Below are 53,838 nucleotides of genomic sequence, written 5' to 3'. Positions count from 1 at the left end.
TCGAACGCTTGAGGCGAGAAGTACAGCACCGCGTGGATCGGCTCGAGCTGGTGCCACATGCGGCGGGCAAGTCCGGACGATGCGCTCATCACAATCCCTCACTGTCTAGATAAGCTATGCCAGTGACGATAGAGGCTTGGCGCATCACTGGTCAATCGCAAATAGACAGTTATGTCGGGAGGTGGGCGGAGCTGGCCGTCCTGCTGGTGAACGAGCTGGCCGTCACCCAGGCCCGCGGCCGTCCCGTGGACCCGCCCGCCGACCGCCGGGCCGCGCTGGAGGCGGCGTTCGGCCGGCAGGGCCGGCCCCCCAGCCGCGCGCTGACCGGCGCGGACGCCGACCGGCTCGCGGACGTGGCCGCCGAGCTCCATCCGGCCTTCACCGGCGACGTCGCCACGCTCAACGCCGCCCTGGTGCGCCACGCGGCCGTGCCCAACCTGCACGGCGACCCGCCCGTCCTGGCCTTCCACCGTCCCGATGCGGACCTGGTGGACGCCTGGGCCGCCGACGCCGGCACGGCCCTGGCCATGGTGATCGGCGTCGGCCAGGGCCGGCGGCTGCGGACCTGCGAGGCGGGCGGGTGCGAGCTGGTCTTCTTCGACGTCACCAGGAACGCCTCGCGCAGGTTCTGCGGCCTGTCCTGCCAGAACCGTGCCAAGGCCAGCGCCTACCGCGCCCGCCGCCGCGCCTGACCACGGGACCTGATTCTGTCGGTGGCGACGGGCATGATGGCCGCCATGGCTTCATGGCAGGAGTTCGAGCACCAGGCGCCGGAGCTGGGCGGGGTGGCGCGGCGGCTGATGGAGGCGTACCGGCACAAGGTGCTGGCCACGTTGCGCCAGGACGGCTCGCCCCGGGTCAGCGGCGTCGAGACCAGCTTCCGGGACGGCGAGCTGTGGACGGGGTCGATGCCGAGGGCAGTCAAGGCGTCCGACCTGCGCCGCGACCCGCGGATGGCGATCCACGTCACCTCCCGCGCCCCCGAGGGGGACGATCCGTCGTCGTGGGAGGGCGACCTGAAGCTGGCCGGGCGGGCCGTGGAGATCACCGATCGGGAGGTGCTGGCCTCGTTCGGGCTGCCGAGCGAGGAGTCGCACCTGTTCCGGATCGAGCTGACGGAGGTGGTGTGGACGCGGGTGGAGGGCGACGAGATCGTCATGGACGCCTGGCGCGAAGGGGTGGGGCTGCGCCAGATCCGCCGCAAGTAGCCCTCCGGGTCGGCTGCACCGGATCCGCCGCCACTAGCCTTCCGGGTCCGGCTAGTGGACGGAGAAGCCGCCGTCCACGAAGAGCATCTGCCCGGTGACGAACGCGGAGGTGTCCCCGGCCAGGAAGACGGCCGCGCCCGCGAAGTCCGCGGGCACGCCGTTGCGGCCGACCATGTGGCGGGCGGCGAGCGCTTCGACGCGGCCCGGGATGGCCTGGGCGGGTTCGGTCAGCGGGGTCAGCACGAAACCCGGGATGATCGTGTTGACGCACACCCCGCGGGCCGACCACGCCTCCGCCTGGGAGCGGGTCAGGCCGGCGATGGCGGCCTTGGCCGTGCCGTACGCGCCGCTGTCGCCGAAGGCGCTGATGGACTGCTGGGAGCCGAGGTTGATGATGCGGCCCCAGCCGCGGGCGGCCATCCTCGGGCCGAAGTGCTGGCCGAGGAGATAGGGGGCGGTGAGGTTGACGGCGATGGTGCGCTCGTAGTCCTCGACGGTGAGGTCGGCCATGGGTTTGCGGATGTTGTTGCCGGCGTCGTTGACGAGGATGTCGACGTCGCCCGCCGTGGCGCACACGCGCCGGACGTCATCGCGGTCGGCGAGGTCGGCGCCGATCCAGGAGGCGGTGACGCCGTGCTCGCGCAGGCGGGTGACGGCCTTGTCGAGCTCGCTCTCCCTGCGGGCGACCAGCACGACCTCGGCCCCGGCGCGGCCGATCGCCTCGGCGATGGCATACCCGATGCCGGAACTGCCGCCGGTCACCAGGGCGCGCCGGCCGTCGAGGGAGAACAGTTCCCGCAGATAGTCAGACATGATCGGACAAGCTAGCACCCCGGGGCAGGCGGCCCATCGCCCGAGGGGCACTGCGGCCGTCGAGGAGGCCTGGGCAGCTGCTGAGCGTGGGCTCGGCACGTTCACCTCGAACGCGGTCCGCTCCTTGCCCAGCATGCACACCGTTTGCCGGCCGCGGTGTCAAGGGGCGCCGGCGTCGGGTGCGCCCAGGACCTCGCGCAGTGCGGTGATGGACGGGGTGAAGAAGTAACCGCCGCCGGTGGGGATGACGAAGTCGCGTACTGCGGCCAGAGTGGTTCCGCCCGCGGTGGGGACGGCACATTGGCGGAGCCGGTGCTGACCGGGCTGCCCGTTCTGGCCGACGAGCATGTCGTGGTCCCCGGGGCTGCGAGGGTTGGCGTAGTCGCCCATCCACTGACGGTTGAGAAACTCGAACTGGTCGACGATTGACGTTTGGTAGGACAAGAACAACAGCCCGCGGTCGGCGTCCGGATCTTGGTCGTAGACCGGCCCGTAGGGGAGCCCGCGGCGCAGGATCCGGCGGGTGAAGGAGGCCATACGGCCGCCCACGTCGCTGGCGGCAGTACGGGGATTGACCTTGCGGATGTGCGCGAACTGCGGGCAGATCAGGCCGATCGGGTCGGCGTCGGCGTCCGGGTGGTCGCGGTCGGTGGTCTCGCCGTTGGTGAGGACAAGCGCACGGGCGTCGGAACCGAACTCGAAGTAGTCGTTGCGCAGCCGGTCCACGCCGAGTTCAGGGATGTCCTTGCCGGGGGTGCGTGCGACCGGCGCGCCGCTGGGCCAGCGGCCGACGACATCGGCGCCGATCTTCTGGGCGGTGATCTCCCAGGGAAGCAGACGGCGTGCGGATTCCTCCAGGAACGCGCGGAACGCGGGCACGTCCTGCCGCAACCGGCGGAAAGCGAGGTAGGAGCCGTTGCGGCTCCAGTGGGGGCCGGGCAGCCGCTCGTCGCCGCGCAACAGCGGGTCGCTGCCCTGGCCGGGGTAGCCGAACACGAACTCGCCCGGCCACACCAGGTGCTGGCCGGGCAGTCCGTACAGCCAGCACTCAGGCCGCTGGCCCGCTATGTCGGCCACGTACCGGGGAGTGAGGAAGTCCGCGTTCTGCCCGTATCGGCCGCGGACACCGGGCTGGGACACTCCGTCCTGGAAGCCGAAATGCTCCGAGCCGATGGCGTCGAGCTTGTGCCCCAGCTCCTCGTAGACCACGCCGAACCCGTGGCGGGCCAGCTCCGGCCGCAGCTCGCCGAGGTAGTCGCCCAGATCACCTTCGTCATCGGCGCCGATGACCAGCAGGATGTCCGGGTCGCGCACCTTCCACGTGCTGTGGTGGCCCTCGGCGGTGGGGTCGGCCGGATCGCCCAGGGACGTCGATCGCGCGGTCATACCCAGTTGGAACGCGGGGTCGGTGAACGCGGCGATGCTGTCGCTCTGACCATCGGGCAGCAGTGCCTGCAACGCGGGCCGGCTGAACGCGACGCTGAGCCACACATCGCGGACATCGCCCAGAACGTCACTGAGTGCCAGGGCGGCGCCCACGGTCGGGCCGCGCAGGGCGGACAGTTTCGCCTCAGCACGCTGGTGTTCGAGTGCCCGTACGTGCTCCCTGGTCCTCATCACCGTGGACAGGGCGGTGACCTCCGAGGCGATCGCGTGACACCACCGCCTCATCAGGGGGATCCGGTCACGGTCGAGGCCCAGCGCGAGCACCGCCATGTGGGGTTTGAGGAATCCGGGGACGATGTTGCCCTGGATCTCGTCACCATCCAGCAGGGGCTCCTCGTCCAGAGTGGTCATGGTGGTCCTCTCCTAGGCTCGGCGTCGCAGACGCGGCGCGGTGTCGGCGTCCAGGCGGGCTTCGGGCGCGGCGTTCTGAGCGCCGGGATAGTCGAAGGCCGGACGCGTCCCGTCCGGGCACGCGGCGTCGCGGCTCACCAACCGCAGGAATTTCGGGTTCTCCTGTCCTTGGCAGCAGCGGCCGACGCAACCCACGAGCGTGTTGCGAAATGATCCGGGTCCGGCGGCCACGCCCGTCAGCGCGACGGTGATGCGTTCGGCGATTTGAGCGCCGTACTGAATCGGAACGCCGGCGATCCGCAGGTCGCTGACGGTGAGCGGTTCGCCGTAGGCAGGCTGTTCGGAGGGCGGGACCTCGAACACCGCCCGTGCGATCAAGTGCTCGGTCAGCGAGCCCCGTTCGACCCGGAAGTACTCAGGCGTGATCGGCTTGCCGTGCGGTGTACCGTCGGGCCGGGTGATCCCCGCCAGGTCGATGTGGTTGATGTAGAGCCCGACCGGGTTGCGCAGGGTGATCCAGCAGCCCATCCGGGCCAGGGAATTGACGCCGGCCCCGATCGTCGGATCGCTGTTGCGCATCGGCCCGCCGTAGCGTGAGCAGCACACGAGCGCATCGGGGTCGTCGACCGGCCGGCCACCCCGCTGACGCAGGACGGTGGCGTCAGCGCCGAGGGCGATCTCGGCGACCAGCGTGTTGTCCGGCTGGCACAGATGCATCACTCCGTGGGTGGTGTTCCATTTGTTCCACGGGTTGTACGCACCGGCCGGGATCACCACGCGCTTGGTGGCCTCGTCGATCAGATCCTCCTGCGCCTGCAGGTCCTTCAGCTGGACGTTCTTGTCCACGTAGGTGCGATACAGCTCCAGCATCAGCGCGCGGTCACCCCGGAAGGGGTACGTGGCCGTTGAATCCGCACTCGCCCCTGGCAGGGTGTCACCGTGCAGGGCCTGCCAGTACTCCGGGGGTTCGGACGTGAAAACGATCTTGGTGATCTTGTTCGAGCCGTTCCTGATCGGCCGCCATTCGCAGTACTCGTCCTGCGGGCGATAGAACACGCCCTCCCAGACCTTGCCCTCGAAGTAGCCGCCCGCGCCGTCGGTCCGCCTGGTCAGCGGGAACATCTTGTCCGCCGACTCCACCGCCTCGGCATATCCGAACCGGCGTACCAGCGTGTTCGGCAATGCGTTCCACACGATCGACTGGAGCATCTCCGGCCCGGGCACACTCGTGGTCAGCCAGTTGTAGTACTGGCACTTGTCGCCTTGGTGCAGGTTGTGGGCTTCCTGATAGCCGATGCACTCGTCGAACCAGCCGGAGACCGCATCGCTCCACTGTTGCAACTGCCCCTCAATGTGCTTGAAGTCGGGCAGCCTGCCCGGCGGATCGTACCGCCGCGCACCGGGGCCCTCGGACATCGGCAACCGCCCCCTTCCTGTCAGCGGCGCACCACGCATCTATATCCGTAAGTATGCGACTAATAACCCTAAGTAATCATCAATGGGGAGGGATTGACCATCTGCCGACAATCCGCTCGGCGGATGCCGGCACATCGTTCGGCAAAGGATCGCGCGGGGACGGTTCCGGGCGGCTCCCACGCGGAATGACCGTGCGGCCATGACAACCACCGACGCGCCCGCGACCAGGCGGCTCCCGCTGACGATGCTGACGGCCATGGTCGTCGGCTCGATGGTCGGCGCCGGGGTCTTCTCGTTGCCGCGCAACTTCGGGCAGGCCACGGGCGTGGCCGGGGCGGTGGTCGCGTGGGCTGTGGCCGGCACGGGGATGCTCATGCTGGCGTTCGTGTTCCAGACCCTGGCGGTGCGCAAGCCGGACCTCAACGCCGGCGTGTACGCCTACGCCAAGGCCGGGTTCGGGGAGTTCCCGGGCTTCTTCTCCGCCTTCGGCTACTGGGCGAGCGCGTGTGTGGGCAACGCGTCGTACTGGGTGTTGATCAAGTCCACGCTGGGCGCGGTCGTGCCGGCGTTCGGCGAGGGCGGCACGCTGCCCGCGGTGGCCGTGTCGGTGGTGGGCGTGTGGGCCTTCCACCTGCTGATCCTGGGCGGCGTCAAGGAGGCGGCGGCGATCAACCGGGTCGTCACGGTTGCCAAGCTCGTGCCGCTGCTGCTGTTCGTGGTGATCGTGGCCGTCGCCCTGCGCGGAGAGGTGTTCGCGGCCGGCCTCTGGGGTGACGGGCCGCTGTTCGACCAGGTCAGGGCCACGATGCTGGTGACGGTCTTCGTCTTTCTCGGCGTGGAGGGCGCCAGCGTCTACTCCCGGTACGCGCGCCGGCGCCAGGACGTGGGCCGGGCCACGGTGCTCGGCTTCCTCGGCGTGCTGGCACTGTTCGCGTCGGTCACCCTGCTCTCGTACGGGGTCCTGCCCCGGCGGGAGCTGGCCGAGTTGCGCCAGCCGTCGATGGCGGGGGTGCTGGAGGCGGCGGTGGGACGCTGGGGAGCGGCGCTGATCGCGGTCGGTCTCGTGGTGTCGGTCCTGGGCGCGTACCTGGCCTGGACCCTGATGGCGGCCGAGGTGCTGTACGTGGCCGCCAAGGACGAGGACATGCCGGCCTTCCTCAAGCGGGAGAACGCCCAGGGCGCGCCGTCGGCCGCGCTGACGGCGACGGCCTTGCTGGTCACGGCGGTGCTGCTGACGACGCTGTTCTCGCAGGACGCCTTCACCTTCACGCTCAAGCTGTGCAGCTCGCTGTCGCTGGTGCCGTACCTGCTGGCCGCGGGCTACGCGCTGATGCTGGCCGTGCGTGAAGGGGGCGGGCGCCGGGACGTCGTCGTGGCGGCGCTGGCGACGCTCTACACCGCCTTCCTGATCTTCGCGGCGGGCCTGAACCTGCTGCTGCTGTCGTTCATCATCTACGCGCTGGGCACGGTGCTGTTCGTCATCACGCGGCGCGAGCGCGGCAGGCGCGTGTTCTCCCGGTCCGAGCTGGTCCTGTTCGTCGTCGCCGTGGTCGCGGGCGTGCTGGGCGTGGCCGGCCTGGTGACCGGCCGCATCACCATCTGAAGGGGGACGGGCATGTTCGGTGTGCACTCGGAGGTCGGCCGGCTGCGGAAGGTCATCGTGCACCGGCCCGAGCTGAGCCTGCGGCGGCTCACCCCCGGCAACCGCGAGCAACTGCTCTTCGACGACATCCTCTGGGTCGAGCACGCCCAGCGGGAGCACGACGTGTTCGTGACCCTCCTGCGTGAGCGCGGCGTGGAGGTCTTCTACCACCAGGAGCTGCTGGCGCAGGCGCTGGACACCGGGCTCGAGGCCAGGCAGCACGCCGTGGAGGCGGCCGTCACCCATCTGACCGTCGGCCCGGCCCTGGTGGAGGGGGTGCGTGAGACGCTGGCCGGCTGGAGTGGCGAGAAGCTGGCCGCGCACCTCGTCGGCGGGCTGACCAAGCAGGAGTACGGCGTCGCCGGGATGGAGTCGCGCTCGCTGGTGGCCGCCTCGGCGCGGGCCGGCCAGTTCGTGCTGCCGCCGCTGCCCAACTCCCTCTACCAGCGCGATCCGGCGGCCTGGCTGTACGGCGGGGTGTCGCTCAACCCGATGTTCTTCCACGCCCGGCTGCTGGAGACCATGAACCAGAGCACGATCTACCACTACCACCCGATGTTCGCGGGCGAGGAGTTCGCCTTCTGGTATCCGTACGGGGGCGATGACAGCCGGTTCGACGAGGAGGACTACGGGACCGCCGCGATGGAGGGCGGCGACATGATGCCGATCGGCAACAGGAGCGTGGTGATCGGCCTGAGCGAGCGCACCGGCGCCCGCACGGTGGAGAACGTGGCGCTGTCGCTGTTCGCCGTGGGCGCCGCCGACCGGGTCATCGCCGTGGAGATCCCCCGGCGCCGCTCCTACATGCACCTGGACACCGTCTTCACCTTCCTCGACGCCGACAAGGCCGCGGTCTACCCGCCGTTCCTGGAGACCGCCGCCACCTACTCGCTGCGCCCGGGCGACAAACCCGGGACGCTGGACGTGCGCAGGGACGCGGGGTTCGTGCCGGCCGTGGAGGAGGCGCTGGGGATCGGGCGGCTGGAGCTGATCCCCACCGGCGGGGACGAGTATCAACAGGCCCGCGAGCAGTGGGACTCGGGCAACAACTTCTTCGCCCTGGAGCCCGGGGTCGTGGTGGGGTACCACAAGAACCAGTACACCAACCGGCAGCTGCGCGGGCACGGTGTCGAGGTGATCGAGATCGAGGGGTTCGAGCTGGGCAAGGGGCGCGGCGGCGCGCACTGCATGACCTGCCCCATCCAGCGCGACCCCGTCTGACTCCGCCGATTGGCGGGCGGGGCGGGATGGGGGAAAATGAGGTCGTTCACTGACCGGGAAGAGCCCTCGGGTGCGTCATGAGCCTGGATCCGACCCGCCCGTCCGGCGGTCCGCTGAGTGCCGCGATGGGGGCCGCGCGGTGGATCAGGACGGCGGCCGCGGGTGACGCGCGGGCGCGGCACTGGGTGGCCAACCCCGACCCGCGGGGCCGCTCCGCGCTGACGCCTGAGCCCGCCTCCCTGTACGGCGGCGCGGCCGGCATCGTGCTGTTCTTCCTGGAGCTGGCCGCCGCGACCGGGCGGGAGGAGTACCTGGAGGACGCCCGGGCGGGCGTGCGTTACCTGGTCGAAGCCGGGCCCGGGGTCGGCGACGTGACGTTCCACCACGGGCTGGGCGGGATCGCGGTCGCGTTGTGCGAGGCCGGGTGGGTGCTGGGCGACGGCGTGGCCGAGGAGGCGGCCGTGGCGGCGCTGGACCGGGTGGCGCGGGTGGCGCGGCCGATGGACGGCGGTCCCGGCTGGTCGGGCGATCCGGCGCAGCGGGGCGACGGCGGCGTCGTGCTGGCGCTGCTGCACGGCGCCGCGATGCTGGGGGTGTCGTCGTACGCGGAGCTGGCGGCCGAGGCGGGGCTGCGGGCGGCGGGGCTGGCGGTGCCGGGGCACCGCTTCGGCGACTGCGAGGGCCTGCCCGCGGACGCGGTCACGCCGGGGTTCCTGGCCGGTACGGCGGGCACGGCGTTCCTGCTGGCCCGCCTGTACGGGGTGAGCGGGGACGCCCGGTTCCTGGAGGCGGCGCGCAGGGGCGCGGATTTCGTGCGCGCGGTCAGCGCGGTGAGCGGCCGGCGCGCGCTGGTGCCGCACCACCTGCCGCAGGGGCGGGGGCTGCACTACCTGGGGTTCTGCTCGGGCTCCGCCGGGGTGGCGCGGATGTTCGTCGAGCTGTACCGCGCCGGGGGCGATCCGGCCGACCTGGAGTGGGCCGAGCGGCTGGCCACGGGGATCGTGACGAGCGGCGTGCCGGGCCGGCGGGTGCCCGGGCTGTGGGACACGGCCTGCCAGTGCTGCGGGCTGGCGGGGCTGGTGGAGCTGTTCGTCGGGTTGTGGGCGGTGACGGGGCGGGAGGCGTACCTGACCTTCGCCCGGACGCTGGGCGCGCACCTGGCGGGCAGGGCGAGCGGCGACGGCGGGGGTCTGCGGTGGTACCAGGCCTTCGAGCGGGTACGTCCCGGCGTGGTGAGCGCGGACACCGGGTACATGGCAGGCGCGGCGGGCATCGGCGCGGCGCTGCTGCATCTGGAGGCGGCGGGGCGGGGACGGCGGGTGATCCTGCTGCCGGACAACCCGTTCCCGGCGATCCCTGCGCCTTTGGGCACGCTGCCCGAATGACGCCATGAGGAGATTGCGCGCACGCACGCGCGGCGTTAAGCTCGATTGCCCAATTTCGACAAAGGCTCCACAATCCTCCGGTTAGGAGTATACCAGCGAATGGCTAATCGTCAAGATGGTCTTGCGGAAGCCCTTGACAGCGAACAGCGTACTGTGTCGTGGCTGTACGGCAGGCTCGACGTCGCCAGGGAGCGGGCCCAGACGGCGCTGCGTGACGTGTACGCCAGGGCCGGCGGCACCCGCCAGGCGATGGTCGAACGCGAGGCGATGGCCTCGGAGCAGTCCAGGAGGCTGGCCCAGCTGAACGCGGTCGAGCGGGGCCTGTGCTTCGGCCGCATCGACGACGGCGCGGGGCAGAGCACGTACGTCGGCAGGATCGGCCTGCGCGACGAGGAGCACGAGTCGGTCCTCATCGACTGGCGGGCGCCGGCCGCGCGGCCGTTCTACGTGGCCACGGCCACCGACCCGGGCGGGCTGGTGCGCCGTAGGCACCTGCACCTGAAGGACCGCACGGTGGTCGGCATCGACGACGAGGTGTTCGACCTGGAGGGGATGAGCGACGGCGACCGGCGCACGCTCGTCGGCGAGGCGGCGCTGCTGGCGGCGCTGCGCCGGGGCAGGACGGGCCGGATGGGTGACGTGGTGGCCACCATCCAGATCGAGCAGGACCGGGTGATCCGCGCCGCGCTGCAGGGCGCGCTGGTGGTGCAGGGCGGCCCGGGCACCGGCAAGACCGTGGCGGCGCTGCACCGGGCGGCGTACCTGCTCTACACCCACCGCGACACGCTGGAGCGGCGCGGCGTGCTGGTGGTGGGCCCCAACTCGATGTTCCTGCGCTACATCAGCCAGGTGCTGCCGGCGCTGGGGGAGACGCAGGTGGTGATGACCACGGTCGGGGAGATGTTCCCGGGGGTGCGGGCGAGCGCGGCCGACGCGCCGGCGACGGCGGTGGTCAAGGGCGACCCGCGGATGGCCGAGGTGGTGGCCCGCGCGCTGGAGCTGCGCCAGCGCGCGCCCGAGGGCGACCTGGTGGTCGAGCTGGACGGGCTCAACCTGCGGGTGCCGCACGAGACGTGCGTACGGCTGCGCGACCGGGCGCGGGCGGTGCGGCTGCCGCACAACATGGCCCGCAAGCTGTACGTCACCGAGCTGCTCAAGGAGCTGGCCAAGGCCGAGGCGCGGGCGCTGGAGGAGTCGCTGCACATCGAGGAACTGGTCATCGAGGGCGAACCGGAGCTGACGCAGCCGCTCGACCTGGAAGGCGACCTGGACGAGCTGGATCTGGAGCTGGCCTCGGGGCGGCTGTGGGGCGAGCCGGAGGTGCGGCGGGCGGTGGACGACCTGTGGCCGGAGCTGACGCCGCAGCGGTTGGTCTCGGAGCTGCTGGCCTCGCCGGAGACGCTGTGGTCGGTGGCGCCGTCGGGGCTGGACTGGCAGGAGCTGCTCCGGCCGGTGGACGCGCCGTGGACGGCCGGGGACGTGCCGCTGCTGGACGAGGCGGCCGAGCTGCTGGGCGAGGACGACTCGGAACGCCGGGTGGCGGCCAGGCGGGTGTCCGAGGAGCTGGCGTCGGAGGAGCTGTACGCGCTGGAGGTGCTGCAGACCACGGGGGTGCTGGAGGAGGGCATCTTCGACCGGGCCGACGTACTGGCCGAGCGGCACGCCGACGACGGGCTCGGGCTGACGACGGCCGACCGGGCGGTGGCGGACCGGACGTGGGCGTACGGGCACGTGATCGTGGACGAGGCGCAGGAGCTGTCGGCGATGGCCTGGCGGATGATCATGCGTCGGGTGCCGGCGAAGTCGCTGACCGTCGTGGGCGACCTGGCGCAGACGGGGTCGGCGGCCGGGGCGCGGTCGTGGGGGGAGGTGCTGGACCCGTACCTCGAAGGGCGCTGGCGCGAGGAGCGGCTGCTGGTCAACTACCGCACGCCGGTGGAGATCATGGAGGTGGCGGCGGACGTGCTGCGGGCGTTCGCGCCCGAGCAGGAGCCGCCCGAGTCGGTGCGCGAGGGCGGCTCGCGGCCGCGCGCGGTGCGCCTGCCGGTGGCCGGGCTGCCGGGGCTGGTGGACGGGGAAATGGCCTCGATCGGCGAGGGCCGGGTGGGCGTGGTGACCTCGGACGCGCGGCACGCGGAGGTGGCCCGGCTGTTCCCCGAGGGCGACCTCGACGCGCCGGTGGTGGTGCTGACGGTGGGGCAGGCCAAGGGGCTGGAGTTCGACGCGGTCGTGGTGGTGGATCCGGCGGGGATCATGGGGCAGTCGCCGATGGGGGGTCAGGACCTGTACGTGGCGGTGACGCGGGCCACCCGGAGGCTGACGGTGGTGTACGAGGGGGAGCTGCCGGAGGTGTTGTCCGGGCTGACTTCTGAATCTACAACGTAAAGGCGCCGGCGTCGTGCCATGGGGGGCCGGTCACTCGTTGTACAGCTTGTCGGCCACCGCGCGGATGGTGCGCGTGATGTGGTCGAGCGAGCGGAGGGTCTCGGTGTCGAGGTGGTCCAGAATGCGGCGGTAGTGCTCGAGCCCGGAGTTGTGGATCTCCTCGATCAGGGCGGCGCCGGCGGGGGAGAGCTCGGCGCGGCGGACCCGGCGGTCGTGGGGGTCCTCGTGGCGGGTGACGAGGCCGTGGGCCACGAGTCGGTCGACGAGGCCGGTGACGGTGCCGAGGCTGACGCCGAGGTGGTGGGCGAGCTCCTGGCCGGAGGCCGAGCCGTTGAAGGCCAGGAGCATGACGACATGGAGTTGTCGCATGGTCAGGTTGGAGGTGAACAGCGGGGACTGATGCTGGGCGAACAGTCTCCCCATGCCACGCTGTGTTTCGCTGATTCGACGGATCAGGTCTTCGCGTTCGTCGCTCACACTCACCTCTCGCTTCCTGAGAAGGTTATCAGGAAAGCTCAATCTGTCTAAATATTCGTTCAAGGCGAAGTGTTAGTCTGGGGCGAACTCTTGGAGGGGACGCCTATGACCGCATTCGCTCGGTTGAGCCTGGTCAATCGCAGCCTTGTGATATTGGTGGCGGTCGTGCTCAGCGCGTTCGGCGCGTTCACGATTCCGCAGTTGAAGCAGCAGTTGCTGCCATCTTTGAGCTTCCCTGGCGCGTTCGTGGTCGCGGCGTTCCCGGGTGCCTCGCCCGAGATCGTCGAGGACCAGGTGACGAAGCCGATCGAGGACTCGTTCCAGGGCCTGGCCGGGATGGAGCAGATGACCTCGACGTCGAAGGAGGGCCTGGCGCAGATCCAGGTGGCCTTCGAGTACGGCACGGACGTCGAGTCCTCGCTGAACAAGATGCAGCAGGCCATCAGCCGGGTTTCTCTCCCGGACGGGGTGGATCCGCAGGTCGTGGCGGGCAACACCGATGACATCCCGGTGGTCGTGCTCGCGGTCGGCGACGGCGGCGACGAGCGGGCGATGGCCGACAAGCTGCGGCGGATCATGGTGCCGGAGCTGCAGAGCGTTGAGGGCGTACGGGAGGCGTCGGTCACGGGCACGCGCGACGAGGTCGTGACGATCGAGCCGGACACCAAGAAGATGGCGAAGGCCGGGGTGTCGGCCTCGCAGATCCCCGACGTGCTGAAGGCGAACGGCACGCCGATCCCGGCGGGCACGCTGACCGCTGACGGCAAGTCGCTCACGGTGCAGGTGGGTACGCGGGTCGACTCGGTGGCCAAGCTGAAGGACCTGTACCTGACCCCGACCCAGCCGGCGGCCACCCCGCAGCAGCAGCCGAGCCAGGCCCAGGCCCAGGCCCGCCCGCAGACCGGGCAGCCGAGCCAGGCCCAGGCGGCGCTCGCGCAGCAGCAGGTGGCCAAGCCCAAGCCGCTCAAGCCGGTCAAGCTGGGCGAGGTCGCCGAGATCAAGCTGGGGCTCGCGGACGCGACGACGATCACCCGTACGGACGGCGGGACGAGCCTGGGCGTGTCGGTGACGATGGTGCCCGACGGCAACGCGGTGTCGATCTCGCACGCCATCCGCGAGAAGCTGCCCGAGCTGACCAGGTCGCTGGGCGACAGCTCGGACACGGCGGTGTCGGTGGTGTTCGACCAGGCGCCGTACGTGGAGGAGTCGATCCGGAGCCTGACCACCGAGGGTCTGCTGGGTCTGGCGTTCGCGGTGCTGGTCATCCTGGTGTTCCTGCTGTCGGTGCGGTCGACGCTGGTGACGGCGGTGTCGATCCCGCTGTCGGTGGTGATCGCGCTGATCGCGTTGTGGGCGGGCGACTATTCGCTGAACATGCTGACCCTGGGCGCGCTGACGATCGCGGTGGGCCGGGTGGTGGACGACTCGATCGTGGTGCTGGAGAACATCAAGCGACATCTCGGGTACGGCGAGGCCAAGCTGCAGGCGATCCTGACGGCGGTGCGCGAGGTTTCGGGCGCGGTGACGGCCTCGACGCTGACGACGGTGGCGGTGTTCGCGCCGATCGCGATCGTGGGCGGCATGGTGGGCGAGCTGTTCCGCCCGTTCGCGATCACGGTGGCGGTGGCGCTGCTGGCCTCGCTGGTCGTGTCGCTGACGGTGGTGCCGGTGCTGGCGTACTGGTTCCTGAAGGCGCCGGATCTGACGCCGGAGCAGGCGCGCAAGCAGCGCGAGGAGGCCGAGGCCAAGGAGCTGCGCTCGCCGCTGCAGCGGGCCTACCTGCCGGTGCTGCGGTTCGCGACCAGGTTCAAGCTGGTGACGATCCTGATCGGCGTGGCGGTGTTCATCGGCACGTTGGGCCTGGCCGGCGGGTTGCAGACGAACTTCCTGGACTCCTCGGGCCAGAACACGATCTCCCTGTCGCAGAAGATGCCGGTCGGTACGGACCTGGCGACCACGGACAAGGCCGCCCAGCAGGTCGAGGGCGTGCTGAAGGACCTGGACGGCGTGGAGACGTACCAGGTGAATGTGGGTGGCGGCAACGCCATGCAGGGCGGCGCGGTCGGCGGTGGCGCGGACCGGGCGTCGTACTCGGTGACGGTCAAGGACAGCGCCGACCCCGACAAGGTGCAGCAGCAGCTGCGCGAGCGGGTCGAAGGCCTGTCGGGCGTCGGCGAGGTCACGGTGGGCGGCGCCGGCGGGGGCGGGTTCTCCTCCGACACGATCGACGTGATCGTGCAGGCGCCCGACGCCGAGACGCTGCGCACGGCGACCGACACGGTGAAGACCGCGATGGGCGAGGTGTCGGGGCTCACCGAGGTGTCCTCCAACATGGAGACCAGCGCGCCGCGGGTCGAGGTCGTGGTGGACCGGCAGGAGGCCGCGGAGCGGGGCCTGTCGGAGGCGCAGGTGGGGCAGGCGGTGGCGCAGGCCTTCCGCGGCGCGCCGCTGGGCCAGATCACCCTGGACGGCCGCTCCAGTGACCTGGTGCTGCGTGGCGCGGACGCGCCGGACGACATCAAGGCGATCAAGGACCTGAAGCTGCCGACGGCGGCGGGCATGGTGAAGCTGTCGACGGTCGCGGACGTCAAGGAGGTGGCCGGGCCGACGCAGGTGACGCGGATCGACGGCGAGCGTTCGGCCACGGTGTCGGCCAAGGCGGCCGACGCCGGCAACCTGGGCGCCGTGACGCAGACGCTGACGACCAAGCTGAGCGGCCTGTCGCTGTCCGCGGGGGCCTCCTACGAGATCGGCGGCGTGTCGGCCCAGCAGTCGGACGCGTTCTCCGATCTGGGGCTGGCGATGCTGGCGGCGATCGCGATCGTCTTCCTGATCATGGTGGCGACGTTCCGCAGCTTCGTCCAGCCGCTGATCCTGCTGGTGTCGATCCCGTTCGCGGCCACGGGCGCGATCGGGCTGCTGGTGGCCACCGACACCGCGCTGGGCGTGCCGGCGCTGATCGGCATGCTGATGCTGATCGGCATCGTGGTGACCAACGCCATCGTGCTCATCGACCTGATCAACCAGTATCGCGAGCAGGGCATGGGCGTGGTGGAGGCGGTCATCGAGGGCGGGCGGCGCAGGCTGCGGCCGATCCTGATGACGGCGGTGGCCACGATCTGCGCGCTGACGCCGATGGCGCTCGGCGTGACCGGCTCGGGCGGGTTCATCTCGCAGCCGCTGGCGATCGTGGTGATCGGCGGTCTGATCAGCTCGACGCTGCTGACCCTGGTGCTGGTCCCGACGCTGTACACGATGGTGGAGCGGGCGAAGGAGCGGATGCGGCGCAAGCCGGCCGAGCCCAAGCACGAGGCGAAGGTCCTCACCCCGACCTCCTGACCTCCTGACAGAGGCGCCGGCTGCCCGGCGGGGTCACCACACCCCGCCGGGCACATGGCCGGATGGCGGCTGGATCGAAGATCTCGACGTGTCCGGGAGGACCTTCCAGCGCACGATCATGGCGGCCATCTCGCAGGTGGAGAAGGGCGCGGCCAGAGCGATCCTCGTGTGGCCGGTTAGGCCGTAACCGGATGGGCAACCAGCTCAACCTCGCCAGGCTCGAAGCGGCGGGCGGCGAACTGGTCTCGGCCACGGAGGAGGCGGACGCCACCACGGCGGGCGGTACGTTCACCCGCGGCATGCTGATGGAGCTCGCCGCCTTCGAAAGCGACCGGTCGGGCGAGCAGTGGGCGGAGGCGTACAGTCCGGCGCGGCCCAGGTGTTCGCGGGCTGCTACGAAACGTATGTGGCCGATCAGAACTTCGCCGCGCTGGCCGGGCGGCTTAATCGGCACGGGTTCACCACGGAGGGCGTCCGCGCGGGCTCCTGGAGTTGGTGTCGGGTTTTGGGTCATGCTGGTGGGGTGTGGGTTGATCTTGTTGAGGCTGCGGGTCGGTGTGGGGTGTCGGCGGGGTCAGTTAGGCGGTGAGTGAGCGAGGGATGGTTTGGGTCGGATGCCGTCGGGCCTACAACGATGATGACCAGCCGGGGGAAACGCTTGGGACGCTTGGACCGGCTGCTGCAAGTGGAGCGGCACATGCGCGAGCGGCGATGCAATCCGGGGGCGCGGTTGGAGGTCCTTGGGCGTAGGTCGCAGTAGTGGCGGTAGAGAGTGATGACGGTGCTGAATAGCAGGTAGATCAGCACGACTGTGAAGGTAAGCGCTCCAGCGATCGCGGCGGCGGTGAGGATGAACTCTTCTGTGAGCGCGCGAAATTCGCGGAGATGAGTGTGCACGCGAGGGCCCTCCGGACATCCCTATGGGCCCCCACCCTCATCAGCGGTTCATATTTTGCCTGACCGCTGCGCCTGAGCGTGGCGTTTCCCCATGTTGCCCGTGAGTAATTTAGGTCCAGGGTGGTGATAATGGTCCCTTATCGCTGGTCAGAAGGCGATCCATTGCCCGATCTGGAGGACGAACCAAGGCCGGACGATGCTGACCTGGCAACGAAGCCGGCCGGCGATGGCAGATGGGTGGTTCGGGGGACGGCCTGGAGCGGCGACGTAGCTTTGCCGTCTCCTTGTCCAGCGCCTGGTGTGGTTGGGATGAGGTTCGGGCGACAAACCGCTCATGATCCAGGCTGGGGAGTGGTACGACTCGACGCTGTTCGGCGCTCTCCTGGGTTTCTTGCAAGCGCCTTCACCGCAGCGGTGGGGTGGAAGATCAAGTTTGCCCGTGTTGATTCGCAGAGCCGATCGTGTGAGCCGGTTCCACTGTGGCAGAAGGCGTCGAACTGTGCCGTGTGTTCCTGGACGGTAAGCCGGTTATATGCCTGAGGAAAGCGCGAGGAGGGTTCGCGGTGCTTGGGTGGGGTGGGTTCGGGTCACGGTGGTATTTGATCGTAGGCAGTGTGGTGGGCGCTGCGGTGTTGATCACATTGCTATGCATTTTCGGCCCTTGACGCGCTGGTTACTGATCGGTAACCTGCGGGAACCCCTCTTCCGCCAAGTTGTGGGCATGTGGTGACCTGCGCGATTTGCGGGGGAATCGGCGACCGGGAAGCATTCCTCGCCCGGGTGCCTGCCTACCGGGGCGGCCGTATGATCGTTTGCGGTAGGCGAGTGCGCCGTTACTTGTTCCAGGCCACCAGGAACTCCGCCAGCGAGATGCGCCCGTCCGCGTCCCCATCGTGCTCGTCGGAGATCTTGAAGATGGAGTCGAGCTCGGTGGCGGTGACCTCCTCGCCGCGCGTGTTCATGGCGAGCGTGAACTCCTCTCGCGTGATGTATCCGTCCCCGTCGCGGTCGAACTCCTGGAACGTGGCGGTCGGGTCGTCGAGATCAGGCATGGTGACCTCTCATGGTGCGATTCATGCGATGTATGGACAAGGCAACATCGAAGCACGAGCTTGTACCCCACGCGAGGGATGACGGACCGAAAGACGCCGGTGGCGGGTACGAGCGCGGCCATCGCCCCCTGTGGATCGTCGGCAAGGGCGCCAAGCCGAAGACGCGCAAGGTCTCGCCGGCGGTGGCGCACGCGATCAACTGCTATCTGGCCGACCGGGCGGAGCGGGCCGGGCTGACTGTGGAGCAGCTGGACGGGCCGCGGTTCGCCTCCGCCTCGGGGCGGCGGCTAGACCGCAAAGACGTGTACGAGCTGGTCGAGCGCATCGGGCGGCAAGCCGGGATCGAGGGCCTGCACCCGCACCAGCTGCGGCACACGTTCGCGACGCTGGCAGAGGAGTCCGGCGTTGGCGTGAAGAAGATCCAGGCCGCACTCGGACACGCTAACTCCGCGACGACGGACATCTACCTGGAGGCGCGAGACCGGCTGGAGGGTGACCCGTCCGACCTGGTCGCCGCGGCGATGGGGTCCGGCCCGCGCTGTAGATCGCGTGGCGTAGGTTGCCCCCGACATAGGGGCCAAGACGCGCCCCTCCCGCGTGAAGACGGAGTCGCTGGTGAGCCGCCTGTACTGACACATCCCTGATGTTGCGCGGATGGTGGAGAGGCTGGGATGGCGGGATATCCCCGCTGGATTGGCAACTTCTTCATTTGGTGCAAAAAGCTCGCCAATTCGTTTGCGGTGGCGTGTCGATCAAGTGGCGTTGATCACTGGCGACTAGTTTCATCCTACTAACAGGACGTACTGAAGCAGGAGGTTCGCATGAACGGAATGGGAAGACTCGCCGCAATTCTGGCCATTTCGTCGGGCACCGCCGCTATCGGTGGGGCAGGCTCGCCGGCATTCGCGGATCCTCCTCCGATCATCGATATCGTCGACGATATCGCTCCGAACGCGAACGTACTCTCACACCTGCTCCCGAACCTGAACGTGTCACCTTCAATCGTGTGCATCCCCACGGCGCAAAATACGACCTCCATCACGGGAAACAACAACCAGACAACCACCAACCAGACCAACAACTGCACACAGAGTGCGCAGCAAACCGCAGGTGACGCTCTCAGAGATCACCAAGTAGTGGTCAGTGACCCGATAACGGTCGGACAGAATTCTTTCAGCGACCGCACGCAACCCTGCCCTAACGGGAAGGTTGTTCTCGGAGGAGGTTATCGAATTACTTCGAGCGAAATCGATCGATTTTCAGATGACGATATATTCATATTGGCAGACGAACCGACTCCTGATGGCACCGGATGGAGAATCTTTCTTTTTAACGGCACAGGAGATTCCCTGACATACGTTATTAGGGCGACCTGCGCCAACCCTTCCTAGCTCGCGCAGATGGCTTCGATCGGCCTGCCTGATCCTGCGGGTAATGGCAGGCCCTTGTGAGCCTAAGGGCCAATAGAGAGAGCGGCGAGGATCTGGCTGTGGGGCCAGCATGAGGCCGCGTGTGAGTGCCGACTCCACCCGTGGCTGGAAGTGCCGCTCGACGAGCGCGTCGGCAGAAAAGCCGATGAAATAACCATTTGGACCTTGGTGACGGTGCACGACCTGCTGGCGGTGGACCAGGACAGACGCGCGCGGACAGCTAGGCTGCGTGTACCCTCATGATCAGTCTGGGATTCGTATAGGTACGTCGGATTTCCTATCGTGTGTACGGTTCAGACGCGCTGAGGGCGTCTCTCCTTCGGGAACGCGACGTCCCCCATACTTTTCGGGTACCCCCTGAAACGATCACCTCTCAGATACATGATCACGAGCAAGGCCCTGGATACTCCTCGGTCCAGGGCCTTTCGCGTGCCCTTTGACCAGCGCCGGAACGGTCACGTTGCCGAGGCCGTGTGGGGCACTAGTACCTGCGGCAGTCGTGCTTGGCGAGAGTCAGGGTCATCCCGGCGACCTGGTTGGTCTTGTAGGAAATGTAGAAGAGGTAGAGCGCCTTCTTGTTGCCCGGTACGTCGGCGGTGGGATAGCCGCCCGGGCCGCGCCGCAGGTTGGGGTAGGCGGCCTTCAGTTGCGCCTTGGTGGAGCCGATGCCGATGCCCTGGGGCGTCTTGAGGTCAGTGGGCGCGACGATCATGGTCATGCCGTACTTCTTGGAGATGTACATCCCCACCCGGTAGTTGGGGTACGGGTTCTCCTTCAGGTCCCAGCCCGTGCATCCGGCGTGGTCCCCCACTGATTTGCGGACGATTCTCCCGGTCGCCTTCGCTTTTGCGGCGGTCATGCCGAGCTTCAGGCTGCCGTACCCGTACGGTCCCAGCGTCGCCTTCCGGGCGGCGAACGCGGCGGGCGCTCCGGCGACCGGCACGAGCCCGCCCGCCAGCGCCACCACCAGCGCCGACCGGCCGATCCGTAGGGCGTTCGTTCGGTTCATTGCACTTCCTCCTTGATCTTTGACTTGATCACTTTAGTGATAGTCCGGATTGGTTGTTGGGGATTCGTGGAGCTGCGGGCAGGCACCGCCGCACTCGGATCACCGGCCGACGCTGGATTACAGGTATTCAGCCCTTTGGGAGATCCCCTCATGTGGTGGCCTTCGATCGACTACCTCAAGCGGGACGGCCGCCAGCGCGGCATGCTCGCTCACCGCGGCTTCTGGCGGCACGACGTGTCCCGGCTCATGCTGTGGTGCCGCCTCCGCGGGCACGTCAACGGGTACGGCCCGCACATACCAGACGCGAACGCCGCGCGCTGGGTCACCTGCGACCGGTGCGGCGTCCGCCCACGATCCGCAGGGCAACCTGCCTCCCAAACGGTTCGAGCTCGGCCAGCCGTACACCAACGACCTGGTATCGGCCTGAGTTCATCCAGGCGATGCGCGAGCTTGGCGCGTCCACATGAGGTCCCCGGGCCGTGGCCGGACCGTCCGACCGGCACCCTCGGCCGCGAACTCGTCATCGGCCGGACCTTCGGCGTCTTCTCCGCCGAGGTCACCATCGGCGCCGTCGGCGCGGAGCACACCCTGTCCGGGCACCTGCGGGCGTGACCGTTCGGTGCGCTGTACCTGCACACTGAAGGGTTTGGCGCTTGGCTGCAACGCCGTCTCATTCCTGAGGGCTACACGTCGCGGGCGATCAACATGTAGGTCGACGACTGGGCGATCCGCTGGCAGCGGTGGGCGCGTGAGCATGAGTGGTCGCGAGATGACCCGTGGTGGATGCACGGCCGTATCAGCCTCGACCTGGTCAGATCCCGATACTCCTACGAGACGGTGGACAGGCCGGTGCTCGGCTGGGTCGCGATGGCCGACGGCGACACCCACCAGGTACAGCTCACCCTCCAGCGGCAGCGGCTCGGCCGTCCCGGTCGAGTCGTTCCGACGCGGGCGCGGAGGCGTACCTGATCGCGAACAGCCGCACCAGCGAGAAGGGCGGCTGGGAGGAGCGGATGCTTGCCGAGGTCCTGGCGACGTCCGCGACGCCGACCCGGACCTGCTCGCCGCGACCGGCTACACCGACCAGGACCTGACCCGGCTGGCCGCGGCTAACGACCATCGGCCGGACGAGCGACCCGAGGAACTGCCCGAGCTGGGCAACGCCATGAGGACGTCCGCCCGGAGGTTGGGGCGTCATCGTCACCTGCGACAACGAAAAGAGCAGACCCGCCTACTCGAGCGTCTGACGGACGAGGGGTGGCAGGTCAGAGCGCTGATGTGAGCATGTAAGCGGAAGCATCCATCGCTATGACGTAGTTGGTGTGCTCGGGTTTTCTGGTGTGGCTTCGACGCTGTCGGCTGTCGGCGTGCCTCGTCTTACAGCGCGAAGCAGATCGCTCGGGAGCTTCGCCAGGGCGATACGGATGAGGGCGACGTACCGTACTTCCGAGAGTTTGCCGTCATGACGCAGTTGTGCGGCACTCACCACAACGAGCGTGAGTAGGCCACCGACTATGACGACTGGCAGCCACCAGACCGAAATGACTTTTCCTACGGCCATGAGTGTTAGCGCCACGGCTATGAACACCAGTAGATAGAAGGTGCCGGTCGGCCATGGTGTCCCTGAGCTGCCGGTCTTACCGGTGATCGCCGCGTGAGCTCGAATCACGTCATCGGTCGAGCCGCTAAGAGCCTGCTGACAAAGGCTTAAGTGCTCATGGGGATGGGCCCGTAGAGGGCTGGCCCAAGCTTGTTGATGTAGCCCTGCTGGGACCACTGAGACAGTTGAACGCGGAAGCTGTTGACGTTCTCGATTCCGAGGATGGCGGCCAACTCGCTCCCTCTCCACGCCCGCCAGGGCTGAGCGGCTAGCAGTTTCAGGACGTTGCCGCGCCGGTCGTGGCTGGACAGCTCTGGCAGCGGTGGCGGGTCGCTCCAGCGGCCATGGGGTGGTTGTCCTGCCAGTTCGCGGGTCAGGCGGCGGGTCATCTGGTGCACGGTGGACCACCAGATCATGGCTTCGTGGTGTTCGGGCTTGCGTTCGTAGATCCGCACCAGTCGCCGGTAACGAGTCAGCCAAGCGAATGTTCGTTCTGCCACCCACCTGCGCTGGCAACACGACGAAACCGCGCAGGTCATCAGAGCGCTTGACGATCGTAACGGTCAGGTGGAGCACCTCACGCGCCCAGGTAAGCAGGCGTCCAGCGTAGCCGCCGTCCGCCCACACCAGCGCGACGGTGGAGAACTTCTCCCGCAGCAGGGCCAGCAACGGGTGCGCGCCGTCACGGTCCTGGACCGACGCGGCGGTGACGATCACGCACAACAGCAGCCCGAGCGTGTCGACCGCGATATGCCGCTTTTGCCCCTTGATCTTCTTGCCCCCGTCAAAACCGCAGGCCGTGGCCCAGACGGTCTCGGCCGCCTTGACCGTCTGGGAGTCGACGCACCCCGCCGTCGGCAACTCGCCGCGCCCGGCCAGCACCCGCAGCCGTCCGCGTAACCGCCCGGCGAGCCGTTCGGGAAGACCACGCCGGGACCAGCGCAGGAAGAACGCATACACCGCCTGATGCGGAAGTCCACCGGCAGGGCCCGCCACTCGATCCCGTACCTGGTCACGTAGCCGATCGCGTCCAGCATCGCCCGCAAGTCATGGACCATCGGCCTGCCAGTGGTCGCGACCAGTTCGGCCATCACCGCCCGCGCCTCGCCTTCCAGCACCGCCCACTCGGCATCGCTCAGATCCGACGGATATGACGGCTTGCGGCCATAACATCGGCACCCCGGTGAAGCACGACCACTGGCACCCACGGACGTGAGCGTGTAAACAGTCAACCACGGGCTCCTGGCCGCCGAGATGCATAGACAACACCTCAGCTACCAGAAGCCCGCTCCCATTCAGGGGTCAACGACCCCAAAATGACCGCATCTCAGTGATCTCCTGACCCCGCCTTCGAGTATCAAATCCCTATGTCAGCAGGCACGCGCAGAGCTACCACCGTTACAGACAAGGGCTCAGTGCTTCGGGAGGCACCCGAACTGCATCGCGTTCGATCTTCACGAGTACAGCAATCGGCCACCGACCATGGCCGCGACGCTCAATTGTGGGAATCCGGTCAGGGTGCGACTGCATTGAGCACACACGAGGGAGCACAAGTTTGACGACCTACTGGATGCTCCAGCGGTGCGGATGCGAGGGAACGGGGCAGGCGAAGACGTTCAGCTGCCCCCAATTACCCACGGCGACCTCGGTCGGCGTGGCGAACCGGTGCGTGGGCAGGTCCTGTTCCTCGAGCGGCTTCCAGCTGCCGCTGCCGCTGCCGCCGTCCCACTCCTTGCTGTCGATGGTCAGCAGTAGGTCCATCGGTGCCGTGCAGGCTCGGCAGTCCATGGGAGACGGGTCGGTCTTGTGCCACGACGCGAACCCTCCGGCGCGCCAGCCGGGCGGAATGGACAGGTCGTGCTGGTAGGTGGGTGCCTTGGGTGCGTCGTCGTCCACCGTCTCTTCGGCCTCCTCCTCAAGGGCTTCCTCCCGGGCGTAAATCCGGGCGCGCAGGTCCTCGGGCAGCAGTCCGGCGAACGGGTAGGTGGCCACTTGTTCCGGGTGCAGCACGCAGGGCTCCGGGACGTATCCTTCAAAACCCACGACTGCTGGTCGGGGTGGCGCGGCCAGGACCTCGGCCACCTCGGAGGATCGGCGCCAGCGGAGGTCCAGCGACATGCCGTAGCCGGTCGGCCCGTGCCGGTCGAACGGGCACCAGAACACCTGGAGCAGGTCGCACCCGTCCGGTCCCGCCAGCAGGTCGGGAACGTCCCGCCGGTACAGCTGAGCGACGCCGATCATCGGCAGGGGATCGGTGTCGGCCACCCCCGCGACGCGATGCTCCCGCGCCAGCTCCTCCAGGAGTGCCCGCTCCTCCGTCGTGGGACCGGGGTCCGAATCGCGAGCCCAGGCGGCTTCGAGAACCTGTCGCTCCCGATGGATGTCCGCGGGGCGCCGGCCTTTCCCGCGCCGGTGCGGCTCTGTGCACACCGGCCACGGCTCGTCCGCCGGCCACAGCAGGGGCCCGCCCACGGAACTGGACGACACGTCCGGGCTGCCCTGACGCGGGTGCAGCCGGGTAGTCGTGCCGCGGTAAGCGGCCAGCTCCGGGAAGAGCAGCTCAACGTCGAGCGGGCGCGGTGGGGTGGTCCTCGTCACGGATACGATCTTAGACAGCACCTCAGCTACTGGGAGCCCGCTACCATTCGCGGGTCAATTAGCCCGAACATGACCAAACCCGACCGTCTCCTGGCTCGAACTCCGACACCAAATCCCTTTGTCAGCAGGCTCTAAGACTTTCAAGGCTGCCGTTGCGTCGGAAGGTAGCCCCACACCGCGGGCAAAAGCCGTCGTCGTCCATCAGGGCTCTGCAACGGACACATACGTCGGCTCGGCGCTGGTCAGGTTGTTCCGCCATGCACATATGGTCCGACGTTTGCTCGGCCGATGCACGGCGTTGAGGCCAAAAGGCTGCGTCGGGCTTGATGTGCGGACTGGAGAATCATGCATGTTGAGATCACCCTGTCGTCTCCGGTGCAGAAGTCGGTGCGGGTGCTTCAGCTACAGGGCCTGTTCGATGTGCCCCTCGACGACAAGCTGACCAGCTCCTGGTCAGTCGTGGAACATCGGCCTTCTCGTCGGCCCGTCCGGCGCAGGTAAGTCAACGATCACGCGCAAACTGTGGCCGGAGGCCCTCGTCGGCGCCCAGGACTGGACGGACGGGGCGCCCGTGTCGATCCAGGTGACGGCTATCAATCCTGTCGCCGAGCCCACCTCGCAGACCGTTAACCGCGAGCTGGCCTATGCGGGAATGTTGGGCGTGTTGTGACCGGGCCAGATATCACGGCGCAATCCGCAGACGGAAATGCCGGACAGACGTGTCGGCCCCTCGCAGTTGCCATCCTCGACCCGCACTCGCGCACTGTCCTCGTCACCGCGACGGCCACCTCCACCACGGCGGAATCCAAGCTGGATATCCGGGCCAGGCGCACCTTCCTCTGAGCAAGGCCTCGGCCCACGCGCAGAGGAGTCGTGCCGGTCATTTCCACCTCCTGCGCGGGCCTCAGCCGCCTCGTGGTCGCCGACGGGTCGGGCCACGGTCGTACCTGCTGTTGCTCCGCATCGCGGTCTCCTGCCGCGTCGCCGTCCGGGACGTTGGTCGCCACGGGGAAGCATGGCGGGCCGCCGAGTACTTCCCCCACCCGGCGCCCGGTCCGCCCGCTGTCACCCCGGTTTCCCCAGGTCAGGTGCGGTGTCAGCAATCGGCCGCCACCGGGTTCGATGTGCGAACCACTGCTCGGCGCCGTACTCCTCGAACATCCCCACCTCGGTGAAGGCCATCGTCGCTGCGAGACGCATCGAGCAGCCGTTCGCGGTCTGCGTACTCAACGACTATCGGCTCTCCTCGCGCGGCCGAGCACCACCGACGTAGGCACCCGCCTCCAACGAGTCGAACAGCTCGACGAACACCACACGATCCCGAGCCTGCGACTCGCGCAGCACGAGTCGCTCGGTCCTGATCGGGGCGGGCGGCCAGACGGCGGGTCCAACGTCAGTCCGGCCGGCAGCTATCGCACGCTGCAACACCCCGCCTTGAGGCGCTCGTGCCGCCTGGTTCCCGACCAGCACGGCGTGTCCTCACCGACCACGACCGCGTTCCGGGTGCGGGCCGGGTCCTTCATGGCGTCGCACCTCCTCGTGAACCGCGGTCAGAAGGTGGCGATCGGGTTGACCGGGCTGCCGGACGTACCGGCGAAGCGGACCGGCGCGACTGCGAGGTGGAAGTCCCACTGGCCGAGCTCGGCAGCCGTCGTCGCGCACGCCTCCAGGTCGCAGTTGTCGAGCATCCACAGACCCATGGCGACGAGGCTCACGGCGTGAACCGGCATCAACACGTCTTCGTACCCCGATGGCTGAACGTCCTGCGGGGTGTCAGCGCCGATCAGCGCGACCTGCCGTTCATGCAGCCACGGCAGGCAGGACGCGTGCCACCCGGCCTGCGTGAAACCGCTGACCGCACCGGTCTCGTGCCGGACGCGGCCATAGCCGGTCCGCAGAAGTACCGCATCGCCGGATCGCACCCGCACGCCCTGGCGACGCTCGGCCTCCTCGAGATCGTCGGGGAACACACCCTGCCCCGGTTCCAGCCACGGCACATCCCGCACGCTCGCAATGTCGAGCAGGACACCACGCGTGATGATCCCGTTCGCCGCCGCCGTGACGGACGCCCACGCCGATCCCGTTGCGGGGTCGACCAGCGAGTGCGACCGCCCGTTGTACATCGTGCCGTCCCAGAAGATGTGGCACGGCGAGTCGACGTGGGTGAGGGTGTTGCCGTGGAACGTGATGCCGAGCCGCTCGGAGGAAAAGCCCCAGCGCCGGTCGTTGTGGAATGCGGGCACCGGCATGTTCTCGGCACCCGGCATGTCGGCGGCGCACGGGCACGTCGTCGTCGACCGCTCCATGTCTTCCGGTACGGCAACCTCCCATGCGCACGACACGCTCCTGCCGTGGCGCACGGCCCGCGCCGCCGCCAGCCGGACGTCGTCGGTGATGTGGTTCAGAGTGCCGAGCTCGTCGTCGTCGCCCCACCGTCCCCAGTTCGACAGCGTGTCGAAGTATCCGAGCACGTCGTCCTGTGTGGGCATCGGTCGCCCTGCCGTCATCCCAGCATCGACTCCTCCGGTCACGTGGTTCGAGGCACCGCAGGCAGGGTATCCCGCCCTCTCTTTTGATACGACCTCGCCGGGGCCGGAGAGACGGTGTGAGGGTCTTTGCAAAGAGATCAAGTTCAAGCGAGAGGCTTCACTCGTCGTTCAGATCACCTATGCCGCCGTGCTCGACGTCCGCCGGGAGATCGTGCTGCACCTGTCGCACCTGCTGCGGCAGCGCCGCCAGAGGGTCGGTCGGCACGCGCAGGAACCGGCGAGCATTGGGTGCTTCAAACAGGCCGTCATGGTGCTCCGCTGGTTTCTGGATGGCACCCGCCTCCAGCAGCTGAGCAGGGATGACAACATTGGTGGATCGACGGCCTATCGGCTGCTGCATGAGGGCATCGATGTCCTGGCCGCGCAGGCGCCAGATCTGAAGACCGCGCTGGAGTGCGCGGCCAAGGACGGGGCTGACGCATCTCAATCTTGACGGCACACTGATCCACACCGACAGAATCTCCACCCTCGGGCTTAACAGCGCCGACCTGTACTGGTCGGGCGAGCACGAACACCACGGCGGCAACGTCAGGTCATCTCCGCGCCGGATGGCTGGCCGATCTGGGTGTCGGCGGTCCGGCCGGGGCGTGAGCACGACCTGACCTGCGCCCGTACCCATGGCCTGGTGGAAGCCCTGTCGCTCGCCACCACCCAGACCGCTCTCGCTCACCGACCTGGGATACGAGAGGGCCCGGGAGATATTCAGGATGCCGTTCAAGAAGCCCAAGGGGGGCCGGCTCACCAAGCCGCAGCGTGCGTTCAACCAGCTCCTGAGAGGCATCCATGGAATCGGCGAACGGGCGAACACCCTGCTCAAGACCACATTCAAAGCCTGCGCCGAGCCAGCCTCGACGCGAACCGGATCGCCCAGATCGCAGCCCTCGTCCTGCTTCAGCTGGAGTACGGACGGAGCATGTAAGGCAATCACGTACCGCTACGAGCAGTTACAGGGAAAGGTTCACTGGACGTTGGCGTCCGCCCGGCCTGGGTGGGCGCTTTCGCATGTCCGCACCTTGTTGGAAGGAGGGAGTCCCCATCACCTTTGGCAAGCCCAATGTCGAGCGGAACGTCACGGCCGCCACCGCCGCAGGCTCCTACCTGGGCCTGCTCGCGGTTCTGACCGTCCTGCACGCCATCAACGCCGACCTGGACCTCATCTCCTTCCTGCCCGACTGGCTGGAGTCGCTGTCGATTCCGCTGCTGCCGGGCCTGATCACGTACGTGTCCGGATATAAGGCAAAGCACACCGCCCGGTCGGACCTGCCGCTCGATCAGCGGTAGGCCAGTAGTCGGATCCCTTGTTGACCAAGCCCTCCTCAGTCCGAGGCCCGAGGATTGGATCCCACGCCGAGCGCGGCCAACGCCCGCTCCAGTTCCCCGGTCTGGCCGAGGGCGGCCCGCAGCCCGTCGACCTTCCCGTCTGCGAACGTCACCTCGTAGTCATTGGTGTAGCTGCCGCTGTCGAAGTGCGCCTTGCGCGTGAGGCGCATCGTCGGGCCGTGGCCCGCCGCCAGTTCCCGCACCAATCTCGACCGGTACGGCATCAGGTGCGGGACGACGACCCACAGGAGGACGCCGGCGACGGATCCGGCGGCCAGGGCGAGCAGCGCCGACATGACGATCGCCGCAACCTCTCCCTGGGCTGCCGAGCTGATGAAGCCGGCCACGGCGACGGCTGTCAGAAGCCCGAACAGGAGCACATACACGCCCATCCGCAGACCGGCCCGCACGTACGCGTCGCGCACCACGTCCAGCGGGCCGGACCCGGCGGAGTCGAGGGGTTCGCGGGAGTCAGGCGCCGGCTGGCTCATGCCGTCAGGATAGGAACCCGGAATGCCGACCGGCCATATCTGCTTCCGCTACGCCCCCGTGCCTGGAGCGCAAATGACGATCGGGTCGTCGCGGTAGCAGGTGGGCCAGATACGGACCTGTTCGGCGTCGATGAACTACGCGATGCCAGTGTCCGTGTCGTCCCCCGCCTCGTGAAGATCCGCAAGGCTCAGGCCGAGCGTCTCCAGTAGCTCCGTCAGCTCGTGCAGTTGGAAGTAGCCGGGCACTGACCCACGGCCGCGCCGCCTCGCGTGACGAGATACCAGACCTCGCCCGGCGGGTCGGACGTCCACGGGCTGGACGCGGATGCCGGCTGGGCCTTCGAGCCAGCGGGTCATGATGATCAGTCGGGCGGCGCGAAGCGGGGCACGTCCGCCAGCTTGAGCTCGTGAAGATCGTCATCGGCCTGCTCCGCGGCCGTGTGAAGCTTGCGGAGCGCGAGAAGCGCTTCGTCGAGGGTCGGATCGCCGTCCAGGGCGCGGAACGCTTCCCGGGCGGGTTGAGTGCGGCCTCTATCGCCTCTTGCGGCTCATCCATGAACCGACGTTACGGCCCCGCTGTCCTCCGGGGATGCTGTCGGCGAAGTAGACCGAAACGGGTCCTTTCTGTGTTTGGAGTTGTCTGCCGCCGAGCCGGCTTCACCGATGAATCAACAGGATGAAGCCGGGAACATTTTCACGAAGTGGTCGGCTCGCTGGTGAGTGCCGGGCGGACCTTGGTGAGCATCAGGTCGAGGAACCGGTCGGGGCGGCGGAAGGAGGCGAAGTGGCTGGCGTCCTGGATGAGCGCGAAGTTCTTGATCGGGGCGGTGACGTCGTCGAAGAACCGCTTGGCCGATGCGGCGGGGGTGATCACGTCCTGCTCGCCCTGGAAGATGAAGAACGGAAGCCGGAATGCGGTGCCCTCGGCCCATTCGTCGATCGTCATGGATTCGGGCGCGAGGCGCTCGGAGAAGCTCATGGGCTTCATATAGGCGGGCAGGTCGCGCAGCGTGTGTAGTGGCGAGGTGAGCAGTGAGCCGATCACCACGGTCTTGACGGTGTCGAAGGTCAGCGGGTCGGAGCCGACGGTGTGCTTGTTGTACTGCGACCATGCCTCGAGGTCCCAGGCCGACCGGTCGGGGCCCATGGCGGTGACGGCGGCCAGTTCCTTGTCCTTGCCCGCCTGGGTGAGCCGGGCCACCAGCGCCTGGTAGGCGGTGCGGTCGCGGCCGCCGGCGTTGATGTTCTGGTCGGTGCCGACGTAGGCGGAGTACAGCTCGGGGTGGCTGCGGGCCAGCCGCATCCCGATGAAGGAGCCGAAGGAGCAGCCGACCAGCACGACTTTGTCGACGGCGAGCCGGGCGCGCACATGCCGGGTGACCTCCAGGGCGTCGCTTTGCAGTTGCCGCAGGCTCATCTCGCCCTGTCCGTCGGGGCCGTTGTGGGTGAAGGTCTTGCCGGCGCCGCGCAGGTCCCAGCGCACGATGGTGAAGTGCCGTTCCCAGCCGCGGGTGCGGGCGGTGTAGATGAGGTTGCTGGCGCCGGGGCCGCCGTGGATCTCCAGGATCACCGGGTTACGCAGGTCCTCGCCGCGGATGGAGATCCACTGGTCGATGCCGCCGATGCGGACGAAGCCGCACTGGTCAATGCCGTGGCCGGTGGTGATGCGCAGCCGCCGGGCGTGGGCGCCGCGCATGAGCTGGCGGTAGCCGAGGAGGCCCGCAGCGGGTGCGGCAACGACGGTGGCGGCGATGTTGGACGGGTGTCAACCGACGCCCGCCGAAACACCACACGAGGGAGCCACCATGGCCAGGGCCGCCAAGCCGCGCGAGGACAAGGACAAGCCGCGCGACCTGCGCACGGGCATCGCGCTGCTGTGGGGCGAACAGGACCCGCCCGCCCGCGGCCCCAAGCCCAGCCTCACCCCCCGCCGCATCGCCGAGGCCGCCGTGACGCTCGCCGACGCCGAGGGCTTGGAGGCCGTCTCGATGAACAAGGTCGCCGCCGCGTTCGGCGTCTCAGCCATGGCTCTGTACCGCTACGTGCCCGGCAAGGCCGAACTCGTCGAACTGATGGTCGAGGCCGTCCTCGCCGAACACCCAGACCTGTCAGCCGCCGCTCCCGGCTGGCGGCCCCGGATCGCAGCGTGGGCCCACCGGCAGTGGGCGGTCTACCAGGCCCACCTCTGGCTGCTCGCGGCCACCGCCATGCGCCGCCAGCTCATAGGCCCAAACCAGCTCGCCTGGATGGACGCCGCGCTCGCCGCGCTGGAGCCGACCGGTCTGGCCGCCCCCCAACGCCACCAGGTCTTCCTGCTGGTCGCCGGACACGTACGCAACCAAGCCCAGCAACTGGCCGACTTCGACGAAGACCACAACCAGGAGTGGGGTCACCTGACCGGCGAACTGCTCAACCGCGACGCCGCCCGCTTCCCCGCCCTGACCACCGCGATCGGCGAAGGCGCGTTCGCGCCCACGGGGCTTGATCCTCTCGACTTCGGCCTTGACCGCATCCTCGACGGAGTCCAGGTACTCATCGATCGGGCCGAGGACACCTCATCGTGAAACGAAACGATCCGTCATCTGCACCGCGGAGGGGCACCGCGGCCGCTGAGCGTCCGCCGATCAAGTGGCCTGCGGCGGGCATCGCCACCACGACGACGCGAGCGTCAGAGGTGACCATGCGCCGGTAAGCGTTGAGTTCCTGGGACGCTTCGGTACTCGGTTCTTTGCCGCCCGAGGCGGTCAGCGGCGGGTGCTGGTTTTGCGCCAGGTGAAGCCGCCGGGCAGGTTGATCGACAGCGTACGGCGGCCGTCGGCTGTGCGGGTCACCCGGAACAGCCGGTTGCCCCAGCTGTGGCCGACGCCGCGGCGGGACAGGTTCAGCCGGAAGGGGCCGAATTTGATCGACTTGCGGTAGCTCCAGCCCATATCGCTTTCCTCCGTCGGTCTCGCATGCAGCCCTTCAGCTACCCGCAAAAGCGCGATATATCGACTTTGGTAATGGTTCGGGCAAGTGGAGCAGGTGCGCCTCGGCCATGACGGCACCCGGATGTGGGGCTCGGCCGGTGCCCAGCCGACCTGGGCGCCGGCCGCACGAGAGAGCGGCCGGAAGGAGTCGAACCTCTACCTGTGTGGCAACCGACCAGATTCCACCCGTGCCTTCATGATCACCTGCTGGAGGGCGTGATGGTCAGCTCGTCGAGCCGGTTCATGAACGCGTCGATGTCGGCGCAGCGTTCGGCCGTGACCCACACGATGCGGATGATCTCGTGCAGGACGTGCCCGCGCTCCTGGCCCAGGCCGATGAATCCAGCCCGGCGCAGCCCTTCGGCGGCGTGACGGCCTGACGTCTGCTTTCAGGGGGGAGTGCCTGGTCGCGTACGCAAGTCTTGCCAAGCATCCAGATGGGTAGTCATCAACTGCTCGAACTCTGTGCGAAGCTCGTCAACTGTGGCGTTCGCCAGTGACCCGTCGCTTCGGGCGAGTTCATCATTGAGCTTCCGCTGTAGCGCCTGCAGGCGTGCCCAGTGGGTGACCTCCAGGATCCACTGGCTGCGGGGATCGAAGTAGGCATCGATCGCCATCATGACGGTCGCTGTTGCGCTGAGGATTAGGGCAACGTGGGTGAGCATCTGCCCGAAAGTCCCGCCAACCTTCAGCCCTAACGAGACCGTGGTAATGGCGGAAGCGAACGTGGCAGAGAGGCGCAGGAAGAAGGCGAGCCGCTTGTTTCTCCGGCGCTGCGGAGCGATCACAGCAAGCTCTGCTTGGATATCGTGCTGGAGCAGTTCGGTACGCCCAACAGACGTGTTCGTCACAGAACGTGGATTACCGTATTGCCGGCTGCACGCCAAGTGGGAGTCCACTTACAGATCGTTTCAGCATGCGGTTCGTAGCTTGCGGAGGCAGATGATGCTGCAGGCCACATGAAGCAGGCCAGAAACACGAAATCGCCGACGTTGCTCTCTATGCTGGTCCGATGGCTGACTTCTCTCCACCTGCAGGCCACGCCGGTACCACCACACGCGGTCCCCCCGGCCACGCCTGCGCAGTGGTCGCTATGGGGGCCGCACTCGCGGTGACCGCCTTCCTTCCATGGACAGGCTTTACCGCCCCAGCCGATCAGCCAAGCACCGGCCTTGGCAGTGGCGCCGTCTACAACTTCCCCGGCATCGATAGCGTTTCTGGCGTTTGCACGCTCATGGCTGGGGCCAGCACGGTGGCGCTGGGATGTGCCGAACTGCTAACCCGTCGCCGACTGACAGCGTTAACGGTCATCCCCGGGGTGTTCGCGGCTTTGGCCTTGGTGTTCTTCGCCATCAGATCAGGTGGGTTTGCAACTCTCATGGCCGACGATCCATGGGCCTCTTGGCATGAACCCACGCTCAGACCTGGCTGGTTTGTCGCTCTGGTAACAGCAATGGCCGTGATCGTCTTCGCTGCTCTGTCCCTCACTCGACGACGCTCATAGCAGCTGGTTTCGGATGAGATTCGGCGTGGTGGTTGCGGTACCGATCTTGTTCCGGATGATCTGTGGGAGTGTGTGGCGGGGCTGTTGCCACCGCGTCCGCCACGCCGTGTGCGCCACCCGGGGCGGCTTCCGGTGGATGACCGGATGGCGGTGGCCGGCATCATCTATGTGCTGACTCGGGATGTGCCGTGGCGTGATGTGCCCGCCTCTGTTGTCGGGTGTTCTGGAGTGACCTGCTGGCGGCGGTTACGCGATTGGACCGAAGCCGGCGTGTGGCCGCGGCAGCACGAACTACTGCTGGCCGAATTACGTGCGGCCGGCCTGTTGGATATGGAAGCGGCCTCGATGGACGGCTCGCACATTTGCGCTCTCAAAGGGGGGGCCACGTTGGACCATCGCCTGTTGATCGAGGTCGTCCCGGTTCCAAACACCACGTAATTGTTGACCGGCACGGCACACCGCTGGCCGTCTCGGTCACCGGTGGCAACCGTCACGACGTCACCCAGCTACTGCCGCTGCTGGACAAGATCCCGCCCATCAGAGGAGTGCGCGGCCGGCCACGCCGCAAGCCGAGGCGGCTGTATGCCGACCGGGGCTACGACTACGACCTCTACCGGGCTGCTGCTGTGGCAGCGCGGCATCAAGCCCGTCATCGCCCGCTGCGGAACGGCGCACGGCTCGGGCCTGGGAAAGGTTCGCTGGGTGGTAGAGCGCACTATTGCCTGGCTGCACCAGTTCAAACGACTACGCGTCCGCTCCGAACGTCGAGCTGATCTGTATCAAGCGGCAGCGTGAAGAATCTCGCGGGCCGCGACGACAGCGCAGGCGGCGACGCATGCCTCGTGCCGACGTTCCGAATGCGGAACGCGCTCATGGGTTCGAGGGAAGCGGCGGGCCTTGCATGAACGCTGGCATGTCTCGGGGAGACAGGCCCCCGGATACGTGCGCTTACCCATGGCGCCCGGGGGCCGTCCCTATCGCTTCCCGAAACGAAGCAACCACCGGGACCATCCGCGCCGAGCGGAGCAACCGGTGGAGGTTTCCGCCATTGCATCTTCCCGGACGTTCCTGGTGCCTACCGGGGCGACCGGTTGATCGTTTGCGGTAGGCAAGCGCGCCGTTACTTGTTCCAGGCCACCAGGAACTCCGCCAGCGAGATGCGCCCGTCCATGTCTCCATCGTGCTCGTCCGAGACCTTGAAGATGGAGTCGAGCTCGGCGGCGGTGACCTCCTCGCCGCGCGTGTTCATGGCGAGCGTGAACTCCTCTCGCGTGATGTATCCGTCCCCGTCGCGGTCGAACTCCTGAAACATGGCGGTCGGGTCGTCGAGATCCGGCATGGGTGACCTCTCATGGTGCGATTCATGCGATGTATGGACAAGGCAACATCGAAGCACGAGCTTGTACCCCACGCGAGGAATGACGGGCCGAAAGACGCCGGTCACGGTGCCTATCCCGGACTTCAACGGAAGGAAGTCAATCAAGCCAACCGCCACCACCTGCTGGGCCTCCTCGTGGTGATCGTGCCGTTGCCGTTCTCCTTCTTGATGGGGCCGGTGGCAGTCGCGCTCGCCCATGGACGAACTGCCCGAGGGGGTGCCGGGACGAGGTCAGCCGTGTTCGGCGTGCTGGCCGTGGTCGGTGACCTGGGCGTCGAACCAGGCGTGCAGCGCGTTGATCAAGGCCGGGTCGGCGGAGGTGTAGGTGATCCGGGCGCCCGCGGGCACTTCGGTGTAGCGGATGTCGATGCGGCTGTGGCCTTGTTCGAGGTCGCGCAGGCCCGGCATCTCGCCGCCGTGGATGGAGGCGGGATCGCCGTAGTCGCCCTTGCTGAAGCCCGCCGCCTCGGCGGTCAGGTGCTCGCGGATCAGCTTGACCTGCTGGGCGTCGGCCGGATCGTCGGAGGTGACCGTCTGTGTGCCGCCGGTGGCGGCCTTGGCGAACTGGTGTGTGGTGCGCTCCAGGTCGAACGGCATCACCTTCCGGCTCCTGGCCGCAATCTCCGCCTGCCGGGCGGCCAGTGCCTGCTGCTCGCCCCGGTTGATGAGAACGTACGCCGTCGCAGCCACGACAACGGACGCGAGCGCGGCGATGAGTGCCTGGACGCGGCGATTCCTAAGTTTCATCGATGGCCTCCGTGAGGATGGTCAGGGCGCGCAGCACGTCAGCGCGTTCGCCCTCGGGAACGCGGTCCAAAATGGCGGTGAACCGCTTCGCCCTGGCCTTGGCCAGCTGCTCTGCGGCGTTCGCCCCTTGCGGGGTGAGCTGGACGAGCACGCCTCGCCCGTCGTCCGGGGCAGGGGTGCGCTCGGCCCAGCCGCGGTTGATGAGCTGGGTGACCAGGCGGCTGGTGCTGCTCTTCTCCAGGCGGAGCCGGTGCGCCAGGTCGCTCTGCCGCAAAGCGCCGTCCCTGGCCAGCTCGCCCAGTGCGTGAGCCTCCGATACCGGGATGGGCTGCCCGCAAGGGGTCTGGTCGGGTTGATGAAGACCGAAGGCTCGGACGAACCGCGCCACGGTCTCCTGCAACTGCATCTCCTCCGACATGGTTCGACTATACAACTAAAATCGTTGTAGCTTGCAACCATGATGGTAGGCGTAGGAGTGACGAGGGGTCGTTCCAGAAGCGGAACAGTGCAGCCCGGGGTTAGTGTGCGAGCCGGTCTCGTACCGCGTTTTCGATGAGGACGGGGAGATAGGCGTCCGTGCCGGCATCGGCTGAGACCGATAACTCCTGATAGGCCTGCTGCGCGTAGGACTCGATGGTGGCGCGCTCCTGCGCCGGGTAACGCGCGGCCAGGTTGGCGATGATCGGGGCAAGGAGTGCGTCGTTGTCGGTGGCCATTGGTGTCCTCCGTCGATATCGGCCCCCGATATCCTCTGACGATAAGGCTTCGCGGTGAACGCGGCTCAAACGACGGGTGAGCACAACGTTCCTCCTGCTGCAGGGCGAAGGCTCCGACATCGGTGGCCGATATCGGTTTCGCCATATGCTGGAGGCGGCGCCGAGTCGGGATGGTGGGCGAGGATGAGGGAGTTCCAGCGCGGAGCGGTACGGTTGCACATCCTGCATCACGCTGCCGAGCAGGACATTCACGGGGCGTGGATGACCGAGGAGCTCAAGCGGCACGGCTATGCGATCAGCCCTGGCACGCTGTATCCGACGCTGCATCGGCTGGAGGCCGACGGGCTGCTGTCCTCACGGCAGGAAGTGGTCGAGGGCCGGGTACGGCGGATCTACCGGGCCACCGAGGCGGGTGTGGCAGCGCTGGCGGAGGACCGTAGGGCGTTGCTGGAGCTGGCACGTGAGGTGCTGCCCGAGGCGGAACGGCCACCGGGGGCTGTTTGAGCTCTGAACGTGGTGATCGCCTGTGCCCGAGAGTCCCGGGCTCGCCTCCAGCGTCCGGCCGGGGAAATCGTCATACGCGGGGTGTGAACTGGCTCAGGTCGTAGATGCGGAGCGTCTTTTCGATGTCGGCGACCTGCGTGACGATGCCGGTGAAGCCGGCCGCGCCGAAGCGGCGGTGCTCCTCGTCCTCGAAGGTCTCGGCCATCTGGGCGAATTCCTTGGGCGGGATGACGTCCCGCATGGCAGGGAAGACCACGGTGTCCTCGCGGGCCTCGTGCGGCTCGTACATGCGGATGAAGGCGGCCATGTTCGTGACCAGGTCGCGACGGGCCTGCCGGGGTGTGGGTTTGGCGGTGGCGTTCAGGATACGGCCGGTCAGGACGCGTCCGCGCTGGTGCTGCTGGAGCAGCACCGAGACGGTGTCGGTGAGCTTGCCGGCCTTGACCAGGCGCGGGAAGACGTACCGTTCTTCGAGTCGCTCGTGATATTCCTCGATGAAGGTCCTGATGATGCCGGCTCCGGCGTGCAGGGCCTGTTGGGGGACCTGTTCGCCGGCGTTGATCCGGCGGATGCCCTCCCGGTAGATCAACAGTACGCGTTTGAGGACCCCGTGTTCCCGCATGAGGTCCTCCGGTGGCGTGACCGGCACCTCTTGCGCCTGCTCCTGGCCGGGGGCAGGGGTGGGCGTTGCGGCGCTGCTGGCTTGTTGTGTGGTGCCGCACGCGGTCAGCGCCGCCGACCCGCAGGCCAAGGCGACGGGCAGGCTGAGCACTTGGCGGCGGCGCACGATCGGTGTTTCGTGGTCGGCCGTTGCTTCGTCCATCACCTTCAGCGCTCCGTCCCCTGGCCAGTCCGACGCGGTCCGGCTGGACGGCATCACGCCGGATGCCTGCCCGGTCGCTGGTGATCCGATGCGATGACAGGGGCAATGCTTGCCTCAGCTCGGCTAGAACGTGTTTTCAAAGGGCTGTGTGGATGAGTCGGCTGGTCATCTGGCACGTTGAAGACGGGCCAGCCGGTCGTTAACGTGCCGGACGACCTTGCTGTGGTCGGTATGGAGGGTGGTCTGGTGCTCCTGCTGGTCCGGGTTGGCGAGTTCGACCTCGTAGTCGCCGTCGGGTAGCAGGGATACCGAGGCGTACCAGGAGGCGCTGTCGTTGGCCGGGGTGAGGGTGACGAACGTGTTGTCATCCTGGTTCAGGCCGGAGATGCGTGGACAGACCGTCGTGGCCGGGGTCGTCGATGAAGCGGCCGTCTTCGGTGTCGGCGATGCAGAAGGTGGCGGCCATGACGGATCCCCTTGGTGGTGAGGCTCCAGGATGGCATGCCGGGGCCGGTGCGGGGTCAGAGCCATTCGCCGATGATCGCGATGTGCAGGACGGCTTCGTAGCGGACGGCGAGCTTGTCGTATCGGGTCGCCACGGCGCGGTGGCGTTTGAGCCGGTTGATGCCGCATTCGACGGCGTGCCGGGCGCGGTAGTCGGCCGCATCGATCAGCGGTGGCCAGCAGCCGGTGCGGCCGCGTCGTTTGCGGTTACGCATCTGATCGGCGGGTTCGGCGATGGTGGCCTTGATCCGGCGGCGGCGCAGGTAGGCGCGATTGGCGCGGGAGGAGTAGGCCTGGTCGCCGCGCACGCGGATCGGGCGGGTCCGGGGCAGGCCCGGGCCCAGGCGGGGCACCCTGATGGCCTCCAGCACGGGCACGAACTGCGGCGCATCACCCCGCTGACCCGCGGTGAGCAGGAACGACAGCGGCTTTTGACCCTGTTCACCGGCCAGATGAAGCTTCGTGCCCAGGCTGCCCCGGAACCGGCCCAGCGCGTGATCGGCAGGCTCGGCAGAGTCCGGCCCGGCCGGTGGTTCCTGCTGGGCGGCCGGATCCCGGCGAGCTTCGGCGGCGTGCTGATGCGCCCGGCAGATCGTGGAATCGACGGTCACCCTCCCAGGCCAGCTCGCCCAGGCCTGTAGTTGCGTGACCAGGTCGGCCCATACTCCGGCGCGTTGCCGGCGGCGGAAGAATCCGTACACCGTCTGCCATGGCCCGTAGTACTCGGGAAGATCCCGCCACGGCGCCCCTGTCCGGACCCGCCATCGGATGCCATCGATCAGTAATCGACGCGATACCACGGCCGGGCGTCCCCGCCCGGCCGTGACCGGCAGTAACGGCTCCGGCACCGCCCACTGAGCTCTTTCCATCGTGAAGGCGCTGGTCAGGATGGGCCTGCGGAAAGCAGTGGCGGATGAGAGGAGGCTCCCGATAAGACAGCAGTCGACCAAGATCCGATGCCCCAACCGGGAGCCTCGTTGCTGCTTACGTGCCTCGATTCCACTGTCCAACCACACCCTGATTCGCCTGGCCGAACTCATCCGCACCCGGCACGCCGAACGCCGCTCCCTGTGGCGGAAGTTAGACCCAGCGCAGCAGGCGCTACTGGTCCTGGCCCATTTGTGCAATGGCGACACCTACGCCCGCCTGGCCGCCGGTTTCGCCGTAGGGACCACCACGGCCTGGCGCTATGTTCGCGAAGCCGTCGATCTCCTGGCCGCCCTGGCCGATGACGCCCACGCCGCTGTGGCGCGAGCGGCCCGGCTGGTCTACACCATCCTGGACGGCGCTCTCATCCCGATCGACCGCCTCGCCGACAAGCGGCCGTATTGCAGCGGCAAACACAAGCGGCATGGAATGAACGTGCAACTGCTGGCCGACCCCATGGGCCGACTGGTGTGGGCCTCGCACGCGCTGCCGGGCGCCGTGCACGACGTGACCGCCGCTCGGAAGGTCGGCCTGATCGACGCCTTGACCAGCGCCGACGTGAAGACCTTTGCGGACAAGGGTTATCAAGGCGCAGGCGGCACGATTCGGACGCCGTTCAAGTGGCATCGCCATCGGCCCGGGTTGTCACGCGGGCAGCGGGACGTCAACCGCGCCCACGCCTGTATCCGGGCCATCGGGGAGCGTGCCGTCGCGACCTTGAAGGGCTGGAACGTGCTGACCAGGCTGCGCTGTTGCCCGCATCGAGCGACCGCGCTCGTGCAGGCGATCCTTGTGCTGCAGCTCGTGGAAGAAGGCCGCTACTCAGGATGAAATGGCTCTTGTTGTGTCGGTGGGTGCTGCGAGCATGACGGGATGATCGCGACTCCTGACGACTACTCCTGGTTCTCCCCTGAGCGCTTCCCCGGCCTGGCGGATGCCTACTGCTTCACCTACGTCCGCGGCCTGACGCCTGAGGAAGTGGTGACCCGGCTCGGCGTCCGGGTTGAAGATTGCTCTCGCGTGACGCTTGATGAGCTGATCCGGCGGCAAACCTTCGGTGCCGTCGCCGTTGGAGACTGGGTACTCCTCGTCGAGGCCTACGGCGGGCTTGGTGTCACCGAAGAGATCATTATGCCGCTGTCGGCGGGCACCCGTCTCGTCTCCCACTTCTACCTCGACGTCGACGGCATGGACTACTTCTACTGGATCGACGACGGAAAGATCCGGTTCGAGTTCGCGTACCAGGAAGGCTATTCCCACTGGATCAAAGACGGGAAGATCCAGTTCATGTTCAGGCACCATGAAAGCTACTCAGAGGAGCTGCCGGACGAACTCCTAGAGACTCTGGAGCGGATCGACTCCCCCGTCTACTTGATCGCCGACCCCCACGAAGGGCCGGCGTTCCTCCTGGCCGAGCGCCTCACCGGGATCACGATGACGCCGCGGCTGCTGGAGGAGTCCACTTACCTGTGCGGAGTCGTTCCCGGGTCGAGGTGAGCAGAACCCACCGTCCACGGCCCCCGCAAGTTGGCCGCGGACGGTGGATCACTTCGCTGCACGCTCCTGCGGGCTCCACGGGGACACCGTTCTCCGCGGGCCTGCCGTACCAGGCCATCAGGATGAAAAGGCCTCATTGCTCATCACTGAGATCCCCACGCACCCAACGATCATGAAGGTCCCAGGGATCACCGACAAGATCAATTCGGAAACAGACTCTAGCCTCGCGACCGCCGCTGGAGAGCCGGGGAAGCAGGCCTGAGACGACGCCCTCGCCCGCGCCACCGGCCCAGCAGCACGTACACCTGACGCCGTGAGATCCTCAGTTCGGCCGCCAACCCACCCGCGGCTCGGCGGTCAGCCGGCCGATCATCTCCGCCTGGCGTACCGCCACGTCCCAGGCGTCATCCGGGGCGGTCAGCACGCCCCGCTCAATGATCTACGCCCGCCCGCCGTCCATGCCGGGACCTCACCGTCGCGCACGCGAGTACAGAACAAGATGCACCGTAGCGCAGAGGACTACGGACAAGCCGGTGCTCCACAGTCCTCTGCACAGATCCCCGAAACCCCAGGACATCCGTGCACATGACTTCGGAAAGTGACACGAGTTTCGGGACGATCGTTCCTGCGGAAACACGATCGCGGCGAGGCCTGTCCCAAAGGGGGAAAGGGCCCTCAGTGCTCGCGTCGACCATGGACGCCAGTCGTGCGCCGAACCGCACCCTCCGCCTGCTTCAGCTCGTGCGGCCTAAGTCGGGCGTTCAACCTCCACCGCGCCGTCCACCTGCAGCGCCGTGCTGAGCGCCTTCTCTGCGGCCCACAGGCGCGCGATCAGGTCAGACCGCCCTGCGCTGGTTCGTCGGCCAGAGCGCGAAGGTCAGCGGCGACCGTACGGGTGCCGTCCACGTCCCACTGGTAGCCACTCGCGCCCTGTGATGGGGTTGCGTCGTGGCAAGGCCTCGCCGCGACGCAACCCGAGGGGGACGGGCTCAGGAAAGGGTGAAGCCCGGGGCCGTGACAGAACGCGATCGCAATCGCGGGCCGCGGTCCGCAGTGTCCAGCGCGCGGCGGATTGGAGACCGCCGTCCGTTACCTCACCCGCCACCGCGATTACCTGCGTCACGACCACGCCCTGGAACAGGGCTGGCCGATTGCCACCGGTGTGGTCGAGGGCACAGCCAGGCACCTGGTCGGCGACCGCCTGGAGATCACCGGCGCAAGGCGGGGGCTGGCCGGCGCCGAAGCGATCTTGAAGCTACGCGCTGTGATCTCCAACGGCGACCTGAACGCGTACTGGACCTATCACCTCGACCGTGAACAACACCGCCTTCACCAAACCCACTGCCAGGAGGAGCATGCCCTCACAGCTTGAAACGCAGTGACTCAGTGCGAGTTGCGCACCCGTTGGAGGTGGTCGACACCGCGATGTCCGCCCCATGAAATGTGATGATTGTGTGCCGCTGCCCGATCTAGGGTGCGGGCATGTCTTACGTGCTCCACGGTGTTGTCGGTGACTTTGACCATCTCCGCTCCCTGTCGGACGGTGTGCCACGAGCTGTGGTGGCGCCCCTCCGGCAACGCCTGGGGCTGCTGCCGGTGACTGACGGGATTTTCAACGAGCTGACCGACGACCGGCGGGAGAGCGGGCCGTTCACGCTCATGTCCCCGGCGTTCGCCGAGAGACTGAAAGACTGGTCACGCGGCGGCCATATCGCTTACGTGGAAGCGGACTTCTGGGGTGGTGACGGCAGCCAGGCCGCTGCCCTGTGGGAGCACGGCCGTCAGAGCTGGGGTCCCGAGTACGCATGGATCCCGGTGGGACCGCCACACGAGGACTGGCCGATCAACGCCGTGCTCGCGCGCCTCGGAGTGGTCAGAACGGGCGCGTTGGACCTCTTCGACACGGTCGGCTTCGGACAGGAACGCGACATGGAGGGGTGGCGCTGGGCGGGCCTACATGCCCTGGACGCCGCCAACTACGACACGTGGGAGGCCGCGCGCCGTACCAAGGAAGAGGCCGATGCCCGCGCCGCTGCTCAACGTGACAGGTACATCAGGCGTGACGATGTCCCGGTCGTACTCGACGGCAGAACGGTGATGCAGATTCTCGACATACCGCCCTCCCCAATGGTGGGGGCCGCGATCCGGCACCTCCAGGAGGTTTACCTGGAACGTGGCTCCCTCACGCGCGACGAGGCCGCCACCGAACTTCGCCGCTGGGCCCAGAGCTTCCGAAGCACTCGATGAGTCGCGAGCCGCCGGGATGTGACACACGGTGAACGTAGTGGCGCTGACGTTCGAAGCGGAATCGCCCAGTTGGCGACCAAGGCGCCGCCGACACGCGGTTGACACCAGCGGCGATCGAGCGCTATCTGCCTCTGAGCCTGGTCATACAGCGGCTGACCACCGCCCGCCAGTCCCCGTAGGAACGAGGGCCGTCAACACAGCTACCAGCGCCTCACATGCTTGCACACCCACAGGTGGAAGCCGCCCGCGATCCAACAATCACGACAGGAAAGGCAGATCAACAAGTCACTGCGGAAGGCTACACCCATCCCCGGCTCACCCACCGCGCCGCCTGGTCGACCACGAAGGCGAACTGCCCATCATCGAGGGCACTCTCATCCGGCTGAAGGTCGAGCATCTGCCCGGCGACTGTGACGCCCCGCCGGTCTGGCTGTGGTCCTCCAAGACCGGCGCCGCCGGCACAGACGTGGATCGCTGGTGGCAGGGGTTCCTGCGCAGATTCGATAATGATCAGCCTTCGCTTTCCCCTAACCTCGAGAGCCGGGCGTGTGAGTGAATGGATCTGATCCACTCTCGGCGAGGAGGCCGACAACGAGGTCGCGGGGCAGGCCATGGGTCTGGTGCAGATAGTCGTAGTCCTCCTCGCTCAAGTTCCTGATGAAACCCTCTCTGGTCAGTACCTGCCGGCCTCTCCTGAGCAGCTTGGAGAATCGTCGCTCTTCATCGAGAAACACCTCCCGCACATGGCTGACCTCGCGTGGCTGCCGAAAATGCTCCAGCGTGTGCTCAATTACGTCCCGAGGAAGGTCGGACAAGGTACGGGATGGATCATCGCGCCACAAAGTGGTGAGCACACGCCGGGTGAGCCGGCGCAGCACGTAGCCCCGCCCGGTGGTGGACGGCGTGACCCCGTCGCCGATGACCACGATGCCGGAACGCAGGTGGTCGACGATGACGCGTAATGACGTCTCGTCTGTCCTCCACAGGGACGGGATGGTCTTCATCCACGGCTGGAACACATCACAGTTGAAGATCGACGGTTGGTCTTGCAAGATCGTGAGGAGCCGTTCCAGCCCCATCCCCGTGTCGATGCTGGGCCGTGGCAGAGGTTCGAGGCTGCCGTCCTCGTGGCGGCGGTAGCGCATCCGCACGTGGTTCCACACCTCTACCCACCGCTCGTCAATGGACGGGGTTCCCTGTGGCGGTCCGTCCCCGATCCATACGAAGATTTCCGAGTCAGGACCGCACGGACCGCTCGGCCCGTTGGACCACCAGTTGTCCTCACCGGTCAGCTCCACCGGCACGCCCAGCTCGCCCCAGGTACGCAGCGACTCCGTGTCGGGCCCGACCTGCTCACCGCCACCGAAGACTGTGACGTACAGGCGGTCGGAGCGGATACCGAAGCCGTCTCGCAGCAGCTCGTAGCCCCATCGGAGGCTCTGCTGATGGTCGTAGTCACCCAGCGACCACGAGCCCAGCATCTCGAACATCGTCAGGTGACTGCAGTCGCCGACCTCGTCCAGGTCAGTGGTGCGCAGGCAGCGCTGCAGGTTGACCAGGCGGCGCCCGAGCGGGTGCGGGCGGCCTTCCAAGTACGGGGTGAGCGGATGCATGCCGGAGGTGGTGAACAGCACCGGATCCCCGGGAGGCGGGAGGAGCGAACTTCCGGTGATGCGCTGGTGTCCACGCTCGCGGAAGAAGTCAAGGAAGGTGCCAACGGTCTGGTCGGTATTCATTGGGGATGGGCCCTTCATGGTCATGAGGACCGGAAAGGACCGCAAGAAACGGGCTGCAAGCAACACAGCCCCGACGACACGCCTGCGGCCGTTTTCCGGTCGCCGGCGGTGTTGAGGAGGTCAGGCAGCGGCAACCGACGAGCGAGTAGCTCGTGCGGCTGCGATGAGAGTGCGCGTGGAAACCTCCATGGCCCGACGATACCAAGCGGCCGGGTGAATATCTCTTGGAATTTCCGGCCGGCAGGGCCGAGGAGGCGATGGTGCTCGCCTCAGACGGGTCCGCCAACGCCGCCCCGAGTGATAACAGAGTGAGTCAGCTTCATCCGGAGGTGGGAACGGATCCGGCTCGCCACGGTGTGGGAAACATCGAGGACTAGCTTGATCCGACTCGAAGATAGAACGTCAGCTTGTAGTACTTCGTTGTTCGTTTTGGTGGTCGCTGACGGCAGGTCGGCGTCGACCTGTCCAGGTAGCTGAGCTAACCATGCCAACGAACGAGCACCTCACCCAAACATCGCTGTCATACGCTCAAGGTCGGACGGCACAGGACATCTGCTGCGACAGCGATCGTTTCCGCTGCAAGGTGATGTCGCTGAGAAGTAACAGCACCCGAGGGCTTGCGGTGGGAGCATTGATGTGCTTAGCGAGATGAGGTGTCGCTGGTGCAGCCCAAATCCAAGGTCGAGTTGTACGCGGCGATCCGCCGCGATTCTCGAGCGGGGCTGTCCATCCGGGCCATCCAAAGCAAGCACAACATGGGCTTCCTGACAGTGGAGAAGGTGCTGGCCTCGGTCTGCCCCGAGCCGCGCAAGCCGCTGCCGCCCCGGCCATCTCGGCTGGACCCGTTCTGTCGGACCCGGCTGTCAAGATCGCCCGTATGAGGACGCAACCCCCCACGTCCGCGAGAGCGGACGTGCACGTGAGCCATCATCAGATGCTGGTGAACGAGGAGACGGGCGCCGACCATCCGTCCCACGTCCCCAATGGTCTGACGGCGTCGGCCCCCGGAGCGGCGGTGATCCTGACCGGCATACACACCGGAGTCGTGGACGTCACGGTGCAACTCGCCGACGAGCCCCCTACCACCACGGCCGAGGGATGGGACGAGGTGGAGGACGTGGAGCTGATCAGCTTCACGGGCGGGACACGGTTGAGGGGCCTCATGGGCCACATGCCGGAGGCGCTCCCCAACCTCACCCCGTACGGTCCTGGCCGCTACGGCATGCGTGTGCACGCGCGCGGCCGCGACATCGATCCCTGCGCCGTGCCGAGCGTGCCCTTCGAGTTCTACCTGGTCACGATCTGGCCCATTGAGGTGGGGTCGAAGGCGTGCGCCAAGCTCGGCGTGGGCGTCGCGGAAGAGCTGAGGCTGCCGGACAAGTCCGCCGAGATCAGGCGCTGGGCCCGGGAGCACGCGCGGCCGGAGAGCGAACCGGGGCGCATCGCCGGGAAGGTCGTTCCCCCTCTGCCGCCCGCGCCCGTCCTGGGCACCGCATGGGCGACCGAGCATCGGTTGCGGGTCGTCAATCCCTACCGGGAGCCCGCCGCCGGACCGGCGCTGCCGGAGGGCCTGGTCGCCGCCGCTCCGGACGCGGTGGCCATCAGGACGCTCAAGGGCCGGGGCGTGGTGGGGGTGCACGTGCGGTGGGATTCGTCCGGGTCGTGCGGACCCGTCTCCAGATGGGAGGAGACGGAGGAGATCGAGTTCGTCACGACGACGGGCATCATGCAGATCGAGGGCATGCAAACCCGCGACGGAGCGCCGCCCCCTAACCTGACCTACCAGGGCGCTGGACGCTATGGCCTGCGCGTCCACGGGCGAGCGCGGCCGGGTGGTGGGCTGTCGAACCGGCCCGGCGAGTCGTACCTGCTGGTGGTGTGGCCGATCGCGCTCGGAGCCTGAAACGTCGGTGCCGCGCGCCCCTATCAGCAATCACATGAACACGTTATGTGAGTTGTCGGGCCTCAGAACGCTGCTACTTCTCACCGACATGCCGGCCCCGATCAGCCCCCGAGTGCTGTCCAAACTGACCGACAAACGCTGCAGCAAGATCACGCGACCCACGAGCTTGATGGCTGCGGCCGTGGCGGTCAGCCGGCGTCCCTCGGTGCGGTAGACCTCCAGTACGGCGGCGATGGTCTCGGGCTGCAGGCGTGCTTTGAGGTCCACAGCCGCGCCCCGGTATCCGTTGCGAAGTGCGGCCAGGGCGCTGTCGACGTGGCCAGCGGCCATCCAGGTCGGCACGTAAGGGTCGTGGACCACCTGATGGGCCCGGTAGTCAGGCGGTAGGCGGTCCAGCAGCCAGGCGGTCGCCTGTCTGGCCAAGCCGGGATCCTCACCGGGCAGCGGGACCTGAGCAGGCCAGCCAGCGGGCCGGGCCGCCGCGGCGGACTGGCCGGTGTGCGCCGGTCCGGCGACCTCATCATCGGGGTTCTGTGCGATGTACTCGTGGTCGACGGCGCTGTAGCCGACGCCCTGCGGCAAGCCCACCCGATCCATGGGCAGCCATTCCTCGCGGGGGACGAGCTTTCCCCGTGGGCCGGGTGTGATGTCTATCCAGGACACCTTTGCCATCTGCCGTCCGTCGGCGAAGGCGCGCCGTTTGAGCAGGTAGTCGGCACCGTCAGGCAAGATTCTGACTGCTGGTGCATCAGACATGACTGGCGACCATATCGAACGCGCGTACGATCTAGGAAAACCGGCCCTGAAGGCGCTGGTCCCCCCTTGGGGTCCTAGCCTGATGTGGGCAGGCCTCCTACCTGGTGCGACTACCCGTTCAACCCCGGTAGGAGGCCTGGCCACCCACCTCGCTCAGTGGGTGGCATCATGATCGCTACTGGTCCAGACGAGCCAGACGTACCAGGACAAGCAGAGAAGCGGGTTTGTAATTCCCGATCCCAGGCTGAACCCTAAGGGATCGGAGTGGACCTCTCACTATGCGTGACAACACCCCGGATTTGGGTTTCCCCCGGCACGATGGAGTCGCTGCTGGAGGCCCGGATCGCGGGTTGAGCTTTGTCCCCCGGACGAGAATTTCGCCTCCCTCTGCCAGTCCGCCGCTGGTTCACTGACGCCCGAAGGAAACGTTGAACCCGCTGGCGAGGAGGCGGCCATGAGACATCCGGGGCCGTTCGGGTTTTGCTGGAGGACTGGCAGGGGGCGCAGCGTGTGGGGCTGGGATGAGGGCCCCGGCAGCTGGTGGGCGCAGTTGTGGCGCAACGACCTGCCTGAACCCGGTAGCCGACGCCCCGCACATGGGGATCGGGCCGCTCGCTGGGTGGCGCATCTCCGCGGTGAGCGGCCTGGTGCCGCTGATCGCCGCCGCCACCAGAGCCGATCCAGACCGTATCGACCAACTGCTGGCCGAAAGCATGCGCTGACCTGTCCCCAGGTCCCCGCCGCCCGTCGGCGTAGCAGCGGGACCCGGGTGGCCGCTCGGCTTGGTGAAGATGGGAGGCCATTGACAGGAGGGCAAAGAGCAGTCTGTCCAATCCGGGTCAAAACTGTGTTTCAGGCGGTAAGGGGCAGTTGTTAAGTTGCCAGCGAGGCCCCGGAACGGAGGCAAGCGATGCGCCCCATATCGCGTCTTCGACAGACAGCCATACTCACGTCGGCCGGCGCCGTCGCGCTGACCCTGACATCCATACCTCCAGCCCAGTCAACAGCCGGGATCCCAGCTACGCAGCTCAAGACCACCGAGTGCCCGAAAGCGGACTGGGTGTACAACCCCGACCCGTCTGCTTTCCCTGACACGCCGCAAGGGCGTGCGGCCTACAGAATGCAGCGGGGCGACATGGAACGGGCGATCTTGTGTCTCGTCAATGAGGCGCGCGCCCGTCACTTCAGGCCGGTGGGTCGTCGGCTGCGTCCCCTCGCAATAGGCCGGAGGATCATGGGGACGCCCTCCGTCAAGATCGCCGCCCAACGGCACGCCGATGACGCGGCCAGACTCCGCTGGTGGGGAACCGTCGAGCAATTTCCGGGCTGCACCCCAAGGGAGAATGAGCCTGATCGATGTAATCCGCACATCAACCCAGTAACCAAGACGACCCCTGAAATCCGCGCGAAGGACGCAGGCTTCGGGGTCCGCGTCCGCTGCAGGCAGTCCTGGCTCGCCGAGAACACCTACACAGGCGCAGGCCGTGAGAGGGTGACACCTCGGGCAGCTTTCGACTGGTGGATGCAAAGCGCCGGCCATCGGGCCAATATCCTCAGCCCGACGTTCAGGCACATGTACGTCGGCATCGCGGTGGGCAGCGCAGACCCATCCCACGGGTCCATCACTCCAGCCAACACATACGTTCAGATGTTCGAACGCTGCGACGAGTGACGCACCTCTAGAACCACTGATCCGATACATCGTCGGTTCGGCCTCGGATTTGGGGTTCCCCCAGCACCACGCCTGGTTCACTGCTGCCCGGAGGAAACGTTCAACGTGCTGGCGGGAGGTGGCCATGAGACATCCAGGGCCTTTCGGGGTTCTTGCTGGAAGGCTGGCAGGGGCGCAGCGTGTGGGGCTGGGATGAGGGCACCGGCAGCTGGTGGGCGCAGCTATGGCGCAACGATGTGCCGGACGACCCGGTCGCCGACGCCCCGCACGTGAGCATCGGCCCCCTGTCCGGGCAGCACATCTCCGCGGTGAGCGGCCTGGTGCCCCTGATGGCCGCCGCCACCGGAGCCCATCCCGACCGTATCGACCAACTGCTGGCCGAAAGCATGCGCTGACCGCCCGGGCCCCGCCGCCCGTCGGCGGGGCCGGCGGGGCCCGGGCGGGTCAGCGGCTCAGCCCGGGACCGCGGTCGACACCGCGGTCGGGTGGCGGCCGATAGGCCTGGCGGCGCTTATGCTCGCGCCGCAGCCCAGGCGTGGGGCGGGTGACGTCGTCGGCCCGGGCGGCCGCCGCGCGCTGGCGTCGGGCGTGCTCGACGCGGGCGACGCGTTCGAGCTCGCGCTCTCCACGGACAGCGGCCAGCTCCTGCTGGGCACGCTGGTGAGCGTGGCGGGCGCGGCCGGCGCGGTACGTGGCGTCGTCGACGTCGCGGGCCCGGGCCGCGCGCTGGAGCGTGGCGAGGTCGCGTTCGAGATCGTCGCGCTGGCGCCGCACCAGCGGCCAGGCCGCCCGCAGCGGCGCTGCGGCGGCGGCGGCCTGCTGGGCGGCCCTCTCCAGGGCGGGGCCTTCCTTCACTACGGGCGCCAGGCGCTCGCGCACGGCGCCGTCGACGGCTCTGCAGTGCGCTTGGCGTCTTGGCGGTCCGGGTCGCGGGCCTGGCCGGTCAGCCGCTCGACCGTCCGCCGATCGCGGGCGGGGTCGGCGGCGCGCTCACGTTCGGTGTGCTGGCGGGCGATCGGCTCGGGCTCGGCGGTCACCAGGCGGTCGGCGCGATCGCCACGCAGGGTGGCGGCGTAGGCGGCCAGCGCGCGCTGCAGCTCGATGGCGTGGTTGTCGGACTCGCCGTACCGGGCCCGGTCGGCGTCGCTCTCCAGCAGCTCGCGGCAGATACAGGCGGGCCGTCTCCCGGTCCCGGGACATGGCGGCGTAGAGGCTGTGCGGGTCGAGGCCGTGGCCGTAGACGAGCGCCTGATCCACGGTGACGCCCTTGGGCGGAAGCGACTGTCAGGGCGGTGCCGTGTCCCAACCCGCCGGCGGCGATGTAGCCGGGAGTGATCCATTCCTGTTCCACGCGCGGCCCGTCCGCGTATGGAGCGCGCCATTCGACCAGCACCCGCCGCTGGTCATCAATCCGTACGAGGCGGCCGCGGTAGCCGTTGAGCACGTTGGCGCCCTGGCCGTGCCGGGCCCGGTAGTCGTTGGTGGGCACGCGTACGTGGTCGCCGACGGCCAGGGCGAGCGTGCGGCCGCCGGCTTGGCGGTAGCGCACCTCGGGGCCGGAGATCTCGCCGGCGGCGCGGCGCACCGCCCGCGCCGCGGCGTTGAGCCGGTCGACGTCGGCGTTGGTGGCGGCCGGCAGCGCCACGTTCGCCAGCTCGGCGTGCACGTCGCCGGCGTACACGGCGGGGGCCTGCTGCCAGTCGGTCGGGCTGCGCGGTGTCGGCCGCAGTGGTTGTTCGGGCGGGTGGGGGCGGTCGAGGCGGTGCAGCGCGCCCAGGCCCAGGGGTGGGTATAGGGCGTCAAAGCTCGGCGCCGGGGCACTTCGCGAAGTTGATGCCGGGGCCGTAGTTGACGTTCGCGGCCGACATCCAGCCCCACGTGCGGGTGCCCTTGATCTGCATGTAGCCCCACGGGGTGCCGTAGCTGTTGATCACCCAGCAGTGAACCCACAGCTTGGTGCCTTTGCGGACGTTGGTGATGGTGGCGCACCTGCTGCCCTGGTAGGGCCCGGCCTTGAGGTTGAACGAGCCGGTCATGGTCACGTAGCCGGGGTCCCGGTTGGCCACCCGGGGATGCGGGCAGCCGAGCTCGGTGGTGGTGGCGCTCGCGGCGGGGGCGGCGACGAGAGCGGTGGCGGTGATGGCGCCGGCGGCAACGAGGGCCTTGAGTGTCTTCATGTGAGCCTCCTGCTCGAGTTCGTGGAGGCATCGTGCGGCCCGGGGTGTTGAGATGCTGTTGAGTCTGTGTTGAGTGCGTCAGTACCGCCGAGGTGCCGACGGGGGAGCGCTGCCCTCGGCGAAAAACGCCAGACCAGACCCAGCGGGCAGGGAGCACAATGGGCCCCATCCATCCTGTGGCTTAAGTCTCTGACAGACGCCGCGGGGCGCCGTCAATAGCCTGTCGCTCAACAGACACAAAGAGCCCCTTGGCTCCCCTCGCGGAGGAGGGAGCCAAGGGACTCTGCGGACTGCGGCGGGGGATTACAGCCTCAGCTTGATCGCCATGGGTGCTTGCGGACGTGCACTGTAGAAGGTAGGTCCGATAGCGTCTGCCGGTCGTTTTGGCCCCTTGAATGGAGTCGGGGAGCGGTTACCGTCAAGGCATGACACCGGCTGGGACGCAGCCGCCCCCGCGGGCTCCGCTGGTGGCGCGGTGCCGCAGACGCCTGCGATCCCTGGCAGCGCTCAGCAAGACCCGGTACTGGTTGCTCACCCGCGCTCTGTGGGTCGTCCTGGCCTTCGTGGTGGTGTTCGTCGTCGACGGGATGCTCATCGGCTGGTCGACGGCGTACGAGGTGCTGATCGGCATCAAGTCGCCGGCGGAGGCGGGATCGGCGCCGGTGACATGGCTGGTGTCCATCGTGGGCTGGCTGGCGATCCCGGCGTTCGTCGGGGGCACCGTGGGCTACCTGGTGACCCGCCAGATCGAGGACCGCCGCGGCCGCTCGGCAGCGGAGGTGGTTGAGGACCTGCGCCGCCGGGCCCGAGCCAACCGGCGGCCGGGGAGCCGGCGATGAAGTCTCTGGCAGACCTGCGCGAGCAGGGACGGGACGCGAAGCGGTTCGTCGAGACGTTCGTGCTGAAGGTCCATGCGGGCCGTTGGGGTGAGGCGGAAGATCATTGGGAGCGGTCGGTGGTGGACTTCCTCAACACCAAAGACATGGAGGGGCTATCGGTGCGACGGGCCCTGGAGGAGGCTCAGCGCATGGCCATGGCGGCCCTGTGGTACCCGGCCAAGCGCTGGGGGACGTGTTCGTGGTGTCCCCGGCCTGAGGGGTGGGACAAGATGGCGGGCGGCCGCTAGGTTGGCTGTATGGCGGGCACGCGAACAGCGCGGACAGCACAGGAGGTCGCGGCACGGCTGATCAGTCGTGCGGCACCGCCGACAGAGAACGCCGCCGACATCGAGAGCGCTGCGGACGCGCTGGTCGAGCTGGCCCGTGCCGACGCCGTCACCGATCTCGAGGTCAGCCGTGTGATGCCCGCGCCCCGCTACGAACGGCCCTTGAGCGAGGTGACTTTCCTGACGGTCGCGGAGGTGGCCACGGTCCTGCGCGTGTCGAAGATGACGGTCTACCGCCTGATCCACAGCGGTGAACTGCCCGCCGTCCGCGTCGGGCGCGGCTTCCGCGTCCCCGAGCAGGCCGTGAACGACTACCTGTGGGAGTACCAGGGGCACCTGCGGTGATCGTGTCTCCTGTGCGGGGCGCTACCCTGCGGCCTGGACCCAGGCCGCGCACCTTTATTGGGACGGAGTAACCCTGCGGCCGATCCTGTAGCACGATGGGTGTTCGGCGGCGAGTCGCTGTTTTAGCCGCTGGCTGTCGCGAGCATGTGCTGAAGGAGCTTTGCCTCGCGTGTGGTGAAGCGGGCCTCGCCTGGTGCCGGGTGTTGGATCTCTGGCGTCGGCTCGGTGGCTGGTGCGTGGAGGGCCATCCCTACGCCTGAGCTGGTGTGGGCGACGCTCAGGTACAGGTCGCGAATCGTCGCGTCGTCGCCCGCGCGCAGGTGACGGTAAACGCGGTTGGCGGCGTGCCGTCCCGTGCTGGCCTTGGCAAGGCGGACAGAGCCCTCGGCGGTGATCGTGGCGCCGTAGGCCAGCCACTCATCAGCCCGCTCGGCGTGGCCGGCGGCCATGTAGGCGTAGGCAACCTGTCGGCAGATCTCTTGGGGGATCGATCCGTAGAAGCGGTCACCCGCGCGTGGCCGAACCCCCAGGGCAAGGTCGGGGTAGGGATCGATCAGCATCAAGGTTCCCCGGGGCGGCCGCGACCGTATCGAGTGCGAGACGGGGTATGGGAGCCTGAACGCGTGGCAATCGAGTGGTCCCGGCAGGAGGTCCTCGCAGCGGTCACGACATGCCTGTCACGTGCGGGCGCCGTGACGGAGGGCTACTCCGCGGTCAATGTCAGACCGGAGCCCGACGGGATGTTGGTGATCTTTCGCTGGCGGCGGGACCCGAACCTCTACGCCATCGCCGTCGAGTATCCGACGGCGCCACGGAGTCCGTGGACCGGCATGCCGGTGCACTCGGCCTACGAATGGGCCGCGGACGTCGCGGGCTGGCTCGCGGAGGAGCTCGCGACCGGGCTGGTCCGCCGCGGCCGCCGGACGATCCGCAGCGGGTACGTCCTGCTGGACCCCCGCGACGCCCCCGACGTCTGCCCCACCGGCTACTTCGTCAGCTTGGTTCCCCCGCATCCGACCGAGGCCGGCTCCTGGCTGGCCAAGGCGGGGCTGGACGTGACCATCCCCAGACAGCTGATCGCCGAAAGCAGGCTCGCCTGCTGGCTGCAGGCCTACGTCAACAACGAGCGCGGCAGGCCCTTCGTCGGTCATGCGGCCGCGTCCTGGGAGAACGAGCAGCGCACCACCGTCCGTCTCGACCTGGTGCACGTCCTGCCCGGCATTCCACCGGAGGTACGCAACGCGCTGGTGCGTCTTGCGGTCGGCGAGGCGACCGAAGCCGGTGCCCTGCGCGTGGTCACCGAGATCGACGATGCTGCCCTTGCCGGGCTGGGGTTCCGGCCCGCCCCCGGCGACGGCCTCGTACTACACACCGATACCCAGCGTCCGGCCCAGAGCACGTGACTCCTGCAGGGCAGGCCAAGACAACGGTTACGGTGCGCTACTGACCCATCGTGTCGCGAAGCACCGTCAGAAACCGGCTCTGGCGCTGATCTTGTTGCGGAGTCGGCCGGGTTCGTGTTGTTCCTGCGTCGAGGGGTGCGCTTTGGTGATGCTGGTGCGCGTGCATAGATCAGGGGTTTGAGTTACTGCTGCCGCATTTTGCCTCAGCCCGCGTGGATTCAGTGCAGGTCGAGGAA

General features: G+C 67.8%; 55 protein-coding genes and 4 pseudogenes (1 of these 59 only partly in view). 30 read left to right on the top strand and 29 right to left on the bottom strand.

Translation table 11 applies throughout. The annotated features are described in order from the left end of the window. A protein-coding gene (locus ACIBI9_RS30595; RefSeq protein ID WP_397226812.1) for a hypothetical protein crosses the window boundary here: on the bottom strand, positions 1 to 89 show its 5' portion. Its footprint begins 790 nt before the window's first position; only the first 89 of its 879 coding nucleotides appear in the window; it begins with the start codon at positions 87 to 89; its stop codon lies off the left edge, out of view. A 33-nt stretch (positions 90 to 122) separates the two neighbouring features. Here ACIBI9_RS30595 and ACIBI9_RS30590 point away from each other — a divergent pair, with 33 nt between their 5' ends. Next, the gene (locus ACIBI9_RS30590; RefSeq protein WP_397226810.1) at positions 123 to 692 is read left to right on the top strand and encodes a CGNR zinc finger domain-containing protein; all 570 of its coding nucleotides are present in this window, start codon (positions 123 to 125) and stop codon (positions 690 to 692) included. Between the two features lie 45 nt (positions 693 to 737). Then, the gene (locus ACIBI9_RS30585; protein ID WP_397226808.1) at positions 738 to 1,208 is read left to right on the top strand and encodes a pyridoxamine 5'-phosphate oxidase family protein; all 471 of its coding nucleotides are present in this window, start codon (positions 738 to 740) and stop codon (positions 1,206 to 1,208) included. A 51-nt stretch (positions 1,209 to 1,259) separates the two neighbouring features. Here the strand turns inward: ACIBI9_RS30585 and ACIBI9_RS30580 are convergent, their stop codons facing one another. The 3 genes from ACIBI9_RS30580 to ACIBI9_RS30570 form a co-directional block, all read right to left on the bottom strand. After that, on the bottom strand, positions 1,260 to 2,021 hold the full coding sequence (locus tag ACIBI9_RS30580; protein ID WP_397226806.1) for an SDR family NAD(P)-dependent oxidoreductase: 762 nt from the start codon (positions 2,019 to 2,021) through the stop codon (positions 1,260 to 1,262). 159 nt (positions 2,022 to 2,180) lie between these two features. Then, on the bottom strand, positions 2,181 to 3,818 hold the full coding sequence (locus ACIBI9_RS30575) for a Dyp-type peroxidase (protein WP_397226804.1): 1,638 nt from the start codon (positions 3,816 to 3,818) through the stop codon (positions 2,181 to 2,183). Positions 3,819 to 3,830: 12 nt separating this feature from the next. Further along, positions 3,831 to 5,234, bottom strand: a complete 1,404-nt coding sequence (locus tag ACIBI9_RS30570; protein WP_397226802.1) for a hypothetical protein — start codon at positions 5,232 to 5,234, stop codon at positions 3,831 to 3,833. 199 nt (positions 5,235 to 5,433) lie between these two features. Between ACIBI9_RS30570 and ACIBI9_RS30565 the strand changes: the two genes are divergently transcribed. From ACIBI9_RS30565 to ACIBI9_RS30550, 4 genes are all read left to right on the top strand, one after another. Next, positions 5,434 to 6,837 carry a basic amino acid/polyamine antiporter gene (locus ACIBI9_RS30565; protein ID WP_397226800.1) on the top strand — a complete coding sequence of 468 codons (1,404 nt, stop codon included), beginning with the start codon at positions 5,434 to 5,436 and terminating at the stop codon, positions 6,835 to 6,837. Between the two features lie 12 nt (positions 6,838 to 6,849). Further along, entirely contained in the window at positions 6,850 to 8,097 is a 1,248-nt protein-coding gene (locus ACIBI9_RS30560; RefSeq protein WP_397226798.1) for an arginine deiminase, read from the top strand. 77 nt (positions 8,098 to 8,174) lie between these two features. Further along, a complete protein-coding gene (locus ACIBI9_RS30555; RefSeq protein WP_397226796.1) occupies positions 8,175 to 9,482 on the top strand; it encodes a lanthionine synthetase LanC family protein in 1,308 nt (435 codons plus the stop codon). A 99-nt stretch (positions 9,483 to 9,581) separates the two neighbouring features. Further along, positions 9,582 to 11,867, top strand: coding sequence for a HelD family protein (locus ACIBI9_RS30550; RefSeq protein WP_397226794.1), 2,286 nt, complete (start codon positions 9,582 to 9,584; stop codon positions 11,865 to 11,867). 30 nt (positions 11,868 to 11,897) lie between these two features. Here the strand turns inward: ACIBI9_RS30550 and ACIBI9_RS30545 are convergent, their stop codons facing one another. Further along, on the bottom strand, positions 11,898 to 12,290 hold the full coding sequence (locus ACIBI9_RS30545; RefSeq protein ID WP_397226792.1) for a MarR family winged helix-turn-helix transcriptional regulator: 393 nt from the start codon (positions 12,288 to 12,290) through the stop codon (positions 11,898 to 11,900). Between the two features lie 159 nt (positions 12,291 to 12,449). Here ACIBI9_RS30545 and ACIBI9_RS30540 point away from each other — a divergent pair, with 159 nt between their 5' ends. Together ACIBI9_RS30540 and ACIBI9_RS30535 are read left to right on the top strand one after the other, a co-directional pair. After that, positions 12,450 to 15,683, top strand: a complete 3,234-nt coding sequence (locus ACIBI9_RS30540) for an efflux RND transporter permease subunit (protein WP_397226790.1) — start codon at positions 12,450 to 12,452, stop codon at positions 15,681 to 15,683. 191 nt (positions 15,684 to 15,874) lie between these two features. Continuing rightward, the gene (locus ACIBI9_RS30535; RefSeq protein WP_397226788.1) at positions 15,875 to 16,276 is read left to right on the top strand and encodes a hypothetical protein; all 402 of its coding nucleotides are present in this window, start codon (positions 15,875 to 15,877) and stop codon (positions 16,274 to 16,276) included. 1,137 nt (positions 16,277 to 17,413) lie between these two features. Here the strand turns inward: ACIBI9_RS30535 and ACIBI9_RS30530 are convergent. After that, positions 17,414 to 17,632 (bottom strand): EF-hand domain-containing protein, encoded by a 219-nt coding sequence (locus tag ACIBI9_RS30530; RefSeq protein WP_397226786.1) that lies wholly within the window; start codon positions 17,630 to 17,632, stop codon positions 17,414 to 17,416. Between the two features lie 11 nt (positions 17,633 to 17,643). Here ACIBI9_RS30530 and ACIBI9_RS30525 point away from each other — a divergent pair, with 11 nt between their 5' ends. Both ACIBI9_RS30525 and ACIBI9_RS30520 read left to right on the top strand, forming a co-directional pair. Then, positions 17,644 to 18,276, top strand: coding sequence for a tyrosine-type recombinase/integrase (locus ACIBI9_RS30525; protein WP_397226784.1), 633 nt, complete (start codon positions 17,644 to 17,646; stop codon positions 18,274 to 18,276). Between the two features lie 177 nt (positions 18,277 to 18,453). Next, positions 18,454 to 19,023, top strand: coding sequence for a hypothetical protein (locus ACIBI9_RS30520; protein ID WP_397226782.1), 570 nt, complete (start codon positions 18,454 to 18,456; stop codon positions 19,021 to 19,023). 520 nt (positions 19,024 to 19,543) lie between these two features. On the opposite strand, the gene ACIBI9_RS30515 is transcribed toward ACIBI9_RS30520, so the two are convergent. Next, positions 19,544 to 20,071, bottom strand: coding sequence for a hypothetical protein (locus ACIBI9_RS30515; protein ID WP_397226780.1), 528 nt, complete (start codon positions 20,069 to 20,071; stop codon positions 19,544 to 19,546). Between the two features lie 450 nt (positions 20,072 to 20,521). On the opposite strand from ACIBI9_RS30515, the gene ACIBI9_RS30510 reads away from it, so the two are divergent. Then, on the top strand, positions 20,522 to 20,683 hold the full coding sequence (locus tag ACIBI9_RS30510; protein WP_397226779.1) for a hypothetical protein: 162 nt from the start codon (positions 20,522 to 20,524) through the stop codon (positions 20,681 to 20,683). Positions 20,684 to 20,854: 171 nt separating this feature from the next. Continuing rightward, positions 20,855 to 21,040, top strand: coding sequence for a hypothetical protein (locus ACIBI9_RS30505; RefSeq protein WP_397226777.1), 186 nt, complete (start codon positions 20,855 to 20,857; stop codon positions 21,038 to 21,040). 337 nt (positions 21,041 to 21,377) lie between these two features. Here the strand turns inward: ACIBI9_RS30505 and ACIBI9_RS30500 are convergent, their stop codons facing one another. The 5 genes and pseudogenes from ACIBI9_RS30500 to ACIBI9_RS30480 form a co-directional block, all read right to left on the bottom strand. Next, positions 21,378 to 22,631 (bottom strand): transposase, encoded by a 1,254-nt coding sequence (locus ACIBI9_RS30500; RefSeq protein ID WP_397226775.1) that lies wholly within the window; start codon positions 22,629 to 22,631, stop codon positions 21,378 to 21,380. 23 nt (positions 22,632 to 22,654) lie between these two features. After that, positions 22,655 to 22,879, bottom strand: a pseudogene (locus ACIBI9_RS30495) (transposase); the annotation flags it as partial. 355 nt (positions 22,880 to 23,234) lie between these two features. Beyond that, a complete protein-coding gene (locus tag ACIBI9_RS30490; protein WP_397226773.1) occupies positions 23,235 to 24,269 on the bottom strand; it encodes a hypothetical protein in 1,035 nt (344 codons plus the stop codon). A gap of 1,065 nt (positions 24,270 to 25,334) precedes the next feature. Then, the gene (locus ACIBI9_RS30485; RefSeq protein WP_397226771.1) at positions 25,335 to 25,499 is read right to left on the bottom strand and encodes a hypothetical protein; all 165 of its coding nucleotides are present in this window, start codon (positions 25,497 to 25,499) and stop codon (positions 25,335 to 25,337) included. Positions 25,500 to 25,819: 320 nt separating this feature from the next. Next, positions 25,820 to 26,905 carry a cyclase family protein gene (locus ACIBI9_RS30480; protein WP_397226769.1) on the bottom strand — a complete coding sequence of 362 codons (1,086 nt, stop codon included), beginning with the start codon at positions 26,903 to 26,905 and terminating at the stop codon, positions 25,820 to 25,822. Here ACIBI9_RS30480 and ACIBI9_RS30475 point away from each other — a divergent pair. Then, positions 26,895 to 27,737: pseudogene (locus ACIBI9_RS30475) on the top strand (transposase family protein). The gene ACIBI9_RS30480 and the pseudogene ACIBI9_RS30475 sit on opposite strands and share 11 nt — an antisense overlap. A gap of 83 nt (positions 27,738 to 27,820) precedes the next feature. Continuing rightward, positions 27,821 to 28,099: a hypothetical protein gene (locus tag ACIBI9_RS30470; protein WP_397226767.1), complete on the top strand. Its 279-nt coding sequence runs from the start codon at positions 27,821 to 27,823 to the stop codon at positions 28,097 to 28,099. Positions 28,100 to 28,134: 35 nt separating this feature from the next. On the opposite strand, the gene ACIBI9_RS30465 is transcribed toward ACIBI9_RS30470, so the two are convergent. Both ACIBI9_RS30465 and ACIBI9_RS30460 read right to left on the bottom strand, forming a co-directional pair. Then, a complete protein-coding gene (locus tag ACIBI9_RS30465) occupies positions 28,135 to 28,629 on the bottom strand; it encodes a hypothetical protein (protein WP_397226765.1) in 495 nt (164 codons plus the stop codon). A 694-nt stretch (positions 28,630 to 29,323) separates the two neighbouring features. Beyond that, entirely contained in the window at positions 29,324 to 30,325 is a 1,002-nt protein-coding gene (locus tag ACIBI9_RS30460) for an alpha/beta fold hydrolase (RefSeq protein ID WP_397226763.1), read from the bottom strand. 109 nt (positions 30,326 to 30,434) lie between these two features. On the opposite strand from ACIBI9_RS30460, the gene ACIBI9_RS30455 reads away from it, so the two are divergent. Then, positions 30,435 to 31,193, top strand: a complete 759-nt coding sequence (locus ACIBI9_RS30455; protein WP_397226761.1) for a TetR/AcrR family transcriptional regulator — start codon at positions 30,435 to 30,437, stop codon at positions 31,191 to 31,193. Between the two features lie 180 nt (positions 31,194 to 31,373). Here the strand turns inward: ACIBI9_RS30455 and ACIBI9_RS30450 are convergent, their stop codons facing one another. Together ACIBI9_RS30450 and ACIBI9_RS30445 are read right to left on the bottom strand one after the other, a co-directional pair. Beyond that, the gene (locus tag ACIBI9_RS30450) at positions 31,374 to 31,559 is read right to left on the bottom strand and encodes a DUF4236 domain-containing protein (protein ID WP_397226759.1); all 186 of its coding nucleotides are present in this window, start codon (positions 31,557 to 31,559) and stop codon (positions 31,374 to 31,376) included. A gap of 428 nt (positions 31,560 to 31,987) precedes the next feature. Continuing rightward, complete coding sequence (locus tag ACIBI9_RS30445) at positions 31,988 to 32,449, bottom strand: SLATT domain-containing protein (protein ID WP_397226757.1); 462 nt, start codon at positions 32,447 to 32,449, stop codon at positions 31,988 to 31,990. Between the two features lie 671 nt (positions 32,450 to 33,120). Here ACIBI9_RS30445 and ACIBI9_RS30440 point away from each other — a divergent pair. Further along, a pseudogene (locus tag ACIBI9_RS30440) lies at positions 33,121 to 33,897 on the top strand (IS5 family transposase). 325 nt (positions 33,898 to 34,222) lie between these two features. On the opposite strand, the gene ACIBI9_RS30435 reads toward ACIBI9_RS30440, so the two are convergent. The 4 genes from ACIBI9_RS30435 to ACIBI9_RS30420 all read right to left on the bottom strand — a co-directional run bounded on the left by ACIBI9_RS30435 (position 34,223) and on the right by ACIBI9_RS30420 (position 35,943). Continuing rightward, positions 34,223 to 34,441 carry an EF-hand domain-containing protein gene (locus ACIBI9_RS30435; protein WP_397226755.1) on the bottom strand — a complete coding sequence of 73 codons (219 nt, stop codon included), beginning with the start codon at positions 34,439 to 34,441 and terminating at the stop codon, positions 34,223 to 34,225. Positions 34,442 to 34,711: 270 nt separating this feature from the next. Continuing rightward, positions 34,712 to 35,227, bottom strand: coding sequence for a hypothetical protein (locus ACIBI9_RS30430; RefSeq protein WP_397226753.1), 516 nt, complete (start codon positions 35,225 to 35,227; stop codon positions 34,712 to 34,714). Beyond that, positions 35,217 to 35,645, bottom strand: a complete 429-nt coding sequence (locus ACIBI9_RS30425) for a MarR family winged helix-turn-helix transcriptional regulator (protein ID WP_397226751.1) — start codon at positions 35,643 to 35,645, stop codon at positions 35,217 to 35,219. Before ACIBI9_RS30425 ends, ACIBI9_RS30430 begins: the two co-directional genes overlap by 11 nt. 100 nt (positions 35,646 to 35,745) lie before the next feature. Beyond that, the gene (locus tag ACIBI9_RS30420; protein ID WP_397226749.1) at positions 35,746 to 35,943 is read right to left on the bottom strand and encodes a three-helix bundle dimerization domain-containing protein; all 198 of its coding nucleotides are present in this window, start codon (positions 35,941 to 35,943) and stop codon (positions 35,746 to 35,748) included. A gap of 183 nt (positions 35,944 to 36,126) precedes the next feature. Between ACIBI9_RS30420 and ACIBI9_RS30415 the strand changes: the two genes are divergently transcribed. Continuing rightward, positions 36,127 to 36,447, top strand: coding sequence for a PadR family transcriptional regulator (locus tag ACIBI9_RS30415; RefSeq protein ID WP_397226746.1), 321 nt, complete (start codon positions 36,127 to 36,129; stop codon positions 36,445 to 36,447). 70 nt (positions 36,448 to 36,517) lie between these two features. Here the strand turns inward: ACIBI9_RS30415 and ACIBI9_RS30410 are convergent, their stop codons facing one another. The 3 genes from ACIBI9_RS30410 to ACIBI9_RS30400 form a co-directional block, all read right to left on the bottom strand. After that, entirely contained in the window at positions 36,518 to 37,270 is a 753-nt protein-coding gene (locus tag ACIBI9_RS30410) for a hemerythrin domain-containing protein (RefSeq protein ID WP_397226744.1), read from the bottom strand. A 165-nt stretch (positions 37,271 to 37,435) separates the two neighbouring features. Beyond that, positions 37,436 to 37,801 (bottom strand): hypothetical protein, encoded by a 366-nt coding sequence (locus tag ACIBI9_RS30405; RefSeq protein ID WP_397226742.1) that lies wholly within the window; start codon positions 37,799 to 37,801, stop codon positions 37,436 to 37,438. After that, positions 37,792 to 38,643, bottom strand: coding sequence for an IS5 family transposase (locus ACIBI9_RS30400; RefSeq protein WP_397226740.1), 852 nt, complete (start codon positions 38,641 to 38,643; stop codon positions 37,792 to 37,794). The genes ACIBI9_RS30405 and ACIBI9_RS30400 overlap by 10 nt, the downstream gene beginning before the upstream one ends. Before the next feature lies 1 nt (position 38,644). Between ACIBI9_RS30400 and ACIBI9_RS30395 the strand changes: the two genes are divergently transcribed. From ACIBI9_RS30395 to ACIBI9_RS30380, 4 genes and pseudogenes are all read left to right on the top strand, one after another. Beyond that, positions 38,645 to 39,532 (top strand): transposase family protein, encoded by an 888-nt coding sequence (locus tag ACIBI9_RS30395; protein WP_397226738.1) that lies wholly within the window; start codon positions 38,645 to 38,647, stop codon positions 39,530 to 39,532. A 42-nt stretch (positions 39,533 to 39,574) separates the two neighbouring features. After that, entirely contained in the window at positions 39,575 to 40,198 is a 624-nt protein-coding gene (locus ACIBI9_RS30390) for a DUF6461 domain-containing protein (protein WP_397226736.1), read from the top strand. Between the two features lie 1,063 nt (positions 40,199 to 41,261). Then, positions 41,262 to 41,570, top strand: a pseudogene (locus tag ACIBI9_RS30385) (ISKra4 family transposase); the annotation flags it as partial. Between the two features lie 110 nt (positions 41,571 to 41,680). After that, the gene (locus ACIBI9_RS30380) at positions 41,681 to 42,445 is read left to right on the top strand and encodes a hypothetical protein (protein ID WP_397226734.1); all 765 of its coding nucleotides are present in this window, start codon (positions 41,681 to 41,683) and stop codon (positions 42,443 to 42,445) included. Positions 42,446 to 42,972: 527 nt separating this feature from the next. On the opposite strand, the gene ACIBI9_RS30375 is transcribed toward ACIBI9_RS30380, so the two are convergent. Continuing rightward, entirely contained in the window at positions 42,973 to 44,205 is a 1,233-nt protein-coding gene (locus tag ACIBI9_RS30375) for an alanine--tRNA ligase-related protein (protein ID WP_397226732.1), read from the bottom strand. A gap of 629 nt (positions 44,206 to 44,834) precedes the next feature. Between ACIBI9_RS30375 and ACIBI9_RS30370 the strand changes: the two genes are divergently transcribed. Both ACIBI9_RS30370 and ACIBI9_RS30365 read left to right on the top strand, forming a co-directional pair. Next, complete coding sequence (locus ACIBI9_RS30370; RefSeq protein WP_397226730.1) at positions 44,835 to 45,062, top strand: hypothetical protein; 228 nt, start codon at positions 44,835 to 44,837, stop codon at positions 45,060 to 45,062. Then, a complete protein-coding gene (locus ACIBI9_RS30365; protein ID WP_397226728.1) occupies positions 45,059 to 46,084 on the top strand; it encodes a hypothetical protein in 1,026 nt (341 codons plus the stop codon). The genes ACIBI9_RS30370 and ACIBI9_RS30365 overlap by 4 nt, the downstream gene beginning before the upstream one ends. Positions 46,085 to 46,114: 30 nt before the next feature. Here ACIBI9_RS30365 and ACIBI9_RS30360 read toward each other — a convergent pair whose 3' ends face one another. Continuing rightward, complete coding sequence (locus tag ACIBI9_RS30360; RefSeq protein WP_397226726.1) at positions 46,115 to 46,840, bottom strand: hypothetical protein; 726 nt, start codon at positions 46,838 to 46,840, stop codon at positions 46,115 to 46,117. A gap of 596 nt (positions 46,841 to 47,436) precedes the next feature. Here ACIBI9_RS30360 and ACIBI9_RS30355 point away from each other — a divergent pair. The 3 genes from ACIBI9_RS30355 to ACIBI9_RS30345 all read left to right on the top strand — a co-directional run bounded on the left by ACIBI9_RS30355 (position 47,437) and on the right by ACIBI9_RS30345 (position 48,907). Further along, entirely contained in the window at positions 47,437 to 47,562 is a 126-nt protein-coding gene (locus tag ACIBI9_RS30355; protein ID WP_397226724.1) for a hypothetical protein, read from the top strand. A 413-nt stretch (positions 47,563 to 47,975) separates the two neighbouring features. Then, the gene (locus ACIBI9_RS30350) at positions 47,976 to 48,512 is read left to right on the top strand and encodes a CAP domain-containing protein (protein WP_397226722.1); all 537 of its coding nucleotides are present in this window, start codon (positions 47,976 to 47,978) and stop codon (positions 48,510 to 48,512) included. Between the two features lie 179 nt (positions 48,513 to 48,691). Then, complete coding sequence (locus ACIBI9_RS30345; RefSeq protein ID WP_397226721.1) at positions 48,692 to 48,907, top strand: hypothetical protein; 216 nt, start codon at positions 48,692 to 48,694, stop codon at positions 48,905 to 48,907. A 49-nt stretch (positions 48,908 to 48,956) separates the two neighbouring features. Here the strand turns inward: ACIBI9_RS30345 and ACIBI9_RS30340 are convergent, their stop codons facing one another. The 3 genes from ACIBI9_RS30340 to ACIBI9_RS30330 form a co-directional block, all read right to left on the bottom strand. After that, the gene (locus ACIBI9_RS30340; protein ID WP_397226719.1) at positions 48,957 to 49,391 is read right to left on the bottom strand and encodes a hypothetical protein; all 435 of its coding nucleotides are present in this window, start codon (positions 49,389 to 49,391) and stop codon (positions 48,957 to 48,959) included. A gap of 154 nt (positions 49,392 to 49,545) precedes the next feature. Continuing rightward, positions 49,546 to 50,193 carry a hypothetical protein gene (locus tag ACIBI9_RS30335; RefSeq protein ID WP_397226717.1) on the bottom strand — a complete coding sequence of 216 codons (648 nt, stop codon included), beginning with the start codon at positions 50,191 to 50,193 and terminating at the stop codon, positions 49,546 to 49,548. A gap of 118 nt (positions 50,194 to 50,311) precedes the next feature. Further along, positions 50,312 to 50,689, bottom strand: a complete 378-nt coding sequence (locus tag ACIBI9_RS30330; RefSeq protein WP_397226715.1) for a hypothetical protein — start codon at positions 50,687 to 50,689, stop codon at positions 50,312 to 50,314. 425 nt (positions 50,690 to 51,114) lie between these two features. Between ACIBI9_RS30330 and ACIBI9_RS30325 the strand changes: the two genes are divergently transcribed. The 3 genes from ACIBI9_RS30325 to ACIBI9_RS30315 all read left to right on the top strand — a co-directional run bounded on the left by ACIBI9_RS30325 (position 51,115) and on the right by ACIBI9_RS30315 (position 52,199). Further along, the gene (locus tag ACIBI9_RS30325) at positions 51,115 to 51,528 is read left to right on the top strand and encodes a DUF6313 family protein (protein ID WP_397226713.1); all 414 of its coding nucleotides are present in this window, start codon (positions 51,115 to 51,117) and stop codon (positions 51,526 to 51,528) included. Continuing rightward, entirely contained in the window at positions 51,525 to 51,815 is a 291-nt protein-coding gene (locus tag ACIBI9_RS30320; protein ID WP_397226711.1) for a DUF6313 family protein, read from the top strand. The genes ACIBI9_RS30325 and ACIBI9_RS30320 overlap by 4 nt, the downstream gene beginning before the upstream one ends. Before the next feature lie 174 nt (positions 51,816 to 51,989). Further along, positions 51,990 to 52,199, top strand: coding sequence for a helix-turn-helix domain-containing protein (locus ACIBI9_RS30315; protein ID WP_397227309.1), 210 nt, complete (start codon positions 51,990 to 51,992; stop codon positions 52,197 to 52,199). Between the two features lie 122 nt (positions 52,200 to 52,321). Here ACIBI9_RS30315 and ACIBI9_RS30310 read toward each other — a convergent pair whose 3' ends face one another. Next, a complete protein-coding gene (locus ACIBI9_RS30310) occupies positions 52,322 to 52,759 on the bottom strand; it encodes a hypothetical protein (protein WP_397226709.1) in 438 nt (145 codons plus the stop codon). A 63-nt stretch (positions 52,760 to 52,822) separates the two neighbouring features. On the opposite strand from ACIBI9_RS30310, the gene ACIBI9_RS30305 reads away from it, so the two are divergent. Next, a complete protein-coding gene (locus tag ACIBI9_RS30305) occupies positions 52,823 to 53,602 on the top strand; it encodes a hypothetical protein (protein ID WP_397226707.1) in 780 nt (259 codons plus the stop codon). The last annotated feature ends 236 nt before the right edge of the window (positions 53,603 to 53,838 follow it).

The sequence above is a fragment of the Nonomuraea sp. NPDC050451 genome (genome assembly GCF_044458585.1).
The sequence above is the reverse complement of the archived record's forward strand: the minus strand, read 5'-3'. Positions and strand labels throughout refer to the sequence as shown.

Coding starts and splice junctions, on each gene's coding strand:
- ACIBI9_RS30355 (WP_397226724.1), top strand. CDS start 47,437: ATGGGGATCGGGCCGCTCGCTGGGTGGCGCATCTCCGCGGTGAGCGGC.
- ACIBI9_RS30535 (WP_397226788.1), top strand. CDS start 15,875: ATGGGCAACCAGCTCAACCTCGCCAGGCTCGAAGCGGCGGGCGGCGAA.
- ACIBI9_RS30430 (WP_397226753.1), bottom strand. CDS start 35,227: ATGAAACTTAGGAATCGCCGCGTCCAGGCACTCATCGCCGCGCTCGCG.
- ACIBI9_RS30525 (WP_397226784.1), top strand. CDS start 17,644: ATGGTGCGATTCATGCGATGTATGGACAAGGCAACATCGAAGCACGAG.
- ACIBI9_RS30420 (WP_397226749.1), bottom strand. CDS start 35,943: ATGGCCACCGACAACGACGCACTCCTTGCCCCGATCATCGCCAACCTG.
- ACIBI9_RS30450 (WP_397226759.1), bottom strand. CDS start 31,559: ATGGGCTGGAGCTACCGCAAGTCGATCAAATTCGGCCCCTTCCGGCTG.
- ACIBI9_RS30350 (WP_397226722.1), top strand. CDS start 47,976: ATGGAACGGGCGATCTTGTGTCTCGTCAATGAGGCGCGCGCCCGTCAC.
- ACIBI9_RS30390 (WP_397226736.1), top strand. CDS start 39,575: ATGATCGCGACTCCTGACGACTACTCCTGGTTCTCCCCTGAGCGCTTC.
- ACIBI9_RS30540 (WP_397226790.1), top strand. CDS start 12,450: ATGACCGCATTCGCTCGGTTGAGCCTGGTCAATCGCAGCCTTGTGATA.
- ACIBI9_RS30365 (WP_397226728.1), top strand. CDS start 45,059: ATGAGGACGCAACCCCCCACGTCCGCGAGAGCGGACGTGCACGTGAGC.
- ACIBI9_RS30435 (WP_397226755.1), bottom strand. CDS start 34,441: ATGCCGGATCTCGACGACCCGACCGCCATGTTTCAGGAGTTCGACCGC.
- ACIBI9_RS30465 (WP_397226765.1), bottom strand. CDS start 28,629: ATGAGCCAGCCGGCGCCTGACTCCCGCGAACCCCTCGACTCCGCCGGG.
- ACIBI9_RS30325 (WP_397226713.1), top strand. CDS start 51,115: ATGACACCGGCTGGGACGCAGCCGCCCCCGCGGGCTCCGCTGGTGGCG.
- ACIBI9_RS30460 (WP_397226763.1), bottom strand. CDS start 30,325: ATGCGCGGCGCCCACGCCCGGCGGCTGCGCATCACCACCGGCCACGGC.
- ACIBI9_RS30560 (WP_397226798.1), top strand. CDS start 6,850: ATGTTCGGTGTGCACTCGGAGGTCGGCCGGCTGCGGAAGGTCATCGTG.
- ACIBI9_RS30375 (WP_397226732.1), bottom strand. CDS start 44,205: ATGACCATGAAGGGCCCATCCCCAATGAATACCGACCAGACCGTTGGC.
- ACIBI9_RS30515 (WP_397226780.1), bottom strand. CDS start 20,071: ATGAACCGAACGAACGCCCTACGGATCGGCCGGTCGGCGCTGGTGGTG.
- ACIBI9_RS30380 (WP_397226734.1), top strand. CDS start 41,681: ATGTCTTACGTGCTCCACGGTGTTGTCGGTGACTTTGACCATCTCCGC.
- ACIBI9_RS30520 (WP_397226782.1), top strand. CDS start 18,454: ATGAACGGAATGGGAAGACTCGCCGCAATTCTGGCCATTTCGTCGGGC.
- ACIBI9_RS30575 (WP_397226804.1), bottom strand. CDS start 3,818: ATGACCACTCTGGACGAGGAGCCCCTGCTGGATGGTGACGAGATCCAG.
- ACIBI9_RS30425 (WP_397226751.1), bottom strand. CDS start 35,645: ATGTCGGAGGAGATGCAGTTGCAGGAGACCGTGGCGCGGTTCGTCCGA.
- ACIBI9_RS30550 (WP_397226794.1), top strand. CDS start 9,582: ATGGCTAATCGTCAAGATGGTCTTGCGGAAGCCCTTGACAGCGAACAG.
- ACIBI9_RS30565 (WP_397226800.1), top strand. CDS start 5,434: ATGACAACCACCGACGCGCCCGCGACCAGGCGGCTCCCGCTGACGATG.
- ACIBI9_RS30580 (WP_397226806.1), bottom strand. CDS start 2,021: ATGTCTGACTATCTGCGGGAACTGTTCTCCCTCGACGGCCGGCGCGCC.
- ACIBI9_RS30555 (WP_397226796.1), top strand. CDS start 8,175: ATGAGCCTGGATCCGACCCGCCCGTCCGGCGGTCCGCTGAGTGCCGCG.
- ACIBI9_RS30405 (WP_397226742.1), bottom strand. CDS start 37,801: ATGGCTCTGACCCCGCACCGGCCCCGGCATGCCATCCTGGAGCCTCAC.
- ACIBI9_RS30455 (WP_397226761.1), top strand. CDS start 30,435: ATGGCCAGGGCCGCCAAGCCGCGCGAGGACAAGGACAAGCCGCGCGAC.
- ACIBI9_RS30310 (WP_397226709.1), bottom strand. CDS start 52,759: ATGCTGATCGATCCCTACCCCGACCTTGCCCTGGGGGTTCGGCCACGC.
- ACIBI9_RS30570 (WP_397226802.1), bottom strand. CDS start 5,234: ATGTCCGAGGGCCCCGGTGCGCGGCGGTACGATCCGCCGGGCAGGCTG.
- ACIBI9_RS30330 (WP_397226715.1), bottom strand. CDS start 50,689: ATGAAGACACTCAAGGCCCTCGTTGCCGCCGGCGCCATCACCGCCACC.
- ACIBI9_RS30360 (WP_397226726.1), bottom strand. CDS start 46,840: ATGTCTGATGCACCAGCAGTCAGAATCTTGCCTGACGGTGCCGACTAC.
- ACIBI9_RS30505 (WP_397226777.1), top strand. CDS start 20,855: ATGCACGGCCGTATCAGCCTCGACCTGGTCAGATCCCGATACTCCTAC.
- ACIBI9_RS30470 (WP_397226767.1), top strand. CDS start 27,821: ATGTCCGCACCTTGTTGGAAGGAGGGAGTCCCCATCACCTTTGGCAAG.
- ACIBI9_RS30545 (WP_397226792.1), bottom strand. CDS start 12,290: ATGGGGAGACTGTTCGCCCAGCATCAGTCCCCGCTGTTCACCTCCAAC.
- ACIBI9_RS30410 (WP_397226744.1), bottom strand. CDS start 37,270: ATGGACGAAGCAACGGCCGACCACGAAACACCGATCGTGCGCCGCCGC.
- ACIBI9_RS30400 (WP_397226740.1), bottom strand. CDS start 38,643: ATGGAAAGAGCTCAGTGGGCGGTGCCGGAGCCGTTACTGCCGGTCACG.
- ACIBI9_RS30585 (WP_397226808.1), top strand. CDS start 738: ATGGCTTCATGGCAGGAGTTCGAGCACCAGGCGCCGGAGCTGGGCGGG.
- ACIBI9_RS30315 (WP_397227309.1), top strand. CDS start 51,990: ATGCCCGCGCCCCGCTACGAACGGCCCTTGAGCGAGGTGACTTTCCTG.
- ACIBI9_RS30530 (WP_397226786.1), bottom strand. CDS start 17,632: ATGCCTGATCTCGACGACCCGACCGCCACGTTCCAGGAGTTCGACCGC.
- ACIBI9_RS30415 (WP_397226746.1), top strand. CDS start 36,127: ATGAGGGAGTTCCAGCGCGGAGCGGTACGGTTGCACATCCTGCATCAC.
- ACIBI9_RS30320 (WP_397226711.1), top strand. CDS start 51,525: ATGAAGTCTCTGGCAGACCTGCGCGAGCAGGGACGGGACGCGAAGCGG.